Origin of the sequence: Microcoleus sp. K5-D4, from assembly GCF_036704575.1 — a bacterium.
Classification (GTDB): domain Bacteria; phylum Cyanobacteriota; class Cyanobacteriia; order Cyanobacteriales; family Microcoleaceae; genus Microcoleus.
This window is the reverse complement of the sequence record NZ_JAUBSD010000029.1, coordinates 1-57,671: the sequence shown is the minus strand read 5'-3', so window position 1 is coordinate 57,671 and position 57,671 is coordinate 1. Positions and strand designations below refer to the sequence as shown.

Below are 57,671 nucleotides of genomic sequence, written 5' to 3'. Positions count from 1 at the left end.
CACATTAGCAAAGTTTAGTGTTAGGTGTCTGGGGTCAAGGTTTTGAGGCTTAATTCACACTATTCTTTAGGCGATCGGGCTGGCAATCATAAGTTATTTTAATGATTTAGTTTTTAAGGTTTACATGAAGATTTGACACAAGCTGATCCTTAGTATTCAATTTAGAGATAACATACCAACACAGTGAAATTACTGAACAATAATCTAAAACCTCCGCAATAAAGTCAAGCTGGCTCGCTGAAGTTTAGCTAGATATTTTGAGTGTCTGGCCTACCTAAGATAAGAGAATTTTTGGTTTTTTGGGTTGATTTTTTAGTAAATTCACTTTAAAAATCCACACTGTAAATTTTTACCTTCTTGACGGTTTCAGTTTATTAATATGCAGAGGAAATTAAATACATGACAATAATCTCTAGCACAACATCGGGCACTTCAGGCCCTGACTACTTAGCTGACTACTTATCCAACCCTTTTAGTTCCTCTTTTAGCAACGACTTTCTTGATGGTTTGGCTGGCAATGACACTCTCGATGGTGGTCTGGGCTGTGATAGTCTCGATGGTGGAAGTGAAGATGACCTCCTCTATGGTGGAAGGGACGATTATCCTTCCGACGTTAATACTCTGCTTGGTGGACTTGGCAATGACAGTCTCTATGGAGGAGGCAAAGCTTATGACTTGCTCGACGGCGGAGCAGGCAATGATTATGTGCTTGGTGACTACAGTGGCAATATTAGAGAGCAGCCAACAATTGGTAACGATGACACGCTCTACGGTGGAGAAGGAAATGACACTCTTAGCGGTTGGCGTCTTAGTGACATTCTATATGGCGGAGTTGGCAACGATCAACTCGAAGGCGGCTTCGAGAACGATTTGCTCAATGGCGACGATGGCGATGACACTCTGTCTGATGGCAGTGATCTCTTAGGTTATGGTGGTTCCCCAGCAACCAACGGCCACGACACTCTCAACGGCGGCAGGGGTAATGACTATCTCGATGGCGGGCTTGGCAATGACTTGCTCAATGGAGGGGATGGCATCGACACAGTATCGTACATAGGTGCGAGAAGTGGTATCAATCTACAGTTGGCGCCTATTGGCGACGGGTCTGGGTTAGGTCGGGCTCTCGATGGATTTGGCGGTATAGCATTCACGGGGAGGTCCCGGCACCCGATCGTAATAGAGAACGGTGTAGACTCACTATCTGGCCTTGAAGTCGTTATCGGTTCTAACTTCGACGACACCTTAGTTGGCGGGATCGGCAATGAAACGCTCTTGGGCGGGCGCGGTAATGACTCTTTGTCGGGTCGTGCTGGCAATGACTGGCTCAATGGAGAAGATGGCATCGACACAGTATCGTACAGCGATGCAGGAATTGGCGTCTATCTCCAGTTGGGGGCTGTCGGTGACCAGTCTGGGTTAGGTCGGGCTTCCGACGGGTTCGGTGGCGTAGACTCGCTCTCCGGCCTCGAAGTAGCGATCGGTTCTAGGTTTAACGATACTCTGCTTGGCGGATACGGCAGCGAAACGTTGATTGGCGGGGGGGGCGACGACTTGTTGTTTGGCTTGAGCGGTGATGACTATCTGGTTGGTGGCAGGGGCGCTGACAAGTTTAGGCTTTGGAGGAGTTCGGGAATAGATACTATTGCTGACTTCAAACAAGGTGAAGATAAACTTTTGGTACGTTCTACCGCTCCGTCTCCCGCTCCGTCTCCCGCTCCGTCTGAACAAATTCCGTTTAAAGACATAACTTCTAAGTCTGTGAGTAATGGTTTAGATATCGATACCGGGATTTTTCAGAATGGCCAAATCATCGGAATTCTGAAGGGAGTTCACACAATCACCGCCAGTGATTTGATTACTGGCTGATTGTATTATCTGCGTTGATCTGCGCTTATCTGCGGTTAAGAATTCCAAGTTATTCTGCCTGCTGCTTCAGCAAAATATACCGCAGATAAACACAGCACAAAAATATATCGACTCGCAGCAAAAAAATATAGAGACGCGATCGCCCGCGCCTCTATAATTACTAAAAGTTAAAATTCCACACCAAAGTTTTGTCAAAACTTTGACTACATTCGGAACTGTTCGACTTCGGGAGTATAGCCGATCGGCAAAACGTAATCCAGATTCTCGTGGGGACGAGCAATTATGTGATACGATAGCAACTTTCCGCCATCGACCTTTTTAACTGATTCAATTCCAGCAGCAACGGCTGCTTGCACTTCAGAAACATCTCCTCGCACTATAATTGTCCAGTAGGCGCGGGTTATTTTCTCATAGCGAACTAAAGTAACACGGGCTGCTTTCACCATTGAGTCCGCAACTTCTACTGCAGCGGGAAATCCTAAGACTTCAACCATTCCCAGTGCAACACCCATTACAACATTCTCCTAAGTTTCACAAGATATCTGACCTTCATTGTATGTGAAATTGTTGACAGAAATTGGTTCGGATGATTTTGGTAAGCTAGAAGTCCGATCGCCGAAAATTTAAAAAGCCTCTAAAAAGCCCCAGAAACTGTTGTCGCTTTAAATCCCACAGTTGGGCGCGCGCAGCAAAGCCCGCCACACAAGACTTTGAATCAAAACACCTGTGCAAATTAGATGCGCCACAGCTTAGTTTCTCACCAGCGGCAACTCGTATGACAAGCTCGCCGATCGATTTTCGGGACTTTGGGCTCAACTAATCCAGCCGCGGCGCGACACAAAACTTTAGGGAACTCCGCCAGATCCCGGCTGTGGAGTCAATCTAAAATCTAAAATCTAAAATCTAAAATCGACGGAGTGATTCAAAACTCGTCTAGCAACCACTCGGAGGCTCTTTCACCCAAATCTAGAGGAACGCTGACAGCTTTACCCAAGCGCGGGCGATCGCGAGTAGTTACGATATATTCTCTCACCTGTTCTGTGCTCCCCCAGCCGTTGAGGTAATTGGCCACCGCATCCAAATGCTCGAAATAATCAGCCTCCGTCATCGGAAAAGATGCCTGTTCTAGATATTTCCACATAACTTGCACAAAAATCTTGCCCCGCGTTCGCCGCAATCTGATATCGTAAGACTTTCCCCATTTTTCTAGCAGTAGCTGGTGTAAATCCTGGCCCGTCATGGTTGCTCCTGAGTTAATCCATTAAACAATAAAAGACAAAGTTCAAAAAATGTAATAATACTCTAATAAAGGCTGGAAGGCGCATTCTTAAAAGGAATTTTCGCGGCCTAAAATTTGTGCGAGCAGATTAACGGCAATTATCCTCCTTCCTCTGCACGTACAGGTTCGCTAACAGCTAACAAACAAACGTAACTTAAAACCGTAAAGGCAGGTCATGGCTCAATCTTCTGCTGGAAATCCCGATGTCCCCGATATGGGGCGTCGCCAATTTATGAATTTGCTGACGTTCGGTACAGTCACAGGTGTGGCACTGGGCGCACTCTATCCCGTTGTCCAATATTTTGTTCCTCCGTCGAGTGGGGCAGTTGGGGGCGGAGTGACAGCTAAAGATGCTTTGGGTAACGACATCATCGTTAGCGAATATTTGGCTTCGCACCCTGCGGGCGATCGCAGCTTAGCCCAAGGTCTCAAAGGCGACCCCACCTATGTTGTGGTGAAAGAAGACCAATCTATCGCCGACTACGGCATCAATGCAGTCTGCACTCACTTGGGTTGCGTCGTGCCTTGGAATGTTAGCGAAAACAAGTTTATCTGTCCTTGCCACGGTTCTCAATACAACAATGAGGGCAAAGTGGTACGCGGCCCCGCGCCTTTGTCTCTGGCCCTGGCCCACGCCACTGTCGCAGATGACAAGATCGCTTTTACAACTTGGACAGAAACTGATTTCCGCACCGGCGAAGCACCTTGGTGGTCTTAAACTATTTTGGATTTTAGATTTGAGATTTTAGATAGGGGGTGAATGGTGAAAACCACAGATAAGTGCATCCCTAAACCAGTCTAATAATCCAAAATCCAAAATCCAAAATCCAAAATCCAAAATCCAAAATCCAAAATTGTCTGACCTTTGAGATTGAATACTCTAATGCCACAAACTAATTTATCTGCGATATTTCGCCGCAGTGCCAGGACGATCGCGAAAACAGCCTTAATTGCGATCGCAGCTGCAGGATTTTTCCTCACCAGCGATATCGCACTTCCCCAAGCAGCATTTGCTTACCCTTTCTGGGCTCAGCAAACAGCACCCGCTACTCCCCGCGAAGCAACAGGCCGGATTGTTTGCGCTAACTGTCACCTCGGTGCAAAACCGACTGAAGTTGAAGTACCGCAATCTGTTTTGCCAGATACGGTGTTTGAAGCTATTGTCAAAGTTCCCTACGATACTAACGTTCAACAAGTTGGCGGCGACGGCAGCAAAACCGGCTTGAATGTCGGCGCAGTTGTGATGTTGCCCGAAGGTTTCAAGATTGCTCCCGCTGACAGAATTCCCGAAGAAATGAAGGAAAAAGTCGGCGATCTTTACTTCCAACCTTACAGCGAAACCCAAGAAAATATTGTTTTAGTGGGCCCACTGCCGGGAGAACAATACAAAGAATTGGTATTCCCCGTTTTGTCGCCGAATCCGGAAACAGACAAGTCGGTTCACTACGGCAAATACCAAATTTATGTTGGTGGCAACCGCGGCCGCGGTCAGGTTTATCCTACTGGCGAAAAGAGCAATAATACTGTTTACAATGCTTCGGTAGCTGGCACCATTTCTAAGATTGCTCAACCTGAAGATGGCGGTTATCAAGTGACAATTCAACCTGCCGAAGGTGCAGCGGTTGTTGATACGATTCCTGCAGGCCCAGAACTGATTGTTTCCGAAGGACAAACAGTTGCAGCAGGCGAACTTTTGACCAACAATCCTAATGTGGGCGGCTTCGGTCAAAAAGACGTGGAGATTGTGCTGCAAAGTGCCGATCGCGTTAAAGGATTGATGGCTTTCGTGGCTATAACCATGCTGGCTCAAATTATGCTCGTTCTCAAGAAGAAACAGGTCGAAAAAGTTCAAGCTGCTGAAATGAATTTCTAAACGCGGCTGTAATTAGTTGGGTAAGGTACTCTGTGTACACCCAACTATTAGGTAAGTAGGGCGGGGAATACCCGCCTTATTGTTTGATAAATAACCAGTAAAATAATGTCAATTGATGAGAAAATAGTTGAAGTAGGCCCGCTGCAATGGTTTTATCGGGAAACAAATCCGGTTAACGAAACTGGTAAACCGCCCGTACTGCTGCTGCACGGTTTGCCGTCCCAGAGTTTTACCTGGACTGTAATGATGCCGGATTTGGCGGCCCAGGGATTTAGATCGATCGCCCCTGATTGGGTGGGTTACGGGCGATCGGCAAAACCAGACAAGCGCGACTTTGCCTACACTCCCGATGCTTTTGTTGACGCCCTCGCTGGCTTTATTCAAGCTATAGAATTAGAGCGCTTTTCCCTCGTTGTCCAAGGATTTTTAGCTTCAGCCGGCATTCAATACGCTTTACGCAATCCCGATAAAATTGAGCGTTTAGCCATCATAAATACACCAGTTTCACCAGATATCAAATTGCCTTGGAAAATGCAGCAGTTGGGGCTGCCTTTTATTGGCGACATGATGACGCAAGACCCGCTTTTGGTTGACAGAACTCTCGAAGGCGGCAGCCGGCAGACAATATCAGACAAGGATTTAGATGTTTACCGCCGCCCGTTTTTGAAGAGTTCGGATGCAGGTCGATCCCTGATGAATACTGTCCGCAATATTCAATTGCCCCAGTCAATGGCCGAAATTGAATCCGGCTTGAAAGCATGGACTCGACCAACTTTATTTGTGTGGGGTTTGACAGATCCTTGGCTGAGTGTTGAACCTGCTAAAAAGCTAGTCGGTTCCCTGCAAAATGCAGAGTTAGTCACACTGGAACAAGCGGGGCATTATCCTCAAGAACATTGGTCAGAAAAAGTTGGCGATGCTGTGATAACTTTTCTGCGCCGCCAGGAGGTAAAATAATATTTTGTACATAACTCTCGGTGCTAGGTCAGTGAACCAGCTCCTCGCCGAGCTGCATTTCCAGGCAGAGCCTGAGAACGAGAAATCTAAAATCTAAAATCTAAAATCGATATGACTCGTCCCCGTTCAATTTTTGCCTTGATGATGGCGTTTTTGATGGCATTTCTGGTTAGTTGCAGCAGTGTCGAAGCAAAAGTTCCAACGACTTACACAGCAGCTCAGACCCAGCAAATTCAGCGCTATGTTCCTACTCTGACAGAGTTCCGCTCGCGCATGGATAAACTGGGCACCCTAATTCAAAAACGGAATTGGGTTGACACCAGAACTTACATTCACGGGCCTCTAGGCGACTTGCGGAACACCATGAAAACCGTCTCTGCGAGTTTATTGCCTAGTGCTCAACAACAAGCTGTTGATTTAACTAAGAGTTTGTTTACCGATTTGGTTAACATTGATCTTGCTGCTAAAGAGCTTGACTATGCAAAAGTCACGGCCAGCTATCAAAAAGCTGTCAATGATTTCGATACCTTCTTGCAGCTAATTCCTAAAGCTTCATAGCTTGGGGTTTGTAGGCTTGGCAATTGATGGGTGTCAAATTAAGACTGAAACCCATAATAAATATCGCTTGTAGTCAAGTCTAGCTCCCCCCTAACCCCCCTTAGTAAGGGGGGAAAAGAGTATTCAAACTCCACCTTAAAAAGGGGGGCAGAGCATTCAAAGTCCCCCTTATTAAGGGGGATTTAGGGGGATCTAGACTTTGACACAAACGATAAAAACAGAGGGTTTTACTGTTGATTTGACACGCTTTGCGCTCAGAACCCTACGAAAAACTTCTATAAAATATAAAATATAAAATCTAAAATCTAAAATTGAATGGTTCGCGTTGCAATTATTGGTTGCGGTATTGTTGGGGCTTCGATCGCCTTTGAACTAAGTCAATTCCCCGAACTGAAAGTTACTGTGTTCGACAAACAGCCGCCGGCCCAAGGTTCTACTGGCGCGGCACTCGGTGTTTTGATGGGAGTTATCAGCCACAAAACTAAGGGTAGAAATTGGCAGTTGAGGGAAACCAGCCTTCAGCGCTACGAAACTTTGATTCCCGAATTGGAAGCAGTTACGGGGCGAAAAATTTCTTTTAACAAACAAGGAATTTTGATGCTTTGTTCGGAGGGAGAGGATTTAAGTAAGTGGGAAAAATTGATAGCAACTCGCCGTTCTCAAGGTTGGCAATTGGAACTTTGGGATGTGGAACGAGTGCGCGAACTCTGTCCTCATCTCTCTTTAAACGATCGCATTATTGCTGCGATTTATTCGCCTCAAGACCGGCAAGTCGATCCGACGGCGCTAACTTTGGCTTTGGTTGATGCTGCTGAACGAAATGGGGTGATTTTTGAGTTTGGCGTGCGCGTTGAAGCAGCGGAGATTGCTGCTAGTTTAAAGTTCGATCGACTAATTGTGGCGGCTGGTTTGGGTTCTGCTGCTGTGACTGCATCGTTAAATCAGTTGGTTGACATTCGCCCGGTGTTGGGACAAGCGCTGCATTTGCGATCGGCAAAGCCTTTAGGAAACCCTGATTTTAGGCCGGTAATTACTTGCGATGACGTTCACATTGTGCCTTTGGGCGATCGGGAATTTTGGGTGGGGGCGACGGTGGAGTTTTCCGAAAATGACGGGGAAATTCAGGCGAATGCTGATATGTTGGGGCAAGTGATGGCGAGGGCGAGATCACTTTGTCCCGCCTTAGCAGAAGCTGAAATCATCAGGAAATGGTCAGGATTGCGCCCGCGGCCGGAAGGGCGGCCGGCCCCAATTATCGAGACGCTTCCCGGTAACGATCGCGTTTTGATCGCCAGCGGCCACTATCGCAACGGTGTTCTGCTGGCCCCTGCAACCGCGCGATCGATTCGAGAAATGATTTTGCAATAATTAATAAATGTTAATACAATCAAGATAGCAATTCATATCTTACAGCTAAATATGTCCGACAAACCTTTAGGTAAACCCCGCTCTTTGTGGCGAGTAATTTTGCTGTCTGGAGTCAGCTTGCTGCTATATTACGGATGGTACAAATGGATTATTCAAGAAGAATTGCGTCGCTATAACGGCAGCGGTTGGTCGGGAACCCTTTGCTTGCTTCCCTTTGTTTTAGGAGTAGCCGTCCCCCAAGCTTTGCGGATATTCGACCCTGACGTTCCCGGATGGTTTGGTTGGTTTTCCTTCCTGGGTATTGCTTGGATTTACATCGTGCAGTTCAAACTTTACAAGACAGTTAACGAATTGTACCGTCAAGAAGGAATCAAAGAGCCACTAACAGTTTGGTGGATTTTTGTACCCGGTTTAAATTTAGTTGTCGGCTTGCGACAAATTCACTTTTTGAGTCAGTTTTGGGCGAGAAAACAGGGAGTTGAAGTTAAGGATAACTTAGCCGAAAGCATTCCTTTCCTCTCAGCTAACGCTTAAGGGGAAACTTTTTACACTGATATCATAAGTTTGTAGGGTACGTCAGTAATCATAGCTCGATTTTCCAAAAATTTAGCTTACGGACGCACCCTACAAGTTTATACTAAGACCAAAAAGTGGTTTGACGCGCGAATTATGGCGGTAATATGCGCCTCGGCGCACATTAGATAATTAGGTGCTACATCCCTGACTGAATCACCAGAACCTATTCGGCAAATCCGCTAAAATGAGTTTGAGTTCCGGTTCATTAACCCGCTTAATTGCTTTAGGAATACTTACCCACTGTCGCTTTCTCCTGCTAGCTTCCGGCCAAATTTCTAGAACAGCTTGCACTTGCATTAAAAATACTTCTACCTGACAAGTGTAGCCGGACTTTTGATACTCGTAAGTTCCCAGCAAATCCGGGAACACTTTACCCAACAAACCTGCTTCTTCCCAAGCTTCCTTGGCAGCGGAATCTTGGGGAGTCATGTCAGGTTCAATTAATCCTTTGGGAATCACCCAGCGCTTGCTAGCCGAAGAAGTAATCAGCATTACTTCAATTTGTCCGTCTTGAATGCGATAGGGAATTACCCCCGATTGATCAACCAGTAAAGCGATTTTTATACTCATGATTTCGGCAATATTTGTGGCTACAAAAGCTGCTGTAACCTCATGAACGGTTTACAACTAAAAAATAAAAACAGCATCCTGAGTCTCGACACTTCCCAAGTTAAGACAGCAATAAAGTGGAGAATAAACATATTTGGCTTTTCCTGCTTGTCGAAAAGAGGAAATTCCCATGCACTCCCACTGAACAATAATATTATTATAATAACCGCGCACAATCCTCTACCGACAAGCAGATAAAAGCCGATCGCCAATATCTGCCTTTATCTGCGCCGGTCTGGGGTTTTACACCTAATCTTTCTTCGCCTTAGCCTCCAAATTTTCCATCCGACTCCTCAAATCTTGATTCTCCTTTTTCACCTGGTCTAACTCCTCCCGCAACTGCTTTACCGCTGCATCAGAACCAACATTTTTCTGCACTCTTTGCACAGCTTCATCAGCCATGCGGCGAACGCGGCCATCGGGAGTTTGGTCAGCTAAAGAACGCAAAATGCGAATTGCTTTGCGAGTTTGCATTTGTCCTAATCCCACTACTACAGAGACTTGAGTCAAGAAAAACGTCTCTTTAGATAATTCTGCCAATCGCTGCAAAATCCGTTCTAAATTGACCTTCGTTTGACCAGTCGAAATTGTGCCCAAAGCTCGAATTGCAGCCAAGCGCAAAGCTTGCGGAGTACCGGCGGCTGTGTATTTCAAAATTAGATTCAGCGCATCTTCAGAAGTTTTCATCTGCGCCAAACCGGCGATCGCACCCGATCGCACTACCTCATTCCAGCCCTGACGCTCTTTCAGCACCAATTTTAACTCTTTCAGTACCTGTTCGTCGGTCGGTTTTTCGTCGGGGTTAGCCCCTGCAATGGAGCCCATAGCACTCGCTGCTGCTGCTTCTACGTAATAGCTGTCGTCGCCTTTTTCCACGATCGACCTCAGCGCTTTATAAGTTTCGTGAGTTTGGATTTTCCCCAGCGCATTCACCACAGCGCGACGAACACGAGCATCTTTATCTTTTAAACCAGTTACTAAACCTTCAAAAACTTGGTCGAGTTTAATTTCAACTAACTGACCGGCAACTTCGGCCCGTACTGCCCAGAACGGCTCTTTCTTGAGAACTTCTGACAGCGTTTTCACCGCTTCCAGCCCTCCCTTTTTCGCCAAAGCGTGGGCAGCGTAAATCCGGGAAACTGGGTCTGGATCGAATTGCAACTGAGCTTTTAGTTCTGCAACTCCATACTCTAACGCAACAGTTTTTAAGTATTTATTGCCGACATCAAAACTGATGAACGCCGGCTTCTCTTCTAGGGGAAAATAGAAGCTTTGCTCGCGCTCATGCACTCGGACGGTGAAAGTTTTTAGGTTCTGGTTTGAACGTGCCCAACTGTCATCGTCTGATTCTTTGTCTGGCTTGTAACCGAAGCCGATCGGGATTTTCAAATCGAATACATCTTTGCTGTTGCCGTTGCCATTTTTGCTGTCTTTTACCTGAGTTTGGGTGACAGTCACTTTTGCTAATTTGCTGTCGCCATCCCAGGAATAAGCAACTTTATAATCTGGATGACCCCCGCGATAAACGTACTGGTCAAACAAAAACATGAGATTGCGGCCAGTAGCCTTTTCTATCGCCCTGAGCAAATCGATGGTTTCTACAGTTTTGTGAGCGTTATCCCGCACAAAAGTGTGAATTGCTTTGTAAAATAATTCGTCGCCCAACTCGGCGCGAATCATGTGATAGACGCAAGCGCCTTTTTCGTACAAATGGCGATCGTACAATTCGATTGCTTCGCGGTAAACGTGAGTAACGATCGGGCGGCGGTAGCGGGAACTATCTTCAGCTAAATAATTGCGGGCTTCATTTAACATATAGTAAGCCGCGTCTTCTTTACCGTATTCTTTGTCAGTCCACAGCACCTCGGAATAAGAAGCCATGCCTTCTTTTATCCAAGCATGAGACCAATGTTTAATTACTACTAAATCCCCGAACCACTGGTGAGCTAATTCGTGAGCAACTAAGCTTTCAGTACCTCGATTGTCGAGGGTGGCACGTTCATCTAACAAGCACCTATCTGTTAGCAAAGTTGTCGAAGTATTTTCCATACCGCCGAAGATAAAATCATCGACGCAGACTTGAGCGTATTTGGGAAAAGGGTAAGGATAGCCAAATGCTTGAGAGAAGAATTCAATCATTTGAGGCGTTTTGCCCATGCTGCGCTTAGCGTCTGCTTCGCGGCTTCTTTCCACGTAATAATTAACTGGTTTGCCGTTCCATTCGTCTTTGATTTCGGCAAAATCTCCGACTGCTAATGTCATTAAATACGTCGGGTGTACCTGGGTTTGAGACCAGTGATAAATTTTATCGTCGCCTTCGTTTTTTGTACTAATTAATTCGCCGTTGGAAATAGCAAATAGTTGTCTCGGAACTTGGACTCGAATTTCTGAAGTAGCGAGTTGTCCAGGATAGTCGAAACAGGGAAACCAGAAGCGGGAATCTTCGTCTTCGCCTTGAGTCCAAACTTGTGTTGGTTTGTTTGGATAGTGTTTGTCCGGGCCGACGAAATAAAGGCCACGCTGAGGTTTTTCTACCGAGTATTCGATCGCAATTGTAATTGGTTGGTAAGCTTCGGTTGGTTCGTGTAGTTGAATTTGCAGCACTTCGCCATCGCTGTCGAAATTTTGCTCAATTTCGCCGACTTTTACTGATTTAATATTCAGGTTGACCGCATCTAAGGTTAATTTGTCAATGCCGCTGCGGATTGGATTGATGCGGATGCTGCAAGTGCCGCGAAAGCTTTGTTTGGGAATATTCAGCACTAAGTCGAGGAAAATATGCTCTACTTGACCGGGGCGATCGGGGTTGTAGTGGGGCCTGGCACCGGGCATCTCGAAGGATTTGTGAGCGTTTTCAGAATCAAAGTAAGTGTGTGACATTGTGATGGCAAAGTTGTGAGTCGATCGGCGATCGCTGGCAGCGCAGATCCGGCTGAACTGCCAGCTTATTATAGAGTAGCGCGTCCTAGCTGCTGTTGTCGCTAACTTGTTAAAAACTGGGTCTAGCGTTGAAGGGATGGAAAATATGATTTTTTCGCTACAATATCAGCAAGGTTAATGTCTGCAATCATCAGCCTGCAATTGAAATTGAGAGGGAAATCTGTATGACAGCTACACTATCAGTTCCCAGTTCGATCGAATCTTGGCTTGGCGACGAAGCCGAAGACTTGCTCACCCATCAAGCGAAAGTTTCTAAAGATTTGTTGCACCTGCCGGGCCCGGATTGGGTCGATCGCATTTTTGCTCAAACCGATCGCTCTCCCCAAGTTTTGCGATCGCTTCAGCAACTCTATTCTAGCGGACGCTTGGCAAATACCGGCTATTTATCCATCCTGCCAGTAGACCAAGGAATCGAACACTCGGCGGCCGCTTCTTTTGCACCGAATCCCATCTATTTTGACAGCGAAAATATCATTAAATTAGCAATTTCTGCTGGCTGCAATGCTGTCGCGACAACGCTGGGAGTTTTGGGAAGCGTATCTCGCAAATACGCGCATAAAATCCCTTTTATTGTCAAGCTCAATCACAACGAGTTGCTGACTTATCCCAATCAATTCGACCAAATAATGTTTGCGACCGTCGAGCAAGCTTGGAATTTGGGGGCAGTTGCAGTGGGAGCAACAATTTATTTTGGTTCTCCGGAATCGACGCGACAAATCCAAGAAGTCAGTCAGGCTTTTGCTCACGCTCACGAATACGGAATGGCGACAATTTTGTGGTGCTATCTCCGCAACGATATCTTTAAACAAGACAAAGATTATCATGTTGCAGCCGATTTAACCGGGCAAGCAAATCACTTGGGAGTGACAATTCAAGCTGACATTATCAAGCAGAAATTGCCCGAATGCAACAACGGTTACGAAGCTGTGGCTAAAGCTAGCGGCCACAGTTACGGCAAAACAGACAAGCGCGTTTATTCGGATTTGACAACGGATCACCCGATCGATCTAACTCGCTATCAAGTGCTCAACTGTTATGCGGGAAGGATGGGTTTAATTAACTCCGGCGGTGCTTCAGGGAAAAGCGATTTTGCAGAAGCAATTCGCACGGCGGTAATCAACAAGCGCGCTGGCGGCTGTGGCTTAATTTCTGGTCGCAAAACTTTTCAGCGTCCTTTTGAAGAAGGCGTAAAATTGTTCCACGCCATTCAAGATGTTTATTTGTCGCCAGAAATCTCGATCGCCTAAAAACTTACCCGACAGAGATTGGCCTCAATATTACAACCTAAACGTACAACCTAAACGTAGGTGGACACGACCCACAAATCGTCGTAAACGTAGGGTGCACACTGTGCACCTTATGTGATTTAAATTCCTTAATTTAAGTTGCAACTTAGCTGTAGTATTAATACTAGCTGAACATCTATACAGACACCGTATATAAATTTAAAAATGCCCTACAGCCTTGTTTTAAACCTGCGACCAGTCGCGCCAATTCCATCCCAGTTTTTAACGGGGCGGCATCTCCACGCTTTATTTTTGAACCTTGTGAGTGCTGTAGACACCGATTTGAGCGCGTACCTGCACGACCAATCTCAGGAAAAAGCTTTCACTTTAAGCCCTTTCCAAGTAAGGAGAAAAGAGCCTTACAAAAGCAGTACGCCACAGCCGCAAAAGAGAGTTTTGCCTCCTGCTTCGCGCACAATTTCGCAGGCTGTACAATGGGAACACAAACAAGCAATTCAGGAAAATACGCCGATTTGGTGGCGAATTTCTCTGCTGGATGACGGTTTGTTCGATCGCCTAACTCAACTTTGGCAGCAACTTAATTTCGAGAGTCCTTGGCATCTCGGGCCGACAAATATATACATTACTAATATTTTGAGCCAACCGCAATCAAACCAGCCTTGGGTAAACTTTTGTACTTACGCCGAATTGTTCGATAGAGCTTCCGAAACTGAGCGCCAAATTGCTTTTACTTTTTGCACTCCTACTAATTTTCGGCAAGGGGTATACGATAGTGCTATGCCAACTAGAGAAAGTATTTTCGGCAGTTTAGCGAATCGCTGGAACAAGTACAGCAGGATTGCGATCCAACCTAATTTCACAGAAGCTATTTTCCCGAGTTTCTTCGATATCCGAACAGAACTTTGTACAGATTCTCGCAGTAAATTTATTGGCTGCGTCGGCGATATTAGTTACCGAATTATGGGAGATATAGCTCCTGCTACTATCAAGCAAATTAACACTTTAGCAGATTTTGCGCTTTACAGCGGAGTCGGGCGAAAAACGCCGATGGGTATGGGAATGACGCGCAGGTTGCAGGTTTTTTAATTATTCAGTTTTGGGCTGAATTTCACTGACAATTTCATAAACATTTGTGTCTGGTATTTTCGCAAACAAAGGCGTCATCTGCTTCAATATTTCCTGATAAGCTTCGCTTTGATTGGCTGCCATATCTTCTACGCTTTCCCAAAAAATGATGGCAATACCTTTGTCTGTATTGGGCAATTGCAGCAGGTAGGCTCCCTTAAAACCTGTGGCATAAGTTGCAACGGCTTTTTCAAAAAGTTGTTCTGCAGCTTCAAATTTTCCCGGTTTAAATTCGCCAATGGCAACGTAGGCAAACTGATGTCTGAGAAAGTCTAGAAATTCTGACATATCTTTTTCCTCACTTAATAGCGATACAGCAAGTTATATTTTACCCGATCGCCAGAAATTTGTGAATATCGCTGTTTATAAGTAGATCGACCTAAAAAAACCTCACAGCGATCGCTCTCTCTTATTCTGCTCTATCCAACCAAACCATTAAATCGGATAAACTAGAAAATCCGACTACCTCCTCTACCAAACTCTCTAATTGCTCAACCGATAATTCCCCCATCCGCGAAACTACATCGGGATTAACTGCTCCTAGTCGTCGCTCCAGCAGACGCAGAATTAATGCTCTTTGACCTGCTCTAATCCCTTCTTGAATCCCTTCTTGACGGCCAGCTTGAATCCCTTCTTGCATCGCTTGAATCCTAGCTGGCTCCAAAGCTCGCTCCAAAGCTGGCTCCAAAGCTCGCTCCAGACCTTCTTCTACGCCCCTAGTAATTATTCCCCGCTGTTCTTCGATCGCCATTTCCTGGGCTTCCATATCCTCGAACTCTTTCAAGCTTAAGTTAGCCTCATTGGCAATTTGAAAAGCTTTTTCTAGTTCTGGAACTGTTTCCATTGTGGCTGGGATTGTTTCTAGATCGGGAGTATTTTTTAGAAAATAAATCCATTTATCTGTCAAGCTTGTGAGTTCATCTAACTGTTTGTTAAATTTCGGCAATTCCACAAAAAACATTTCAACTTGGAGATGGGGATAATCAAATAGTTTCTCTTTTTCCTTGAACACAAAATGAGAAATAACATCAGGTTGTTCTTTAAACATTTCAAAATCAGTAATCGTCAAAGCAATTACTGGTTGCAATCTAGGATAACCTTCTCTAATTTTGAGTTGGTTGGCATAGGTTTTGGCTAGGTTGTAGATGACTCGTTTTTCAAAAGCGGCTACATTCAAAACTTGCATTTCAATAATTACCGTCTTGTTGCCGGTAATTCGAGCTTTGACATCCAAATAACTATCTTTGAGTCCGCTAACGGTAGCAGCCGAGTAAGGGTCAATAATTTGCAAGTCTTGGATGATTGGCTCACCGGCGTAAATTAGAGCATTTAAGAAGCTGATGAGGATGTCTTGGCTGTCGGTGGAACCAAAGATTTTTTTGAAGGCAAAGTCTGTTTTAGGGCTGATAAATTTCATGAGATTTTTCCGGAACTGTTTTATTGATTTATGAAAGATTTTGAGCGAGTGCGATCGCTTCGGGGCTGCGAAAACTGGGTAGCTGCAATAGCCCACTTGAATTTATAAAAATACGGGTGATATAATTTTAACATACAAGTAAAAATAAAACTAACAAAAAACTAACAAACAATGACAAAAATATTAGTAATTGAAGACGATAACTTAATCCGAGAAACGGTATTAGAACTTCTGGACTCGCACGGTTTTGAAGCTGTCGGCGCCGAAAATGGAAAAGTTGGTGTCCAGTTAGCTGCCCAAATTCCCGATTTAATTTTGTCTGATGTCATGATGCCGGAACTCGACGGTTTTGAAGTATTCGCAGCCGTGCGATCGCACCCTGCAACCGCCAGCATTCCGTTTATTTTTATGACAGCCTCCGAAATGGAAAAAGCCCTGGAACTCAAAGCAGACGGCTATCTCAAGAAACCTTGCAGCCTCGCAGAAATGCTCCGGGCGATCGCCGCTCAACTAGAAAAACCGACAGTTGCCAACCCAAAATATCAAAAAGTACAGGACAATTCTGCGGCATCAAATCTTAGCTTGCGCGCCCGGAATCAAAAATCTCGGTTTGAGATTGCCTCGGTTTGCTGGCAATGACGCTCACAGTAACGTTATTGATACACAAGTTGAGGGAATTTCAAATTGGTTCCAGTCAGGGGTGGCTTAGACTGGGTATGTTGAATTTGGTTAAATATTTATGCACGCACAACCCAAAGGCCGCCTAGTTTGGAATCACTCTACCCACCTTCCCGGTTTGATACCAATTTTAGAGCGCCTCACCCTAAAAATGGGAATTCAAACTGTCACTCCGGGCGTCATCAACAAAGTTAAAGGACACATCCCCCGCATGACATTAAGAGTGTCAGTACCCATCCGCGGGGGATTTAAAATCATTGCCAGACAGGGCAAAACCGTACAAGAAGTCTTTATATTAACCACTCTCAGTCAAGGGGACTTGGAAGAGACGATCGCCCAAACCCTACCTAAGTGACAATTTTTCCTTAGCAAGCAAAGCCCGGGCTTTCACCGAAGTAGTTTCATCGCTTTGGGTGATTTCCTCAAGTCTGGCCGAAACTTCCGCTAACCAATCCGGTTTAACAGTCGCAGCAGCCGCCAAAGCTTGCAAACCCCCCGCTGCTGCGTAGCGAACCACCCATTCTGGATCGCGGGACGCTTGCAGCAGGGTTTTCACAGCGCGAAGTTGAGCATCTGCAATTTGTTCTGTCGGCATCAGTTCCCAGCAAATCGTCCCCAAACCCCTAACCGCTGCCCGCCGCACGCTCAAAGCAAAGTCATTCGCCGCCGCATCAAGCAAAATCTCCAAACCCCTGGGGTCGCCAATTCCCGCCAAAGCCCGAACAGCCCAAGCTCTCGCCCCGTAATTGTAGCCGTCAAGCTGTTCTAGAAGCGGCAGCACCGCAGCTTCTCCGAGCTGAATTAGCCCATCCACGGCGGCAACAGCGGCGCCTGGGTTGTTGTAACCGAGCACTGTAATTAAGGTAGGAATTGCTTGTTTTGAGGAAGCCGCCGCCAGTGCTTTGACTGCGTTTAACAAGCCCTCGGAAGAATCTGCTTGTTCGACAGCCTGAATTAGTTCTAATGCCATGTATTTGTAAGCTTTACCGTGACCATTTTAATTGTAGGTTGGGTCGATCGCGCGATCGAACTTTTTGCAGCGTGGGTGAGGCGCGGCGATTAACTTGGAAAGCTTACCCAGCTCGAAGTAGGACAGTCTTGGTAAAGAGTCGAATCGGCAAAAAACTCGACTCCATACCCGCCCTAGGATCTCTTGCGCTGTGCGTCCTCACCGCCTTGGCGCTTCCTATAAGACTTAGCCCAAGCATAGCGCTGCGGATTTTTTTTCAGCAGATATTCCACAACTTCCCGACGCTTCTCATCCTTAGCATTTTTGACAACCTGCTTGAGTTCGGAATCTATATCTTCTGATTCAGCACCCCGTTTAATTGCCTTGTTAAACCAATCATCGCCCTGTGAATATTGACCCCACTCATAACAAATAGCTCCCATCAAAGTGTAAGGATGATGACTCTGAGGCTGATACTCAATAGCTTTTAGCGCGCACTTTTGTGCATCATCTAATTTATCAATATCTCGAAAAGCACCGCCCCTCGTTGTTAGCAAAGCTGACTTGAGCTTATTTTCTTTGATTTGGTCGAAGTCCAGATTTTCTGTCACCTGCAATGCACTTTTCGGTTCATCTGCCTTGCGCCAATGACTGCTGGCGTTGGGCAAGTTCCATTTATTTCCTGTGCGCTCATATTCCCGATCGTAGAAAAGCGCTTCAAGCCTGTGGTAGGCCATAGCAATCTTTCCATGACTAGCTAAAAGTCCCTGTTGTATTAACTGAACAACTAACACAGGATCTAGACGCTCTTCTTTCTCCAATTTGACCATGATGGTGTAAAACGGATCGAAAGGGAAATCACGATCTATAATCCGATACTTAACCTTCAGAGCAGCAAATTCCTTTTCTTGGGCAAAAGTAATTACATCCTCACGTCCATTCTGTTTCACCCAATCAATATCAGCCTCACTCAACTGCTCTCCCGATTGGATTTTGGATTTCAGACTAGCAGCATATTTGTCAATAGCAAAAGTAATGACATCCTCACGTCCATTCTTTTGCAACCAATCAATATCAGCCTCACTTAACTGCTCTCCCGATTTTATCTTAGACTTCAGACTAGCAACACATTTGTCCAGAGCAACCGTAATTGTCTCAGTCAGTTTACGCTTTTTCAGAAAGTTAATATCATGCTCACCTAGCTGATTATCTAAATCAATTTTTTTGAGAACTTTATACAGATGGCTAGAGAGGGATGAATCCTCAGATTCATTAGCTTTATACTTAACTTTCAGTTCAGCAAAGTGCCGTTTCTGTTCAATCTCCAAAACAATGTTAAGCGTTTCGCTCAGTTGATGCTGTTCCAGCCAGTTAAGTTCTGACTCGCTCAACTGTATATCTGCATCCAGGTTTTTCAGGATGGGATACAACTGACTTGATACAGATGTTTCTGGGTATTCACTAGCTTTGTACTTATCCTTGAGTTGGGCAAACTCAGCTTCCCGTACAGCTTTTTGTTGCCAAAAAATTTCTAGAGTATCAACCAGTTGGTTATTGAACAGCCAGTTAGCCTCTACATCACTTAATATTTCTCGTGCATCCAGTTGCTTGAGAATTTGATACAAGGGGCTATCAAGTGAACAATCTGGATATTCAGTTGCTTGGTACTTAGCCTTTAGTGCAGCAAATCGCGCCATCTCTTGAACGACAGCAACTGTTTCAGTAAGCCCCTGCTCTTGCAGGTATTTAACTTCTAAGTCAGTTAGCTGATTTTCTGAGTCAAGTTTCCAAAGGATAGGATACAAAGGACTGGATAGCCGTAAATCGCGATGTCTGGTTACTTTGAACTTAGACTTGAGTTGAGAAAATTTAGCATCTAGTTTTCTTGGTTCTTCAGCCTTACGTAGTGGCTCTTGCTCGATAGCTTCTATTGTTTCCAAAAGCTCATGCTCTAGTAACCAATTCCACTCGAAGTCGGTAATTTCAAATTCTAAATTAGCTTTTCGCAGAATGAGATACAGAAGACTAGAGGGAGATGAATCTTCATATTTTGTTGCTTGATACTTGGACTTCAGCGCTGCAAAATGTTGCACCTGGACTTCAAAAGGATCGTTGCTCATGGTGAATCCCCCGATTTATACTTCTAGCTGCTACACAACCATCTCGCAGCATTCCGCGATCGCTATTGTCACAACCAAAAGTTTTTTAACTGAGGACTAATCCAGATGGTAATATTATTTTAACACTCTCGGTTTCACCAACAACAGCTACCAGCCTCAGTATTTTCACTGAAATTTAGAAAAATTATTACCTAAAGCCTCGTTTCTTATTCCATCAAATAATCCGCCATAGATTCACGCGGATAAAAGCGAGAAAATCGCAGTTTTTAACTCCATGAAATACAGATATGCGGTAGGGAAACAGCACGGCGCTGTCTCCTGAAATGTGTTGTCTCCTGAAAAATGCTGTTTCCTGAATTGACGCGATAAAATTGAGCATCGCAACAGCAATCCTATTTCAGTTATGAACTAATTTTTTTAAAGCAAACTATCCATTAAATTCATAACTTGGATAGCTTCATCTGACAAAGATAGAGATTCTTGTTGATTGAGGTGATGCTCCAAAACTCCTTTGAGCGCAATCAATTTTATGCTATTTTCTGCTAAAGTCTCAGAAATAGCTTGCGCTCCCGGCAAATAGCCGATCGCCCCCAAGTCCATCAAAGCCGATCGCCTCAACTGCAAATTATCCCCATTCAAAGCACTTACCAACCGCTCTCCGTAAACCCGCTCACCCGTTAACTGATACATCGCCCGCGCCGCCGCGTACTGCACCCGCTCCACAGAATGTTCTAAAAAAGGTGAAATTAGCGGTATTGCTTCTGTGGCTTTCAGCGTTCCCAAAGCTTCAATTACCGAGTCGTAAGGTTGCACGAGGTGCGATTTTCCTGGTACTCGCACGGCCACAGCTACGCCCCCATCCAATAGCTTCATTAGCGGCCCAATAGAATCGCTCTCGCCCAGCATTTCTAGAGCTTGGGCCGCCGCTTCTCGCACGTAATAATCAGCGCATTCCAAACAGCGAATCAGGGCCGGCAAGGCTTGTTTGTCGCCCAATTTACCCAGAGCCCGCGCCGCATTTCGCACTAGGGAATAGTCGCCGATTTTTGTTTGTTCTGACTCTTCTTTCAATGCAGCAATTAAAGCTGCAATAGCTGCAGGTTCCTTGACTCGAAATCTGCCAACCCACCAAGCAGCATAATACCGGAGACTGTAATCTTGGGAGTGCAAATTTGCGATCGCCTGTTCAACAGTTAAAGACTCGCCCTCAGCTACACCCGCCGGCGGTGAGTCGGATTCGTAATAATTCATAGTCATTAGTTATTAGTTATTAGTTATTAGTTATTCGGCTATTTAAATCGCTGCTATCCAGCAAGGGTTAGGGACACTCGCCGATTCAAATCGCTACTAAACAGACAAAACCCGCCTGGGCGGGTTACATTAACTCTTAGTCCGCTTGGAGTGGACTTTGTTTGTCTAGGAGCAATTTTCATCGCCCCTTCTAGCTTTTGTCGGAGCGATTTTCATCGCCCCTCCCACCAAACTATTGGTGATCGCCCGATGATTCATGGGATGATTCATGGGATGATTCTGCACCCGCGTTTAAAGGATGAATGCTGACAATTTTCCCGCCCATGCGAGTAATCCGCTGCATTTCTTGATTCATCCGATTGTAAGGCACGGTGATAAATGTACTCGCGCTCGATCGAATCGAATAATCCACATTATCTGTTTCATCGCTTTGGCGCAAGCCGACAACTTCATACCGAAAGCAGCGACCAGCCGAAGCTGTATTGCCACTTTTTCCAGCTACAATTTGACCCAACATAAGCTTCTTGGTAATTGGTAATTCTGACTGTTGACTGTTGACTGTTGACTGTTGACTGTTGACTAGAAGCTAGTAACTACCAACTGCCAACTGCCAACTGACTAAATTGGAGTAATGCTGGCGATTTTCCCGCCCAGGCGTTGAAATTTCTGCATTTGCGAGGACAACTCCTCCACAGGTACGATGAAAGCCTTGCTGCTGCGGCGCACGCTGGGATAGCCGCCCGTGCGAATGCCCGAAACTTCCACGCGCACCAGCCGCCCTTCTTTGCCGTAAGCTGCCGCGCCGCCGAAAGTGCTGCTGGGAGTTACGTTTCTGGCAGAAGGCCGATATGCCCAACCTTCGTTACCGCCGGAGGGACCGACTACAGGCGTAGCGGTGTTAGTGCCGAGTTCGACAGCTAAGCGAGAATTATTGCCTTCTAGTTGAGATGTATCGCTGTTTGCATAGCCGCGATACAACCGGAACATCCGGGTAAAACCGACGGTTTTTTGACCGCGCTGGGTGTTAAAGCCGCGGTAGTAAGGCACGATACTTTCGCCAAAGTTTTCTTGATACTCTACTGAATCGATGTAAGAATCAATATCAGCGTCGTAGCCTTGTGTTTGGTACAAATCTAAGTGTTCAACTACTTCAGATTCGTCGTAGGGAGCGCGACCGAGCAAGTGTTTGTAGTTTAGTTCGATCGTCCGAGTTTGGAAGCTGTTGTAGAAAAACTTCGTTTTGTACAGTTCTGACTTAGCTACAGCCCGTACAAATTCTCGTACAGTCAAACTGCCGTCCCGCAGCAAAGACTCGGAACTGGTAAGTCGCTCGGATTTCATTAAATAGTCGTTGCCCAGCACCTGACGGTAAACCGCACGAATCACAGTTTCAACGTCGTCTTTGGTGTAGTTCGGGCGCAGTTCTACCTTCGGCGCATCGCTCAATGCGGATGTTCCCAGTCTGGACGCTGCTGTCGTAATCGCCACCAGATTTTCTCCTAAATTATTAATGACAAAAGTTTAATGCTTGGTTGCACTTGAAATTTTTAGGACTAAGGATAATATGCCTCAAAGTAGGGTGTACACTGCACACCTTACCTATACACATAAAATTGAAGAATTTTTTAGCCTTAGTCCTACTTTGCTAAAGACGTTTCAAAAAAACGTCAATACACAAACTTTAAGCTGTGGTAATACTTACCACTTTGCCGCCACGTTTGTTGATTTGCTGCAAGCGGCTCGAAAGTTGCTCGTAAGGCACGAGATATTCGGTAGTAGTCCGGCGCACTTGGGGCGAAAACTTAGCCGCAGCTTGCATTGCGGTGACTCGGTAGAGTTGGCCGCGAGAACCGCCGGAAGTCCCGCCAAGGGCTTTTCCGGTGGAGGCTGTGTGTATCGGCGAAGCCATATTTCTCGCTACTTCCCAAGTCAGCCGGGCTTGGGTTTGGTTTTGCGAGCGATCGCTAGAAGCAAAACCCCGGTACAGTTGAAACATCCGGTTAAAACCGACGGTTTTTTGACCTCTTTGAGTCGCGAAACCGCGATAGTAAGGCACTACACTTTCGCCAAAATTTTCTTGATACTCAACTGAGTCAATGTAAGAATTGATTTCAGCTTCGTAGCCTTCTGCATTGTACAAATCAACGTGGAAAGCAATTTCCGACTCGTCGTAAGGAGCGCGGCCCAACAAATGCTTATAATTAAGCTCAATTAACCGCGTTTGCGAGTTCGGATAAAAAAACTTTTTCCGATAAGTTTCGGAATGTGCAATTGACCGCACAAAATCTTTCACTGAAATCTGCCCTTGCATCAGCAGAGATTCAGCACTGGTCAGTCGTTCGCTCGACATTAAATACTCGTTGCCGAAAACTTGGCTGTAAGCAGCGCGAATTACTGCTTTCGCATCGTCTTGCGTCCAGTGGGGACGCAGTTCTACCCGTCCCGCTTCTTCAAATGCTTTTATTCCCAACCGTTCTGCTGCACCTAATCCCGCCATCTTCGCTTCTCCCTTTTTTGCTTTAAAAACTGAAAACTGCTTAAAAAAAGTATTTGCAAAACTAGGCTTAGATCGCAGATGCCCGGAATTCTAAACAACCGCTAACACTTAAGCTAACAGCAGCTTACAATTCCGGGCATCACGCAAATCTAGCTCAGAGCGTTGATTGCGTAGTCGATGTAGGAATTCGCTTCAGTTGCAGCGTCGCCACTGAGACCGTGGTTGCCTTTGATGTACTTGAGAGCTTCAACGTACCAGCTAGGAGACAATTCAAATGTCCGGTTGATTTCGTCAACACCTGCAATCAGGTACTCGTCCATCGGACCGGTGCCGCCTGCAACTAAGCAGTAGGTTACCATCCGCAGGTAGTAGCCGATGTCGCGAGAGCACTTGGCTTTACCGGTTGGGGTAGAAGCGTAGTTCGGGCCTTGCATTTGTTGCGTGTACGGGAATTTGTTGTACACAGCTTGAGCTGCACCGTCGATCAAGCGCTGAGAGTTGGCGGTCAAAGCTTTGGCTGCTTCCAAACCTGCTGCTGCTTGGCGGAAACGGCCGAAGGCGACTTGCAGTTCAGTGCTGCTCAGGAAACGGCCTTGAGAATCGGCTGCGGTTACTGCTTCAGTCAAAGGGGTTTTCATTGTTCTGGTTTCTCCCTAATGTTGTGTTGTTTTTGTACAAAAATGATTGTTTGCAAAAATGCGATGCTCGCTTCTTTACAAGAAAGGTTCGCTTGGCTATTTTTAGCCGACTGCATTAGCAGCGCGGTCGAAGTAGCTGCCGATTTCAGACATCAGCGAGCTGCAATCACCACGGGTAACACCGTTGGGGTCGTTAGCGATCGCGATTGCTGCTTCCTTCATTTTTTGCACGCCGGCTGCAACTGAGCCACCGGGAACTCCCAGAGCTTGGTATGTTTCACGCAGACCGTTCAAGCAGCGGTCGTCCAAAACGCTGGCGTCGCCTGCAAATGTTGCATAGGTGACGTAGCGCAAGATGATTTCCATATCGCGCAAGCAAGCTGCCATGCGGCGGTTGGTGTAAGCATTGCCACCAGGAGCGATCAGTTGAGGCTGTTCAGCGAACAGGGTGCGAGCTGCATTGGCTACGATGCTGGATGCGTTGCCGGTGATGCGGTTTACTGCGTCAATCCGCTTGTTGGCGTCGGAAACCATGCTGCTGAGAGCATCTAGTTGACCCTGAGCTAGAAATTCGCCCCGAGCGTCAGATTGGGAAACCACTTTTGTAAATGCGTCAAACATGAAAGAACTCTCCTATTTGAGTTAATTGAGTTTGGTTGCGGTATAAAACCGTTAAGTTAAATTTGTTCAGGCTACGAGTGCCTGCAAGGGTTGAAATTTGATGCCAGCTAATCTGCTGGTCCCATCGATCTCTCCCTTTCCGCTACCTGCACTATTGTTACATTGCAACGGAGGTTTAAGAAACCTTAGAAAATTTTACACCTTTTATGAGATGCGACAAACCTTGTCAATCAGGGTTTTTGTTAACTTTGGCCTGTCGTTTCAACCCTCTGATAATCTTTATACAACGCTCGCCTGCGTTTGTTTATTACAAATTATTACAGAAACTTATCTCTCTAAGAAGGTAAATATTTGGGGTGCAAGTGCGGACAAATCTCCTTCTGAGGGTAGATGCGAGATGAGAACAAAAAACGCAGAGTTTGCTTCGATCGCCCTGCCGTGGCGGTAGAAGCGCCCGGAACCGTCCCGTGGGCCGATCGCCTTTGTTGGCTTTCTCTGGAAAAGTGGAATTGTTAAGAAGTGTTAAGTAAATTAAAGTTTTGCTAAAAGAAGGCTGGGGGAATAGGCAAAAAAGCAAAAATTCTGCCCAATGTCAGGATCTCTGCAGAATTCGGTGTGGGGAAAATCCAAAAGATTGTCAACCCCCTCGCCACAGCCTCAGCTTTTACCGGAAATATCAGCATTTAGTGACAAAACTCAGCCGTTGGAAGTGGAAAGACCGGGCCCGGTCTTTCATAACGCGGGGATGCTTGGTCTGGGGAGTCCTTGTACTTGACCCCAGACCAAGCATCTACTATGTCCCCTGCTGCGGTTGCCAAAAAACTTTCTTCATCTATATATCTGTTATGTGTTCTGCTTCAATGAGGCTAGTCGCACGGAAGCGTGTGGGAAGCTGAGCATTGTAGATAGGGAGAAAATCAACAGAGGCGATCGAGACCTGTTACCGCAGCGCCCTCTTTCTTTTAAAATTAAACAGGGGAATAGATGAGTTCGGATACGCACCTTTTATTACGTTTTTTTTAAGGTAGGTTTTAACCTGCAGCGCACCCTTGCATCCCGGGACTAAAATCACTCTTGCTCTCGGCTTCTTTTCTGTTTAATAGCCGAAGTAATTGCTAATTTTTAGTATTGACATCCTTCCCGGCGTGAACGCGCGGGGATTCCAAGAATCACTGCTTGGGCTTCCGTCCTTCTAGGACGGGGCTTTAAACCCATTATTTTTGGTAAGGTGGATAGGTGCTATCAGCCGTAGGCCTACAAACGGCGCGATCGAGCAGCCAGACGCATTGAAGTTAAAAGCTTTTTGCTTCCCCGGCATCGAACCGCCCAAAACCAGTCCCAAGTTAAACAGTTTTTTATTCAGAACTCAAAACTTAAAACTCTCTTACTGTAATCAGCCAGATCGATCGGCTGTAGCTGTCCGGCCGCAACCACCTTTATGCCCCACGATCGTAATTTATGTCTTCAAATTCTCCCTCTTCTTGGCACACCGTAGCAATTGACCAAACTCTCCAGCAGCTAAGCAGCAACAAAGACGCTGGCTTGAGCAGCAAACAGGTGTCAGAACGCTTGCAGCAATACGGCCCCAACGAACTCGAAGAAACAGGAGGCCGCAGTCCGTGGTCGATTTTTGTCGATCAGTTCACCAACATCATGTTGTTGATGCTGATGGGTGTGGCCGTGATTTCGGGTTTTTTGGACTTTCGGTCGAATACTTTTCCCAAAGATGCGATCGCCATTTTTGCGATCGTCATACTCAACGGCATTCTCGGCTATTTACAAGAAAGCAGCGCCGAAAAAGCCCTCGCAGCCCTCAAAAACCTCGCTTCTCCCCTAGTCAGAGTCGTGCGGGACGGCAAAACTTCGGAAATAGCAGCCAAGGAACTCGTACCCGGAGACGTGATGCTGTTGGAGGCTGGGGTAAAAATAGCAGCAGACGCACGCTTGATCGAAACATCAAATCTGCAAGTCAGAGAATCTGCTTTGACAGGAGAAGCTCTAGCCGTAACCAAGCAAGCAGAGCTAGAACTTCCAGAAGATGCTTCTTTGGGCGATCGACTCAACCTGATTTTTCAGGGCACAGAAGTTGTTCAGGGACGAGCAAAGGCGATCGTCACCAACACTGGAATGCAAACTGAACTGGGCAAAATTGCCGCCATGCTTCAGTCAGTAGAAAACGAACCGACTCCCCTGCAACAGCGGATGGACCAGTTGGGAAAGGTTCTAGTCTCCGGTGCCCTAAGCTTAGTCGCAATTGTCGTCATCGGCGGCATGATTACCTTCCAAAACGGCAGCATCGGGTTCGATACCAGCAGGTGGGAAGAATTGTTAGAAGTTTCTCTAAGCATGGCTGTGGCTGTGGTTCCCGAAGGACTCGCAGCAGTCGTGACAGTTACTCTGGCACTCGGAACTAGGCGGATGGTGAAACGAAACGCCCTGATTCGCAAACTGCCGGCCGTAGAAACTTTGGGTTCGGTAACTACCATTTGTTCTGACAAAACAGGTACCCTGACTCAAAATAAAATGGTTGTTCAGCTAGTGTCTACGGGCGACTGCACTGTCGCCGTCGCAGGCGATGGCTATGCCCCGATCGGAGATTTTACCGATCGCCTGACATCGGCCAAAATTAATAATTTAGAGGAATATCCAGAACTCGAATCTTTATTAATTGCCTGTGCAGTTTGCAACGATGCAGTATTGCAACAAGAACAGCAAGAATGGCAGATTTTAGGCGACCCCACAGAAGGAGCTCTGCTTTGTGTAGCGGGAAAAGCAGGCATTTATAAGGAAAAACAGTCTCAATTGCTGCCGCGGACGGCGGAATTTCCTTTTTCTTCCGAACGCAAACGGATGAGCGTGATTTGCGAAGTGCCGGGCCGATCGGGAAATTCGGGATTTCCCGCAGCAGAAGGACAGCAGTCGAATTATTTGATGCTGACCAAAGGTTCTCCAGAGTTGACTTTGGAGCGCTGCAAAGGCATTATAGTCGGCGATCGAGTACAACCTTTAACCCAGGAAATGCGCGATCGCATCCTCGTCGAAAACAACAACATGGCAAGCGGCGGTTTGCGAGTCCTCGGCTTTGCGTACAAACTCTGGGAAAACTTGCCCCCCGAAGGTTCTGAGGAAACCAGCGAACAAGACATGATTTGGCTGGGACTCGTCAGTATGCTGGACGCCCCGCGCCCGGAAGTGCGCGAAGCAGTGGTGAAGTGCCGCAATGCTGGCATTCGGGTGGTGATGATTACAGGAGACCACCAGTTGACAGCAAAAGCCATCGCCTACGATTTAGGTATTGCAACAGAGGGCGATCGAGTTCTCACCGGTCAAGAATTAGAAAAGCTCAGCCAAGAAGAACTCAAACAGCAAGTCGAACAGGTTAGCGTTTACGCCCGCGTTTCCCCCGAACACAAATTGCGAATAGTCCAAGCTTTGCAAAGTTGGGGCAAATTTGTCGCGATGACCGGCGACGGAGTTAACGACGCCCCCGCCTTGAAACAAGCCGATATCGGCATCGCCATGGGGATTACCGGCACCGATGTCAGCAAAGAAGCTAGCGATATGGTGCTCCTCGACGACAACTTCGCAACTATTGTCGCCGCCGCTGAAGAAGGGCGAGTGGTTTATAGCAATATTCGCCGCTTTATTAAATACATTTTGGGCAGCAACATCGGCGAAGTGTTGACAATTGCGGCCGCACCTTTAATGGGTTTGGGAGGAGTGCCGCTGACGCCGCTCCAAATTTTGTGGATGAACTTAGTAACAGACGGCGTTCCCGCTTTGGCCTTGGCCGTGGAACCGGGGGAACCGAACGTGATGAGAAAGCCTCCTTTCAGTCCGCGAGAAAGTATTTTTGCGCGGGGTTTGGGTTCTTACATGATTCGGATCGGGATTATTTTTGCAATTTTGACGATCGCAATGATGTCCTGGGCTTACGGATATACCACCAGCCCTAACCATGTTGGAGATCCCGAGGCTTGGAAAACAATGGTGTTTACAACTCTTTGTTTGGCACAAATGGGTCACGCGATCGCAATTCGGTCTAACACTCAGCTAACTATTGAGTTAAATCCCTTCACTAATGTTTTTGTGTGGGGGGCTGTAATTGTGACTACTATTCTGCAATTGATGCTGATTTACGTTCCGCCGCTGAGAGAATTTTTCGGCACTCATTATTTGACGGCGTTTGAATTGATGGTTTGCTTCGGTTTCAGCGCCCTGATGTTTGTGTGGATTGAAATGGAAAAACTGTTTTTGCGCTTTTACAAATCTAGAAAATAGTGTTAACGGCTGACTAAGAATTAGCGAGGTTTCATTATTAGCTAGCACCCTCGCACGCAATATTCTCAAGTACAGCCGCCAGGGGTTTCAACCCCTGGAACACTGCCAAAGTCATCGCTATGAAGACTAAAGAGATTGTGTCACAATAAAACATTTATTACTTCGTTATAATGTCATTGAGAGGGCAACGAGCGGCGAAAATCGCAATCGTAAAAGCGCTCGGTTGACAACCTGTAAGGTGCGCCCGGTCGTGCACCCTACGATGGCTGTATTACCAATTACCAATTACTAATATTATGTATTTAAAAACGCTGCATCTACGGCAGTTTCGGAACTATTTCGATCAAAAGGTAGCTTTTGACGCTCCCAAAACCATTTTAGTAGGAAATAACGCGCAAGGAAAATCTAACTTGTTAGAAGCGGTAGAGTTGCTTTCTACCTTAAAAAGCCACCGGGTAGGGCGCGATCGCGATTTAATACTCGACTCAAAGCCGATCGGGCAAATTGATGCTACACTCGAACGCCAAACCGGAGCGATCGACTTAGCTTTAACTCTTCGCTCTGGGGCGCGTCGAACACTCAAGATCAACGGTGAACCGCTGCGCCGCCATTTAGACTTTTTGAGCGTCTTAAATGTAGTGCAATTTTCTTGTTTGGATTTGGACTTAGTGCGCGGCGGACCCGAAGGAAGGCGCAATTGGATCGATCGCCTAGTCATCCAGTTAGAACCGATTTACGCTCACATTTTGCAGCAGTACAACCAAATTTTGCGCCAACGAAACGCTCTATTGAAACGTTCTAAAGAAATCAGGAAAGCGGAATTTTCCGACAGTTTTGACAAGATGCCATTTATTGCACCCGAAAGTCCTGAACCGGAAAATACAGAAGACTTACCCATCCCCAATTCCCAATTCCCAATTCCTAACTCCCAATTGCCACTTCCCCGTTCGGAATTAGCTTTGTGGGACGCGCAGTTGGCGACAGCGGGTGCTCGCGTCATCCGCAGGCGCGATCGAATTTTGGAGCGTTTGATGCCTTTAGCTCGAAATTGGCACCGTTCAATTAGCGGTTCTGCCGAAGTTTTAGATGTGAAATACGATGCTAATATTGAAGTAGGGGCGGAATTAATCGCTAAAGATAATCTCGAAGGAGTGCGACAAGCATTTTTAGAGAAAATTCAAAAAAGAGCGATCGCAGAACAGTTTCAAGGAACCACTTTAGTCGGCCCCCACCGCGACGACATTATATTTACAATTAACAATACCCCAGCTCGTCAATACGCATCCCAAGGTCAGCAGCGAACTCTGGTATTAGCATTAAAATTAGCCGAACTGCAGCTTATTGAAGAAGTCGTCGGCGAAGCGCCTTTACTCTTGCTCGACGACGTACTTGCAGAACTCGATCTGAGCCGCCAAAATCAACTTTTAGAAACAATTCAAGAACGATTTCAAACTCTGATTACTACAACTCACCTAGGCGCTTTTGATGCTCAGTGGCTGCGACAAACCCAAATTCTCTCCGTCGTTGCTGGACAAATCAATCGATTTTAGATTTTAGATTTTAGATTTTAGATTGACAAATTTTCTGTTTCATGGTATTGAAACAAAAAAAATGTATAAAGTGGCATTATTAGCTCAATTCGAGATAGGATAAAGGTTAATTTTGATTGCCGCTTTCGCTTCCATTTTTCTAAACCTTATGAAGCATTACATTTCCCGTCTGTTAGCCCTGGTATTAGTTGTTGTCATCGGCGTAGCGGGCTGTACCAATGTTCCGGCCACTCTGAGTGGAGATTATGGCCAAGACACATTAGCATTAGTGAAGAGCTTGAGAACAGCGCTCACTTTGCCAGAGGGCACGCCGGAAAAAGCAGCCGCTCAAGCCAAGGCTCGCACAAGTATCAACGATTTTTTTGCTGAATACCGCCGCGATCCCGCTCTTACCAAGCTGGCCTCTTTCACGACAATGCGGACGGCATTAAACTCTTTGGCAGGACATTACAGTTCCTATCCAAACCGTCCCGTTCCTGAAAAATTGAAAAAGCGTCTTGAGTCAGAATTTCAGCAGATTGAAGCTGCTCTTAACAGAGGAGCTTAATCTCAAAATTTAGGATCGAGGATAAATTTTAATAATTCATCTTTCATCCTTGATATTTGAGTGTTAACAATTTTTAGTAGAAATATCAACTGCTTTTAGCGCCCACTGTATCCAGGCGCTTTTTTATGCAGCATTTAGAGAAAAAATACTGAAAAATCGAACTGGATATGATATCAAATCCGGGCTTTTTACCCCCTTTATTTTTGAGTCCGCGAAGGCGCGTTCCTGCGCGCAAACACTTAGGCAGAGGTAAGTTTGTATAACATAGCAGCGGTTTAATCACCGAGTCTTATCTTGCCCGATCGCCTTTATTGAATTTAAATAGCTGCCAGATAGAATTTGCATTGTGCGATCGACTTGTGCCATAACTAAGTCAACCGAAAAAAGTAGAAAATTTGTAGCTGCTTGTTGAGCGCGATCGCATTTTTGCGATCGCCACCCAATTTAAACCAGAAAACCCCATTCCATTCTCCCATGAAAATTGCACCAACTCGCATCGCGAATTTTCAACACCAGCGACGCTTTTTAAGTGCGGTAACTGCTGTTTTAACCAGTAGCTTCATCAGCCAGCTTGTTTGGCCGTTTATCGGAAATCAACCAGCTTTTGCCCAAACATCAGCCTATTGTCAATTATCCCAAGAACAAGTCAATCAAAAAGAAGACTTGCGCCGCGCCGCGCTCTCGGGAAAACGGGAATCTCAGCAAGCATATTTTGCTGTTTTGAACAAACACGCGCGGGAAATAGCAGAATGCCGCCAAAAAACTTGGCCGGAAACCCAAGCAGTTTGGCTGCGTTTGTATCCCTGCGATGTCAGACCCGGAGAACTCGATCGAGTATTGGACAAAGTTGTGAATAAAGGCTACAACCAAGTCTATGTTGAAGTGTTTTACGATGGTCAAGTGCTGCTACCAGTCGCAGACAATCCTACGGCTTGGCCTTCTGTTTTGAGAAATCGCGGTTACGAGAAATACGATTTGTTAGAAAAGGCGATCGCCAAAGGCAAACAGCGAGGTTTAAAAGTTTATGCCTGGTTATTTACCATGAACTTTGGCTATAGCTATGCTCAGCGTGCCGACAGACAGCAAACCCTCGCTATCAACGGTAAAAATCAGACAAGTTTAACAGTAAGTGAAGGCGCAGCAATTAACGAGGACTTCGGAGAAGTTCCGGGCAATCAAGCCTTTATCGATCCGTACAACCCACAAGCACGGCAAGACTATACTTTGTTAGTAAATCAAATAGTCAAGCGCAAGCCCCAAGGAATGTTGTTCGACTACATTCGCTATCTACGGGGCATCGGACCCGCTTCAGTTGCTACCAAAGTTCAAGACTTGTGGATTTACGGCCCAGCATCGCAGCAGGTTCTTTTGCAGCGGGCTAACAATCAGCAAGGGCGAGATTTAATTCAGCGATATTTGACTAGAGGATTTATCAATACTAATGATGTTCAAGCAGTAGTCAAACAGTATCCAACTGAGCGAGAACCTCTTTGGCAGGGCCGAATTCCGCAGGTGATGTCAGTAGCAACTCCACCTTCTAGAAGGGAGAATGCCGCATCAAGAACAGCCTCAACAACTCCCGCCACTAACAAGCCAAACCCTGCAACTCCCACACCAAAACCGACACCGCGGCTTCCCGATACCGGCATTCTGCAAAAAGACCTGTGGAAACTGAGCGTTGCTCACGCAGTCCAAGGGATTTTAGATTTTTTGGGGGTAGCAATTCAACCAGCTCAAAGGATGGGAATTCCTGTAGGAGCGGTGTTTTTTCCCACTGCAAATCAAGCGATAAATCAAGGGGGATATGATTCAAGATTGCAGCCTTGGGACACATTTCCGGCTACTGTAGAATTCCACGCCATGTCTTACGGAAATTGCGGGGATGTAAGCTGTATTGTGCCACAGGTGCAGCGGACAGTAAGTTTAGCGCCTGCGGGAGCAAAAATTATTCCTGCTATTGCTGGAGATTGGGGAAAACCTCTCAAAAATCGGCCGTCTTTGGAGATTCAAATGCGGGCAATTCGTTCTGCGACGCCGCAAATTAATGCGGTGAGTCATTTTGCTTTTGGGTGGCAAGAACCGGAGGATGAAAGGGCGCGGCAAACTTGCCGGTTGTAGGGGGATTAGTTGTTGTAGAGATGCGATTTGTAGCGTCTCTACAAAACGGGATTTGGGAAAGCAGCTAACTGTTGGACAAACTCTTGGTGCGTGGCACTGTTTAATCCCGTTTGAAGAGTTGCGATCGCACTTGGCATATCCCCGTCTAAGAGTGCTGGAACAGCCAGCCACAACCCCGGAAAAACTCTGCTGCGGATAATTCCTTCTGCATCGGGTAGCAGAGAAATATATTCTTCTTCCTGCAAGGAAAACCAATCAAGGCGGCGATCCATTACTTGCCAAACGAGATATTCTCTCACCATGCTGCGGCGGTAAACTCGCTTTTTGTCCCGCAGATCGATCGTAGCGGTACTAGCAGCAATTTCGGCAACAAATTCCGGCGCGCCTACAATGTAGCCGTCATCACTGAGGCTAGTTGCACCGCCATGTCGGGCATCAATCAGCAATACAGCATCCGGTTGAGGTTCGTTATCCACATCAAGACGCACCGTGGGGTTATCGCCAAGACGCACGCCTGGAGTAGCAATTTTGTAACTCCACAGCCAGCCCATTAAATCCGCATGGGGTTCGGCGTGGGGTTCAAAGCGTAAGGGTGAAGCCATATAAACAATTCCTTCGATCAATTCTGCTTTTTTGAGTCCCGGCATCGCTGTATAGCGTCGCTCGAATTCGGCACGGGTGAGCAAATCGCCATTTTCCAAAGGAGGGATGCTGATGCGGCTGAGATTTGCGGGAGCAATCATGGCTTTTCTCCTGTTGTTATGCGTCGGTATCTTGAATTTTATCTAATTTTAGGCATAGCTGTAAGCCAGAGTTATATTATCAGAAATAAATGCTGTGGCAAATGAGTACCAAATTGACCAATCAATGGGCGCTAAAAATCTTGTTTTTAATCGGATCGATCGCCCTAATTTCCCTTATTTCTGAAACGGGACAAACTGCAAACTCAAATTCGCTCGCCCAACAAATCGCACCCGTTGAAAATCCCCCGCCAAACCTGCTGAAACCTCCAAAACAAAAAACACCACATTCTCCCCCCGCAACTCCCTCTCCCAAACCTCCCGAACAACCTTTAGTCTTCGCACCGCCCGCGCAATTTCGCAGCCAAATTGTTTATAAAGCCAGTATTAACAACTCAAAAGTTATCGCCCTGACATTTGACGATGGCCCTTCGCCTGAAACTTTGAAAATATTAGCAGTTTTGCAGAAATATCAAGTTGTGGGTACATTTTTCTGTTTGGGTGCAAATTTGCGGGAGTATCCAGAAATTGCGAAAAGAGTTGTGGAAGCGGGAAATGCGATCGGCAATCATACTTGGCATCACTATTCTCACAATGTTACCGAAAAAACAGCATCGGATGAAATAGATAATACTGGGGTTCATATTTATCGATCGACTGGGGCCAAAAGTTTCTTGTTTCGCCCCCCCGGCGGCCGCTTAAATAACGGTTTGGCAAATTACGCTAAAAAGAAAAATTATGTAGTGGTGATGTGGTCGATCGATCCTAAAGACTTTCTGCAACCTCCGGCGGCTGCGATCGCCCGTAGCGTGCTATCCCAAGCTTCAACCGGGGCGATCGTATTGTTGCACGACGGCGGCGGAAATCGCCAGCAAACAGTCGAGGCGCTATCTGTAATTATTCCCAAACTCAAACAGCAGGGATATCGTTTTGTAACCGTGCCGCAATTACTGCAAATGCAAGCAGCCCAAAAATAGCGAATTGCAGATCGCAAATCCCAATGAACAGACATCTGGGCAAAATCGGCTTTATCTGCATTTCATCTGCATCCATCTGCGGTCAACAATCAAAATTCTGCTAAACTTATTAATAACCATAAAACCCTTTATTAATCATAATGCAAAAACTTCTATCAAGAGACATCAACCTCCGCTATCTAATCGATAACTTCGGCTTGCAGCGAGTTCGCAACAGCGAATTTTTCCGAGAATGGCAAGAAAACTTACCCGAAGTAACAGACTCAGAAAAACAATTGCTCGATCGCGTCCAAGACATATACTTCAACTTAGTAGACAACCCGCCTGTATTGGAAAATGCAGTCAAGCTAACAATCATCAGCCCCATTTTGTTTATTGCCGGTCTGTATGAGTCTCCTTTTCAAGTCAAAGCCGAAAAGTCGATCGCCATTCAAGAGGAAGACGAAGGCAGAATCATCGAAGGCAGAATAGATATCCTAATTATGAAAGCAAACTTGTGGGTGACAGTAATTGAATCCAAACAACTTTCGTTTTCAACTGACGAAGCACTTGCCCAACTCCTGACATATATGCTCGCAGATCCCGATCCCGAAACTCCTACTTTTGGAATGATTTCTACAGGTGGTAACTTTAGTTTTGTCAAGTTAGTCAGAGGCGAAATAGCTCAGTATGCCTTATCTCCAGAATTTGTAATCCGCAATCCCGGCAATGAATTGTACCGGGTTTTGCAGATTTTAAAACGCCTGAGTCAACTTCCAGACTAGCAATAAAAGCCATTTTGAGTTATCTTTCAAAGCAGACAATATCTAATATCTCAAATTTCAAACTGGTGCGAGCATGGTAAATTACTCGATAGTCGGCGCTGTGGCAATAGCTTCTGTCTGCTGGGCAGAAATAATACGAGACTTTTATCACGTCGTGTCCCATTATTGGGCACCCCTGCAAAAGCTGCACACTTGGCATCACCGCGTTTTCCGCCCGAATTTGACCCCCGTCAGCGAGACAATTTACAAGCAAGCACACTGGCGTCACGACGTGCCCGAAGCTGCGGCGATGATGGTTTTGGGGTTGTTGCTGTGGGGTGTAGCTTATTTTGGGCTACCGGAATATCACTGGGGCGCAGCAGCGGGCTGTATTTATACTTTAGGCTTTTTGGTGAGCGCGATCGCCCGCGGGTGCGGCATCAAAGGCGCAGACGAATTAACCGACATCACCCACCAACCGGGAGACTTCCTGACTCCCCCTGGCAAGTGGTTAGTTAATAAACCTTATCACTGGCGGCATCACTTCGACAATCAAAATGCTTACTATTGCGGTACTTTCACCTTAATAGATAAACTTATGGGTACAGCACTTTCTCTCAAAGGCAAAACTGTAGCCGTCACCGGTGCATCGGGAACTTTAGGTCGTTCGCTTCTCAAACACCTGCACAAAGCTGGTGCAAAAGCGATCGCCCTCACCTCTGGAAATGAGGAAATTACTTTGAATTTAGACGGCGAAAGTTTACCTATAAAAACCGTAACTTGGCAAGCTGGTCAAGAGGCAGACTTAGCCCTATTTTTAGAAAAAATCGATATTCTCGTCATCAATCACGGGATTAATGTACACGGAGAAAGAACAGGAGAGGCGATCGCAAACTCCTACGAAATTAACACTTTTTCCGCGTGGCGGCTGATGGAACTCTTTTTCTTAACAGTCCGCACTAACGAAAACATCGCTTGCAAAGAAGTCTGGATCAACACTTCAGAAGCAGAAGTAATTCCCGCTGTCAGTCCCCTGTACGAACTCAGCAAACGCGCCCTGGGAGATTTAGTCACCCTGCGGCGGCTAGACGCACCCTGCATCGTTCGCAAACTGATTTTAGGGCCGTTTAAAAGCAACTTAAACCCGATCGGCATCCTGTCTCCTGACTGGGTAGCGCAGCAAATTGTCAAACAAGCTAAAGCCGATGCGCGCAATATCATCGTGACAATTAATCCTTTGACTTTTATAGTTTTTCCAGTCAAAGAGTTTTTTGTTTCTCTCTACTTCAAAATTTTCAGCCGGAAAGCGATTTCAGAGATTAAAGCAGCGGCGGTTTCGGAAAAATCTAGCGTTGAATCTAAGATTAATTAATCAACAAGAAACCCGGTTTTTTAGATAAACCGGGTTTCTAACTTGGGATGTAATACCCCTTTGATTCTTTTGTCCCTCTCTGCAGAGACTAAATTTTGTGTACGATCGGTTTCAACAGCCGAGTCTTCTCTAATTACTAACCTCAGCCATTTCAATTACCCGGCCGTCATAATCCTTGACCAAAAAATTCAGCGGCTTTTCCCGGCGAATTTTATAACTAATGCCCCGAGTTTGTACCCTCATCAATAGCTGATCCAAACATTCGCGATCGAAACAAACGTGACGCGGGCGATTTTTTTCCCCTACACCGGCCCCACTAATAATGTGCAGTTGGGTATTTTTCATCAACTGATACCACAAACCCTCGGGACTGCCCATCGTTTGAGAGCTCGTTGCCCTCCCGACATTCGGCGACAAATACAGCGGATCGATACCAGTTGTGCCCAAAGTTTGCTCGTAATTGTAGTAGTAGTGCAGCGGCACTTCTGCTACGGGCAGGTTTAGCATACCTTCATAGAACTCCCTGGCTTGTCCGAGATCGGATACCATTACCGTGTGTACCTTCGGAGCACTGGTGAGAAACATCCACATCGCCCCCGCATAGGCGGCCAGCAGCATCACCATAATCCCTTGAGTCGAAAACAAGCTGTCAAGGGGCAGGGATGGCAAGAAAGAACTCAGGTGTAAAGGGTGAAGTCCAAAAGCAATAAAACTAACTGCTAGAGTCATGAATTATAAGAAAGGGTAAACAACGAAATTTATCAAGATTGCAGTCGCGATCGCCCGCGAGACTTAAACTATTAGCTTAGCCATCTATGTTAGCAAAAACTAGCGGTTAAGCCCTACCCGATGAAAGTCTTTGTATACGGCACTCTCAAACCGGGGGAGTCCAACTACCTCCGCTACTGCGAAGGAAAAGTTGTGGATGCTTACCCCGCGATCGCCCGCGGTCAACTTTTTGCCCTGCCGATCGGCTATCCTGCGATGATGGCCGGAGATGGCACAGTCTGCGGTTTTCTTCTCTGTTTCGCAAACTCGGCTATTTTGGACGATTTAGATCGATTGGAAGACTATCATCCGCTGCGTGAACCGACACAAAACGAATATCAGCGGCAGGAAATCGAAATCTTCGATCTGCACCTCAAACCTTTAGGCACGGCTTGGGCTTACTTCATGTTACCCGATCGCGTTCGTTCCCTAGGAGGCATCTGGCTGCCCCACGGCAGGTGGGAAAATCGGTTTTTCACCAAATAAGGTGGTTAATGCCGATGAGCTTACTAAATAGCCATTGCAGTGGGCGAAGGTGGCTCAAACCTGTAACCGTAACCCCGAATAGTTTTAATAAACTGCGATCCAGTAGCATCAACTTCAATCATTTTCTTGCGAATCTGACCGATATGTACGCTAACAACTTTCTCTTCTCCTGTGTCGTTGCAGTTCCACCCCCAAATTTTTTCAATTAGCTGTTGGCGACTCCAAGATTGACGGGAATGACTTGCTAAAAAATACAGGATATTAAATTCCAAGGCTGTTAACTTGATAATGCGATCGTTGAGTGTTGCTTCCCGACGCGCCGAATCGATCGCGAATCGATCGAATATAATACGTGATGGAGTCACAGGTCTCATGCGTCTCAACACAACTTCTATACGAATTGCCAACTCTGCCAAACCAAAGGGTTTACAGATATAATCATCAGCACCGGCGGACAGGACTTTAAGTTTATCAGCTTCGTCTGTGCGGCTGCTTAGCATGATCACAAAAACATTAGTACGGCGCTGCATTTCTTGGCAGAGGTGATAGCCTGTAGTATCCGGCAAATTCCAATCGAGAACTACTAGCAGTGGCTTTAATTTCTCAAACAATTCTAAAGCGGTCTCGCCATCTGCTGCCGAATCTACTTGATATTTCTGAGTTAAAAAACGATGAACTAGAGTGCGGATGGATGGGTCATCATCCACAACTAGAATCTTGGGAACAGTATCAGTAGTCATCACAAAAAAAAATATTTTTCTTGTCAGTTGAAACTTGGCAATTACAGTACAGCTTTAGTCAAGCATAAATCCCAGATCGAGCCAAATAACTGGTAATTCTTCAATTAACTTAGCTTGGAGGTCAAAAGGCTCTCCCATATCCCAAATTTTGACTTCTAGGCGTTCGCTAAATACGGTTATTTCAAGGTTAATCGGAGTTTCAAATGGCAGATTTTTATGAGCGTGACGAACAGCATTTGTAAACCCTTCTATCGTAGCAAGTTTGCACTGCTGCAAAACTGCTTCGGGAATGGGTAGATACTCTAACTTCTCGACCCACCATAAAACTTGAACAACACTCTTGAGGTCAGTATTGAGTTGAAGGTGAATTGTTTTAATTGGCTGGTTATAAGTTTGACAAGATTGGTAATTGCGTTGCTTTTGCCACCCCAAAATAAAGGCATTCCACAAGTCAAGTACCCGCTTTAAATAACCAGATTGAGGCGGAGGTTGGGGTGGTATTATACCTGGATGAAAATATTTCACAATTAATAGACAGTTTCGCTCGTCATAAGTGCGTGTATAGCTTAGCTTATCGGCAATTTTGCTAATAAGTTTTATGCCTATTCCACGGGAGGGAATGTCATTTATACTATTTTTCATGTTGCTATCCTTTCTCATCATTTAATAGGTGATTTTTAGAGACACAAGAGAGTGGCATTCTGAAGGGTTAATTTTGCCTGATTTATGCCTGACTTTTCCCGTATGCCCTGCAGTTGTTGTCAGGATCATTTTCTCTTTGTTGCTGGGGTCTTGACAAACTCAGTTTGCGATCGCTAAACTGATCTAAAATTGACATTGACAATTAGAGAAGTAAATTATATAATGACGACCCTCAAAGCCTCTGAGGAGGGATTAGTAAAAATTAAGCAAGCTAGAAGAGAAAGGGGCTCGACAATAGAAGACCCCAAATGGTTAGTAGAAGCTAGTCAAAAATTAGAACCCGATCGAACTTGGACAGAGGCAGGCCCTTATGCCGATGGTCTGTCGCTGCCAACTTGGAGGCGTTTTTTACGAGGACAAGAACCCATTAAAGCCAATGCTTTCAAGGCTTTCTGCACGGTTTTGCAGTTGAATTGGGAAGAAATTGTCGATCGTCCTCCACCAGAAAATACGCAGCCATCGAATTTAGACATTGATTCGGTAGTGGAAGAGATCCGGCAAAAATGCCACAGCAAAATCCAACAGCTTTACAGCAAAATGCAACTGTTAGATATTGCACAGCCCGTTGATGTCAGCAAGCTCTACGTTGAAGTCAACATTTTGGAGGAAATTACCAGTTGGCAGCCGGGAGAAATTCGCGATTTATTGAGAGACTTCAACCCAGATGCGGATAACTTTAACCGCTTAGGATTGGGTAAAGTACGCCAGAAACGAGTCCCTGGATTGGATGCAGTGAAATCTCACTCTAAATTGATGGTACTCGGCAAACCTGGTTCCGGTAAAACTACCTTTTTAAAACACATTGCCATTGAGTGCGATCGATCAGAATTTGAAGCAAACAAAATACCGATTTTTATACCTCTAAAAACCTTTGCTGAAATCGCTAATCTTGACTTATTAGAATATATCAGCGATGAATTTGCCAGTTGCGGAGTTGAGGCGCGATCGCAAACTGAATCTGTACTTAGTCAAGGCAGATGTTTAATTTTATTGGACGGCTTAGATGAAGTGCCAGAATCAGATAGCGAGGCAGTCGTCAGACAGATTCGTCAGTTTGTCAAAAAGTATTACAACAATCAGTTTATTATTACCTGTCGAATTGCCGCTGCTAAGTACCGATTTCACGACGAAGCCTTTACCTGTGTTGAGGTAGCGGATTTTAATTGCGAGCAAACCGCTGCCTTTGCTAAAAATTGGTTTGCAGCATTTTCCCAGAATCTTGAGGCAGGGAAAGCTTTAGCCTCTCAATTTGTAGAGACGCTGACACTGCAAAAAAATCAGCAAATTCGAGAACTAGCAGTAACGCCAATTTTGCTTAATCTGACTTGTTTGGTATTCCAAGCCAAAGCAGATTTTCCATCCAACCGAGCCAAGTTGTATGAGGAAGGAATGGAAATTATGCTCAGAAAATGGGATGAGACTAGAGGCATTCAACGGGATGAAGTTTATCGAGATTTAAATTTTTCCCGCAAACAACATTTACTTGCTTTTGTGGCAGCTATTACTTTTGAGCAGGGCGATTATTTTTTTGAAAAAAATACTGTTCAGCAATTGATTGCCGACTATCTGGCTCACTTACCCGATGCCACAACTGACCGCGTTCAGTTAGAAATGGATAGTGAGGTTGTCCTGAAGGCGATCGAGGCACAACATGGATTATTAGTGGAGAGGGCAAGAGGGATTTATTCGTTTTCTCATCTAACATTCCAAGAGTATTTCACTGCTAGACAAATTGTTAAAAATTCCGCTCCCCAAGCTTTGGAAAAACTGGTCAGCAACCTGACAGAGAAGCGTTGGCGAGAAGTATTGTTCTTAGCAGTTGGAATGTTGCCAAAAGCTGATGACTTGTTACTGTCAATGAAACAGCAAGTTGATGGACTGGTCGCTGAGGACGAGCAGTTGCAGCAGTTCCTCCTGTGGGTAAGAAATAAATCTTTTTCCATTAAGGCTCCCTATAAACCATCAGCTATCCGCGCTTTTTATCTGGGTCGAGAGGTAGAGCGCGTTAGTAACCCTGGTTCTAACTTGAATTTTGACTTAAATTTGATCCGTATTCTTGGTTATGCCATTGACCATACCTTTAAACCACCCCTTGAACTTTTTTTCTTGGACTTTACTTCTTATTATGACAATGAACGTGACTCTGGCTTGGCTACTGAACGCCACTCTGACTTGGCGACTGATATTGTTCTTGATGTTGCAATGTTTTATGCAATTGACCTTAATATTCCCTATACTTATGCTGCTGCATCAGGTCGCAATCTCCTCTCTATCCTCGCCTTTACTCTCAATTTAAATCTGGAACCAGAATTGAAGCAATCTCTGCAAAAACTCAGAAACCAACTATATGATTCAGCATATATAAACAGAATACAGGAGTGGTGGAGAAGCGAGCGGGAGTGGTGGAATGCTAAAGGTCAAGATTGGACTCAGCAATTAATAAATCTGATGATTAAGTATCGCAATATAGGTCACGATTGGCACTTCAGCCAAGAGCAAAAGTCATTGCTGAGAAAGTATTACGATGCTAATAAATTGCTGGTAGAGTGCCTGAATAGCGGTTGTAATGTATCTCCTGCTGTGCGGCAGGAAATTGAGGAGACATTGCTGTTGCCGATCGCAAATCTGCAAAAAACCGATGACAAGTGCGATCGCCCGCTCTAATTCCACTCGCTACCTACTCCGATATCAAGATGCGATCGCCCCACAATTCGTCATTCAAAGCCGGCGAAGTGTCAAAGGATCTATCCACGTTGAAAAACTGGGAAAAATGGCAAAAGCCCCCTTTTTTAGGGAGCTTAGCAACTTCAGTTATGCTCAAAACAGAAATCCTACTGCGCCTTTGGCAATGACTTTTGAGGGGTTGCTACACCAACTTTGGGAATATCCATGATCGGTGCATTCACCCCAAGCATCAAATCGTTGGGATTAACCATCTCCACCAAAGGCTCGTTTAAAGCCATAATCAAACCGTCTGATTCAGCAGGAACGGGCGATCGAGCAAACTGAGGAGCAAACAATTGGCGATCGCCAACGACACCAGACACCACCGCAATCAACAAAGCTGCGATCGCACCTCCACCCAAAATCCAAGTTTGTTTCGGCTTGCGTTCCACCCGCTGCAAAACCTTCGCCGCCAACTCCTCGGCAGATTGTTCCGAAGCAGGCACCGGCAGTGCCTGAAAACTCTGCTGCATCATCAGCAGTCGCGAGTACAAACGCTTCGTAGTGGGGTCATTTGTCAGCCACTCCTCAACTTGCCGGCGTTCTGTCGCCGTCACTTCACCGTCGAGGTAGGCACTTAGCAATTCAAAGCGATCGCGCATCATAGTAGTTACATTGCCCTGGGCATAATTGTTGTTAACTTGAGTTTCAGCGAGTGAATCCCCGACACCTTGCTGATTCTGATTTTTATCGAATTCACAGTTACTATTCATAATTTCAGACTTGCTCTAATTGGGGAATCACGCACTCGCTATTTGAAGGATTTACTGCTTATTTATATTTTAAAAGAGAAGTTTTGATGTCACAGCAAACATCACCAAATCTTCTTAACCCGCCTCTGAAAATACTTTTGCTAATTACCATCGAGATATTTTTGCAATTCCAACTGCAATCTTTGGCGAGCTCTAGCAATTCTCGACTTGACAGTTCCCAGAGAAACTCCGGTCATTTCGGCTATTTCCTCATAGGCTAAACCTTCTATTTCTCTCAAAACAATTGTTGTGCGGAATACTTCCGGCAAATCTGCGATCGCCACCCGCAACTGGTCGTAAAATTCTCTAGTCGTCAAATCTTCATCAGGCCCCGGACTGTCTGCCGGAATTTCCCAATCAACCTCGCCATCTTCCAGAGTACGGGGTACGTCGAGCGACAGCGGAGTTCGCACCCGCTTGCGCTTCCGCAACTCATCGTAAAACAAATTAGTGGCGATGCGGCTGAGCCAGCCCCGAAATTTAACAGGCTCTTGCAAACGGTTAATATTGCGGTAGACCCGAATCCACACTTCCTGAGCCAAGTCTGCTCGGTCTTGCCAGTCAGGGGCCAAGTGATAAAGAACCCTGTCTACGTGGGACTGATACCGCTTCAACAGTTCTGAAAAGGCCGTGGTCTCAGGTCGATTTCCTTCCTGACACCGCAACACCAAGTCATAATTAGAGAGTTTTTCGGCTGGCAATTGCACTCTTTGAACGGTCGCCACAACCGCAGACCAGGACACGGAAATAAAGTCGCTCATCGGTGGAATTGGCTCATCGAACATTCCACACTTTTTGACGCTAGCAGATCCCTATTGGTTCCCGCGCTCGGAAACTGCGATCGGCTTGAGTCATCAAACAGTCAATGACTGCTAACTGCTTACTAATGCCCGACAACCTCGCACGCTCCTATACTAACCCAACTGCTAGAACCGTCAGCCCAATGTTCCTTTTTCCAAATCGGTACATTGTGTTTGAGCGTATCTATGGCGTACTGGCAAGCTGCAAAGGCCTCCCCCCGGTGGGGACAGCCAACAGCCACCAGTACGCTGATTTCGCCCACCTGCAAGTGTCCGACGCGGTGGTGAATAGCGACCCGATTGACATCGGCCCACTGGCGGCGGATTTCAGTAGCAATTTGCTGGAATACTCGCACAGCCATAGGTTCGTAGGCTTGATATTCTAGGGAAACTACAGCTTGACCGTCAGTTTGGTTGCGGACTGTACCGCTCATCATTACCACGGCTCCGTTCGCGGGGTCATCTGCCAAAGCATATATTTCCTCTACAGACAAGGGCGCTAAGGTAATGGCGAAGCTGTCTGATTCATGCCGTTGAGGAATTGTGCCGATCGAAAGTGCAGCGCTAGAGTTCATTGCCAAAGAAGTGGTGCTGGATATGTTAATTGATCTTGACACAAATCAAGTGGCGATCGATTGATCTTGCATCCTTGTCAAGGAGACGGGGTGGCTAATCTTGAGGCTAATCTCGTAGCACGGGCCAGGGCCCGATGCCATCTTCCCGAACTTCTGCACCAGTGCGATCGGCTACACTATGACTGGCCCGAAGCAAATTAAGATTGTGCTTGAAGACGAGCGGGATGCTTGTTCGATCGAATTAACTGCCGATATTGCTGTAGCAATTCAATAAATCCGCACCAAAATAAGTAGTGTCATTCGCAACTCAGTACAAGCAATTTCCAACCCCAATCGATAACTTCGTTCCCTTTTGAATGACACAGTTAAGTTTAATTCTGCCGGGAGTTCTGATCCGCGTCTGCAAAATTTTTAGCAGCCGATGTAAACTTTATTTATTTTTTTGTTCCGGAAAGCTACATCAATGACATGATATACCTGTGCAGGGTTCAGGAACATTAGCCAATACTCGGCAACAGCAAGACCTTAACGCCCTTTTGTGGCTTTTATGAAACATAAGTTAATAATTTGGGCTGTTAATTGAGGTTTTGACCTGAGTCTGCACCAAGAAAGGTTAACAACAATCACGAGGAAACTATGGAAGCACTAGCATTGAGCCACTCTTTTGTTGCTTATGAATCTCCAGAGTCCGAACTCCAGGTCAAGTCGTTAGACCAACTGGGCTTGAAAATTCCTAATTCTGCATGGATAGGCGTTGCAGGTATGGCAGTAGCCCTATCTGTTCTGAGTGTCGGTGGCGAAGCCCAAGCAGGTTGCTACCGCAAACACTGTGGCCATCGCGCTCATCACAGCCGTCACAGCTACGCCGAAGTTGCAACCAACGGCGGCCGACTGAATATCCGCCACCGCCCCGATGGCTGTTCTCATGTCATCGGCAAGTTATACAATGGAGACAATGTGAAATTGACCGGGCGTTACAGATACGGCTGGGCCCAACTCAAAGGTGGCGGCTGGGTGAAAGCCTCGTGGCTTTCCTAACTCTTAACTAGAGCACTTTACATTTCTAGAAAGAGTGTTGATCGTTACCCGGCAAAACCGGGTAACGATTATTTTAAAGAGGCGATCGATCCTGAAAATCATGGAATATCCGAAATTCATGACTAACAACTAACAGCCTAAACTTTACCGCCGCCGATTAGATAAAGTAATGCCATCCTCACCGCCACGCCGCTGGTAACTTGCTGAGAAATCAGGCTAAACTGGGCATCGTCCATCAAGTCTGAACTAATTTCCACGCCACGGTTAACTGGGCCAGGGTGCAACACCTTCACATCCGGCTTGCAGAGTTTGAGCCGATCGCGCGTAATCCCGTACAAAGAATGGTACTCTCGTAAACTCGGCAGCAAATGGTCGCTCATCCGTTCCTTTTGCAGCCGCAAAGTCATCACAAAATCAGCATCGGCCAAAGCAGGTTCCAGATGCCAGTGCAAAAATAACTTGCCTTCCCTACCATCGCCACACTCAGCAAACAACAGCGGTAGCAAAGTTGGCGGCCCGGCCAAATGAACCTCTGCCCCAGAAGCCGTTAAACTCCAAATATTAGACCTAGCAACCCGCGAATGCAAGATATCCCCCACCACAGCAATTTTTTTGCCCGCTAAAAGTTCCAGCCGCGGACGTTCGGTATCTAACAGAGCACAAATAGTAAATAAGTCTAGCAAACCTTGCGATGGGTGTTCGTGCTGGCCGTCTCCTGCATTGAGAACGCTGACTCTCGAACCCAAGCGATCCATTTCCGAAGCAATCGTGCTGGGAACTCCAGCTTGTTCGTGCCGGATTACCATCAAATCCGTTCCCATCGCCAGATAAGTCTTAGCCGTATCCAGAATAGTCTCCCCCTTCGTTAGAGAAGAACTTCCCGGCGTAAAATTTAGCGTATCCGCCGACAGCCGCTTCGCCGCCAACTCAAAACTATTGCGAGTCCGGGTAGAAGGTTCAAAAAATAAATTCGCGACCACTTGACCCTGCAGGGCCGGCACTTTCTTCGTGCGGCGGCCGAGCACCTCCCGAAAACTGGCTGCAGTTTGCAGCACCGTATCGTATTCGTCCGAGGTAAAATCAGCCAGAGTGAGAATGTGTCGCCTTGTCCAAGTCATACAATTTTAGATTTTAGATTTTAGATTTTAGATTTTAGATTGACTCAATCAGGACGGATGATGGGTTTGGAACTTGCTGGTACGCCCGCTCAGCAGTCGCCTTTGAATGTTTGATCGACATTTAGGGGTGGCGATCAACAGTATCCAACAATTTTCGATCGCTTTTGCGGTGAGTAGAGTTATAATCAGTTTATGTAGCTCAGACCCCACTCTCACAGCGAACCCAGCGTCGAAGGTGAAACAGGTGTGGTTTACCCGCAGGAAAGCGGAAATTACGCTTTAGCAGCGAAAGAGCAGTAGTTGCAGTTTCTCCTACGCAAACTCAGCCTTGTCAAGAACAACCCGAACGCAGCCCTTGCATCTACCACTATGTGGAAACAATCGAGGCGGCCAACCTTCCACTGTCAATCGACAGCATATAGCGGGACATTTTAAAGATGATTAATTCTTTGAAGTCGGTCTTGACTCTTCAGTCCTGCTTATAGCCCCTTGTCAAAACGAACTCTGTTAAGATACAAGTTGAATATGTAGCTTCCCGACAAAAATCTACACGTATCTTGGCGAGACTGTTCTTGGCGAAACTGCGGTAAAAAGTGAGAGCTGGGAAGTGGTAATTACACAAGATTTAAACAATTCAAGAGGTATTATGAGCCAGCAGGTTATACAGCCGATGGTTAAGTTCCAGCGTCAGGTGCATTCTCTCGTCACGTCTGACATTATCAAGCCGACAGACAGTATTTGGAAAATTGCTCTGCTTTACGGGGACGAATGGCCGTACTGGAAACAGCAATTGCTAGAGTTTGATTTTTCTATGCAAGACCCCGTGAGCGAGTTGATAGCTGTAGAAGCTTGGGACGAAGAATAACAGAGAAGACGGAGGACTGGGGTGTCGGAGAGAAATTTCGAGGCGATCGGGTAAATTTTCTTTCATAAATTTCCGTTGCTAACTTCTTCCCTCTTCCCTCTTCCCTTTGCCCTCTTCCTAATGACTTGTGACTTTTGACTTGTGACTTTTGACTTCTATTAAAAGGAAGCTGCTAAAGCTCGAGCTAATTGTTGAGCAGTTTGAAAGCGATCCCCAGGCTTAGCTGCCGTGGTTCGTAAAATTGTCTCCCGCAGTTTGGGGGCGATCGTCGGAATATTTTCGAGCTTAAACCCGTAACCTCCAGCTATTTTCCCGTAAAAGTTTTGAGGGCTTTGGGCCGTCAGCAAAAAAATCAAAGTAGGCCCAATAGCATATAAATCCGACTGAGGGAGAGGTTGTCCCCGGTCTTGTTCTGGTGCGGTGTAGCCTTCAACGCCGATGCGAGTCCCTGGAGGAGTGCCGATTTCTTTAACAGCACCAAAATCCAGCACTGTAATGCAATTGTCGCGGTGGCGCACCAGCAAATTAGCAGGTTTAATATCCCGGTGGACGATCGGGGGTTTTTGAGAGTGAATGTAGTCCAAAACTTCACAGGTTTGGATCATCCACTCTATTGCTTGTTGGGGAGCAACAGGCCCGCGGTTGTAGATGCGTTTTTCTAAATCCTCGCCGTGGAGCATTTCCATCACCAAGTATTTTTTGCCCCCTTCCACAAAAAAGTCAAAAAACTGAGGAATTCCCGGATGGTGGAGGGCCTTGAGAGTTTTAGCTTCACGTTCAAACAGTTCTTGAGCTTTGACTATTTGAGCCATATCAGCATTCATTTCCTTGAGGACTACCAGAGAATCTGCGGGGGAACTTCCGGGTTGTTGAGCTTTCGCTTTATCTCGATCCCAGGCTAAAGTCGTTGTTCCCATACCGCCTTGGCCCAAAGTTCTCAGCACTTGGTAGTGTCGGACAGTGCGATCGACTTTAATCGGTTCGCCGCAGTGGATGCAGAATAAATTCCCCGGCGGGTTTCCCGCGTGGGTACACCTCGGTGCCACGAGATTGACGGTGGGGTTCGCCTCAATCTTGCCACCGACTTCAATAGTAACCACTTGGAAATGCAGAATTGGGCCGCCCCGCGCCAACTGGATCAGGGCACCGTCGGATATCCAACCCTGAGACATGAGAATACCGTTCACCAAAGTGCCATTTGTCCCCGAATTGACTAAGTACCACTGGCTGGATCTCCCGCTATTAACTCTTTGCAATTCCAGATGCTGCCGTGACACTAGAGCATTGGGGATCACAACGTGATTGTCTGGAGAACGGCCGATGCGAATAATGGATTCGCTCTCGAAACTCCACTGTTGTAGGGGGGTCTGTGTTTCTGGATCTAAAAGAGTCAGCAGCATTTTCGATTGATGTGGTTGAACTCCCTGATGTGGCAGTGAGAGTTGGCAGGAATTTACAGATTTGGGGCGTAGCGCTTTGAAAAATTAGAAGTTAAAAATTACTTATGAGCTTCACACGTTCGTTTCAGGAAAACTTTATAATATCCTGATTATGATTAAAGATTTCATAAACAATTAAGTTATAAATAGTTTTTTGGGAACAATTATTCATCAAATTTGTGAGGGGCTGATCGCTCCTCAAAACACAGTTGATCGATTTAACACTGGAAACTACAAAAAGTAGGTAAAAAATCGCTCAACTTTTACCTACATTTGCTGTAGCAGCAGGTTTTGATTTACCCCCACATCTATATGTAGGGCAGGGCGGACACTTCCTGCCTATGCCCAAATTGCCCCGAGAGCGATCGAGTATAAAACAGATTTCGCATCAGCCCGCCTGCTGGGTCACTTCATTTTAGTTGATTTTTTTTCATTAGACCAACTATTTTTGTAAGTGAAAGTTCTTTCAACTATGATGAATCCACTTCCTATCAAGCCACTTTTTCCGGTAGATTCCCTGAACAAATTCTCAAAATTAAAGCTACGGATAAATGGTTGGTAATTCACAGCTTTTCTGCAATCGTATGGGTCTGTAATCAGTTTGTTAACACTCAAACCGAAGCTGTTTTAACACCGGATACCTAAAAACAGAGCGAACACTAAAGCCTTGCCCGGAAACGGCAGAATCTGTTTTTTTTCTCTGCAACAGTTGCAGGTTTAACCCATGCCGTCACGGGGGAAAGCGCCACCTTTGAAAAAGTTGGCAGCATCCAAATTCTAAAATCGAAATGCGCCTACTTGCGCCCGAATGATAATTGCCGTGATATTGTCGTGACCGTTGCGTTTGTTGCCCAGTTCAATCAACTGGGCAACTCCCTGGTCGAGATCAGCTTGGGCATTGAACAGGGGTTCGAGAGTGTTCTGCCAGTGAGTTTCCAACAAATCATTATCTGTCAGGCCGTCGGAAGCCAAAATTAATAAGGTATCTTCGCACAAGTCTAAAAACTGCACGTCAGGCTTGAGAAAATTACTGTCTCGCGGGCCGAGGGCTTGAGTTAGTTGATAGGCGTCGGGACGGGCATAAGCAGTTTCCGGGTCAACCCCGCGCTTAATTTCGCGCTGACCTACTTCGTGGTCGGAGGTGATTTTTTCTAGGGTTTGTCCCTTTCTCAGTCGGTAGAGGCGGCTGTCGCCGACGTGGGCAACGGCAAATTGGGTGTCTTGAACTAAGACTGCGACTAGAGTTGTACCCATGCGGGCGCTGCCGGAGCGTCCGTCCTTTTGATTGATTTCAAAGATGGCTTTGTTGGCTAGCAGGACTCCCTCGCGGATGGTGTCTGCCGGAGGTAGTTGATTTTCCCAACGGGTTTGAAAGAATTCTCTGAGAGTTTCAGCGGCTAGTTGACTGGCTACTTCTCCGCTGTCGTGTCCGCCCATGCCGTCGCAGAGAATGTAAAGCCCTTTGGTTTGAAAGATGCGACCGAAGGAGCTTTCGAGTTTGTTGAGCTGAGTCCAGATGCTGAAGAAGTCTTCGTTGTGGTCGCGCGTGCGGCCAACATCGGTGAGGCCTGCGTCTTCTAAGCTGTAAATCTGGAGTGGCATCGGCTGGGTTAAGACCTCGCCAACGTCGGGGGGCGACTCGTCGGGGCCGCGGAAAGGCCGGCGCGTCGGGGTTGAGCTTGGTGAAGGTGCGGGTTGGAGTTCGAGGGGAACTGTTTCTAGGCGCGATCGCAATTCCTCGATTGTGTTAATCTCGCCTCTGTACATTTGTTGCAGCAGTTCGAGCAAAGCGCCAAACTGAGTGCGATGATCGGACTGGCTAAATATCACCTGCCACAATTGCCCCAAATCTACCAGTTGCAGGTTTGAGCCGGCGGGTTCGGGATAGAGGTATTGCAGCCGCAAAGAAGCCAAGGAAAAGGAAGAGTCGGGGTTGACTCGCAAATTTGTCAGTTCCAACAAGCTTTGCCGACAGCGCCACGGTTCTAGGGCAGCCCAGAGTTCTGTCATTTCGTGCAGCCAGTATAAAATTTGCTGGGTGGAAGTTTCGGGTTGACTCCAGCGTTCTACCAGCAGCGGCCATTGGGAGCAGTCTTCTAGCAGCAGGACTGCTTGTTCGTTGTCTGACCAGCTATCGTGAATTACTGGCAGGTTTTGAGAGAATTGCCACCGCAGTGCCAGATAAGGTTCAGCTATGCCTTGGCAAAGCTCTGCTAAGGCGGAATTGGTTGAATTTTCTCCGCCTTTGATTGCTGCGGTATAGGGGGATGTTCGTCTGGCGACGCTGGCAGAGTTGGCTGCTAGCATGGCTTTGAGGGGTGACATTTCCAGCGGCTGACAGTCCAATACTGTTACTGCTACTGTGTCTGAGCGTTTTCTCGGTGGCACGGTTTCTAGGAGTTGGTAGCGCTGCTGAGTGTCTAAATAAGCTCCGGCTGGCTGGGAAGGGATTAAATATTGTGAATTGGGGATGGGGACTTCTGGAGATGGAGGGGAGGTGTCAGCTATGTTTGGGCTGTGGGGGTTCTCGGTTGCTTCCTGGATTTGTTTAGGCTGTGGTGCGGTTGTAAAATTCTGCTCAGATGGGGTGATTTCGCGCTCTGGTGCTGTAGTAGAGCTTTTTTCTTTTGTTTGAAAGGATGCTGGTGCGATCGCCCCCACGGCTACCACAGCGTCTATTTCGGCGCTGCTGAATTCGGCGGCTTCGGCCAGTGGAGAAGTTGATTCGACTGCTGTTGGGGGTTCGGCTGGGGTGGTAATTTCTGTTTTAATGGCGTCTGTGATTGCTTCAGGAGAGTTTTGGGGCGATGCGATTTCTGGCACCATCTCTGGTTTTTGCAGAAACTCGGCTGGGGGTAGGGTGGATTCGTCTGCCTCGACTGCTGGAAAATTCGATCGACCGCAGATAATCGCCCGCCACACTTGACCTGTTGCGACGCCGCAATTCTGACATTCTTTGGCGCTAAAAGCGACTTGGGCACCGCATTCGTGGCAAGGTTTGTAAATTAGGGAATTTCCGCATTGTTGACAAAACTTGTTTGGATTGGGATTTTCAAATTGGCAGCGGGGACAGAGAAGCATAGGGGTTTTAAATTGGAGATGGGCGATCGAGTTTGGCGGTGGGGAGTGTTGGGTTTTGGGCTGTGAGTTAGGAGTTATGAGTTTTGGGCCTGACTCGCAACGGATAACTCGCATTGCCCTATGCCTTATTTTATCGGGATGAATTCAGAACTAAGATATTTCTTAGAACTGAGATGTGGCAGCCGTGTCAGGAATAGACCTCTTAAGCCAGACCCACAAAAATTTCTCTCGCTTCTGGGGTCCAAAAGCCAGCCCCACCAGTGGTAACAGCGTGTGTAACCCATAAGCAAAGTTATCTTATGAGTGGAACGGGCCGGAGAGCCGTTCTTAACAATGCTGCTAGATATCAGTTAGAAGGGATTTGCTGTAGAATCTTCTTGGAAAACGGTTTCTCGGGCGATCGACACAATGGTGGAGAGGGGTACTTCACAGAAATATTTCCGCCGGAATTGTTCTTCGGAGACTGCTGCTAGGAATTGCGCTGCAAAACGCGCGGCAATCGGGGAATTTGGCACTGAGAATTGAATGGATTGGCTATCTAATAAGGGTTTGGGCATTTGAGCGAGCGCGTCTTGCTGCTGTGGGGTTTCGGGTTGTCTGGCGATGTGGAAAGCTCGATCGCGGTAATGGATTTGGAAACCGAGATATGTTAAGGTTTTGAACCCTAGTTGCAGCGATGTGTCGCTGATGCCGAGTTTTTGGCGGAGTTGCTGTCTGGTGACGGGTTTGTTGGTGCGGCTGAGGTATTTGGCGATGCCGATTAGCTGTTGGCAGATTTGCTGTGGGGGTACGAGTGGGGGTAATGTATAGGCGATCGCGAGTTTTTTCTGAGTGTGCTGTGCTTGCCGAAACCAGATCCGCAGTTCGTCCCAGCTTGCGGGGCATTCTTTGAGGACGATCGAGTTTTCGCGATCGACCTTTTCGGAATTGTAAACTAGATTGTCGATCGGCATTGGAGATTCTAACTTTGTGCTGGCTGCTAATAACACTTCATCATTATTTCTATTGCGCCAGTCTACGATCCAATCTATTTTAGTCTGAGAATTTATTTGGCTGTCTTCCGTGCGTTCTTGCACTGATACGAGGCGCACTTCATACCGCGATTTGTAAGTATTAAAATCGAGTTCAACAGTGACATCGCAGCGGCATTGGGGAACTTCGTTTTGATTGTGTCCCCACCAAATGCCGGGAAATCCCGTATCGATCGATTCATCCCTAATTGTAAATTCTGTTTTGATATATTCTACTTTTTGCCCTTTCAAATCCTTAATTCTTTGATTCCAAAGATTCTCAAACCAGCAGTTTTCAATCAGCAATTTGGGTGCGGGGTTGCCCATGCCACAAGGTTCGAGCAATTTTAGTTCTTGAAATAAGTCCTTTCCTAATTCGGAGACAGTAATTTTTAGGTCGGCTTGAACGGGGGCGGCTGTTAAACTATCGGTGCTGTATTGTTGTCGCAGTTGCTGATTTACCGCATCTGTAAATAGGGGGATATTTTCAACTGGGAGACTCAATCCGGCGGCGAAAGGATGACCGCCAAATCTGTGCAATAAATGCGCTTGGTCTTTGACTAATTGGTAAAGGTCGATTTGATTGGCGGAACGGGCGGAACCCCTGGCAATTTTGGATTGGGAAAGTGTTGGTGATTCTGAATCTAATAAAGAGGTAAATTGTATTTCTGGGGAATTTTCATTAATTTTTTCGCTTCCTTCTGTGCTGAATAAAATCACCGGGCGGCCGTATTCTTGGGCGATTTGTCCCGCTACTAATCCTAATACTCCTACGGGCCATTGGGGGTCGCTGAGGACGATGACGCTAGTAGTTGAGAGGTCGAGTTTGGCTAATTTGGCGGCCGCATCTTTGGCAACATCTTTTTGTAAAGATTTGCGCCGGGAGTTGGCAATTTCGGTTAAATTTGCTAGTTCTTCGCAGCGTTTTTTGTCGCGGCTGGTGAGGAGTTCTACGCAGAAGCTGGCGTCGCCTTGAATGCGGCTGACGGCGTTGATTCGGGGGCCGAGACCGAAGGAAATGTCGGTTGGGCGATCGCCCGATCTTTTGCACAGTTCGAGCAATTTTGCAACTCCCGGGCGGGTGGGATTTGCGAGTTGTTTTTGCAGTTGTTCGATTCCGAGTTGTGCTAGGTAGCGGCTGTCTCCTGTAAGTTGGACTAAATCGGCAATTAAGCCGATCGCTACTAATTCTAATAAATCTGTGAGCGGGCGCTGCGGAATATCCGGTAATGTGTGATATAATGCTTCAACTAATTTGTAGGCTACTCCAACTCCTGAGAGGTTAAATAGTTGGTGGTTTGGGGGGAAGTAGCGGGGATTGATAATGGCTGTAGTTGGCGGGCGATCGTCCGGTAATGTATGATGGTCGGTGATAATTGTATCGATGTTTAAGGTGGTGGCATATTCGATTTCGGCGATGTTTGTACTGCCGGTATCGCAGGTAATAATTAAGCTAATTCCAGATTTTGCTAAGGCATCTATTCCCGCAATATTGAGTCCGTGAGATTCGGTTAAGCGGTTGGGAATGTAATAAATTAGTTGGTTGTTTTGAGCAAAAAATTCTCCCAGACCGTCCCAAAGTACGGAGGTTGAGGTAATGCCGTCAGCGTCGAAGTCTCCCCAAATTGCTACTTTTTCACCGCTGTTTCGTGCTTGCTGGATTCTTTCTATCGCCCAGTTCATTTCTAGTCCGAATTCAAAGGGACTTGCTGGCTGGTAAAGTTTGGGATTTAAGAAACCGGGTATTTGTTCTGGGTTTTGAATTCCTCTATACCACAGAAGTGCGGCGGCATAGTTTCCGGGGAGTTCTGGTGCGTGGTTCCTGACAGCTTCTATCAGCCAAGCTGGGGGTTGGGGTAAGGGTTGATTTTGCCAGTTGTGAGCGGTTTCTGTCATTCGATTTTAGATTTTAGATTTTTACCACAGATGAATCCGAGGGCTTTTTTGTATGTTAAATAAAACTTAAGCCCGTCACTCGTTCCCCGGCTCTGCCTGGGAACCCATTTCCAGAGGCTCTGCCTCGCTTACGATCGCGAAAATTGGAGGCAGAGCCTCCCTATATGCGTTACCAGGCAGAGCCTAGTAACGAGTAAAATTTGGGGGGTTTGTTGATATATTAAATAAATATTTCGTCGATTATAGCAAGATTTGGTAGCCAATCCGTGGGAGTTTCTGCCGGAAGATTTGGTGAGGAAGCTTGGGTGTCTGTTGTGCGGTTGCAGCGAGTGGCAAATTGACAGGAATCGCAAAGATTGGAACTAATTTCTACTTGGGGTAAGAATTCGCCGCCTTCGGTATAGCGCTGTCGCCAGTCGGTTAGCTGCTGCAATAGGTGGGTTAAATCTTGTTTTGTGCGATCGTGTTCTGTTTGGTTGTAATAAAATGTGAGTTTTTGCGGCGGTTCTTCTCCTTGCAATTGTACGAACCAGTATGTCATAGAAACTTGTTCGGGGGAATAGTCGCTGGTTTCTACTAAGACGTATAAATAGAGGCGAGTTTGCCAACTTTCGGCTATCCATTTTGATTTTTGAGGGCGGGGATAGGTTTTCCAGTCGAGAATTTTGGCGGCGTTTGGTTCGGCTATTAGCAAGTCATAGATAACGGTGAATAGGTAGTCTTGGAAAATTAGGGTGCGGGGGTGTTCGGCTTGGCGGAAAATTCGATCGCTATTTTCTGAATTGGCGAAAAGTTCGGGTGCGGTGTTGATAAATGCTGCCACACAGCGTCCCAGTTCGGGGTCTTGTTGGATGATAAATTCAATGGGAAGTCCGAGTTCTCGCTGCTGCATTAATAGATGAAAGTGGCTTCCCCAGGTGAGTTTTTCTTTGTGTTCTGGGGAGGCGGTGGTGGCTAGGAGTTCGAGGTAGCTGTGTTGGAATTTGCGGGGGCATTCTTCGAGAATTTTGAGTTGGGTTTGGGAGAGTCGGAGCATTTTTATTTAGGATATTACGGCTGGGATTTATGAGGGGATAATTTGAGCATTGCGTTTTTGGATGAGATTGCGAGCGCACTTCTGTTAGATTTTTTGGATGAACGCGCGCTCTTAGTTTACTCACTCAATACAGAAGAACTTTATTTTTTCACTTATGAGTCATATTGACGCTTAACAAAAACTCTAAAAAGTGAGGTATCAAAATTACATTTATTAGAATGTCCCGGTAACATTACTTTGATGGGAAGATGTCCCCGTGGAGATTTTCTGAGAGAGTATTTAATATCAGAGTAATATATCCAATCATCCTTCACGTACCAACCAACCTTCTCAGCAAACTTCGCTTCAAACTCATTATAGCCCGAAGAGATGTTATTGTTAGGTTTATTACCAACAATGCTTTCCCAAATCTGCTTTTGCACACTAAAACCAAAAAGTCCTTTGCTATGTTGTATCCAGAGCTTATCCATATAGTCAAGATCTTTAATCGGTAATCTTTCAATGTCGAAATCTGATAAGAATTTGTAAGAAAAGAGAGTATTCGTTGGGTCTTTACCTAAGATTTGTAGTATAAGGTTCTCAGTTTCTTCATCAGCTTTCCTCCATTCTTTAGCTTCGAGCAAGCTCTCTAATTTAGAATACTTTCCTCCGACCACGGAGGTGGATTTAGCAGACGAACTATATTGAGAAGCAGCCGCATATTTAATAACTTCTTTTGCTGCATCAGCTTCATTATTTATTCGATTAGACATATTATTTAAAGACTTTGCCCACTTAACCACTCTTTTTTTGACTTTCGGGTTACTGCGGGCTTTTTCTTCTAAATCTTGGGCTACTTGAGCCTCAGCTTTATCCGCACTATATCCCTGATTTTTAAGTTGCTCTACAACCTCGCGCAACTCTGCGACGACATCAGATAAGTCCTGATTGGTGTTAATGTAACAACCTTGTATTTCTATATAGTCTCCCTGGATATAGTCGCCATAAATAGATTGATTATAATTACCACCCCCTGTGTAAATATTGCAATCTCTATTTTGGGTATTGTCTTCTAAGTTAGTTCTTGATTCTTGTGGAGTATTAACGCCTAAATCCCATAACAATTTAGAAGCTCCGAATATTACAACGCTAACTATCAACCTAGTTAGATTCAGAACGCCAGTGCCAACAATCGCAAAACTTATTAGTCCAACTAATACGCTAAAGAAGTAATATCGTTGCTTTTTACTTCCTGGTAGCCGAGATATTAAAATACTGAATTTCTTAAAGATTTGTCTTATTTTACCTATCATTAATTTAGCGAAATAAGCTATTCGGGATTATAATTTAACTTGTAGGGTGGGCATCCTGCACGCCCTACAAGAGTTTGAATAAGTCGGCCTCTCCAGATTAAATGCGCGACAGCTTATCTGTCTTTCAAAGAGGAATACCTAATGATCCTAGCGCTAGCTTGACTACCCCTACCACTGCTTCACCAATCAGACCATTGGCACTAGCATCAAGTACATACTGTCTCAACTTGAGTAACCTGCTTGTGGCTTGAGAATCATTATTAGCCTGAGACGCTAAGTCACTAGCGACTTTCTGCTGAGCATCCTGTGGAGTGTATCCCTGTGTTTGAAGTTGAATTAATGATTCTTGAATTTGAGCTGTTACTTCAGATAAGTCAATAGTCCGGACAGTTTTTAAGCAGCCAAAGTACCATAAGACAAGACTGAAGGAAGGTTAGGGTGATTTAAAATCA

General features: G+C 46.1%; 50 protein-coding genes. 23 read left to right on the top strand and 27 right to left on the bottom strand.

Annotated features, from left to right (window positions below):
* Window positions 1–399: 399 nt before the first annotated feature.
* Window positions 400–1,866 carry a calcium-binding protein gene (locus QUA77_RS11945; protein ID WP_333450263.1) on the top strand — a complete coding sequence of 489 codons (1,467 nt, stop codon included), beginning with the start codon at window positions 400–402 and terminating at the stop codon, window positions 1,864–1,866.
* Window positions 1,867–2,069: 203 nt separating this feature from the next.
* Here QUA77_RS11945 and QUA77_RS11940 read toward each other — a convergent pair whose 3' ends face one another.
* Entirely contained in the window at window positions 2,070–2,378 is a 309-nt protein-coding gene (locus tag QUA77_RS11940; RefSeq protein ID WP_006631236.1) for a carbon dioxide-concentrating mechanism protein CcmK, read from the bottom strand.
* A gap of 410 nt (window positions 2,379–2,788) precedes the next feature.
* Entirely contained in the window at window positions 2,789–3,106 is a 318-nt protein-coding gene (locus tag QUA77_RS11935) for a DUF3067 family protein (protein WP_333036983.1), read from the bottom strand.
* A gap of 214 nt (window positions 3,107–3,320) precedes the next feature.
* Between QUA77_RS11935 and petC the strand changes: the two genes are divergently transcribed.
* The 6 genes from petC (at window position 3,321) to QUA77_RS11905 (ending at window position 8,435) form a co-directional block, all read left to right on the top strand.
* Window positions 3,321–3,863, top strand: a complete 543-nt coding sequence (petC, locus tag QUA77_RS11930) for a cytochrome b6-f complex iron-sulfur subunit (protein WP_242717315.1) — start codon at window positions 3,321–3,323, stop codon at window positions 3,861–3,863.
* A 165-nt stretch (window positions 3,864–4,028) separates the two neighbouring features.
* Entirely contained in the window at window positions 4,029–5,018 is a 990-nt protein-coding gene (gene petA, locus QUA77_RS11925; RefSeq protein WP_333036984.1) for a cytochrome f, read from the top strand.
* Between the two features lie 105 nt (window positions 5,019–5,123).
* Window positions 5,124–5,975, top strand: a complete 852-nt coding sequence (locus QUA77_RS11920) for an alpha/beta fold hydrolase (protein ID WP_333036985.1) — start codon at window positions 5,124–5,126, stop codon at window positions 5,973–5,975.
* 111 nt (window positions 5,976–6,086) lie between these two features.
* On the top strand, window positions 6,087–6,533 hold the full coding sequence (gene psbQ / locus QUA77_RS11915; RefSeq protein WP_333036986.1) for a photosystem II protein PsbQ: 447 nt from the start codon (window positions 6,087–6,089) through the stop codon (window positions 6,531–6,533).
* 315 nt (window positions 6,534–6,848) lie between these two features.
* Window positions 6,849–7,901 (top strand): FAD-dependent oxidoreductase, encoded by a 1,053-nt coding sequence (locus QUA77_RS11910; protein ID WP_333450262.1) that lies wholly within the window; start codon window positions 6,849–6,851, stop codon window positions 7,899–7,901.
* A gap of 51 nt (window positions 7,902–7,952) precedes the next feature.
* Complete coding sequence (locus QUA77_RS11905; RefSeq protein WP_333036988.1) at window positions 7,953–8,435, top strand: hypothetical protein; 483 nt, start codon at window positions 7,953–7,955, stop codon at window positions 8,433–8,435.
* A gap of 195 nt (window positions 8,436–8,630) precedes the next feature.
* Here QUA77_RS11905 and QUA77_RS11900 read toward each other — a convergent pair whose 3' ends face one another.
* Window positions 8,631–9,047: an NUDIX hydrolase gene (locus QUA77_RS11900; protein WP_333036989.1), complete on the bottom strand. Its 417-nt coding sequence runs from the start codon at window positions 9,045–9,047 to the stop codon at window positions 8,631–8,633.
* A 288-nt stretch (window positions 9,048–9,335) separates the two neighbouring features.
* Complete coding sequence (locus QUA77_RS11895; protein ID WP_333036990.1) at window positions 9,336–11,966, bottom strand: M1 family metallopeptidase; 2,631 nt, start codon at window positions 11,964–11,966, stop codon at window positions 9,336–9,338.
* 224 nt (window positions 11,967–12,190) lie between these two features.
* Between QUA77_RS11895 and QUA77_RS11890 the strand changes: the two genes are divergently transcribed.
* Together QUA77_RS11890 and cas6 are read left to right on the top strand one after the other, a co-directional pair.
* On the top strand, window positions 12,191–13,273 hold the full coding sequence (locus tag QUA77_RS11890; protein ID WP_333450261.1) for a class I fructose-bisphosphate aldolase: 1,083 nt from the start codon (window positions 12,191–12,193) through the stop codon (window positions 13,271–13,273).
* Between the two features lie 204 nt (window positions 13,274–13,477).
* The gene (gene cas6 / locus QUA77_RS11885) at window positions 13,478–14,359 is read left to right on the top strand and encodes a CRISPR-associated endoribonuclease Cas6 (protein ID WP_333450260.1); all 882 of its coding nucleotides are present in this window, start codon (window positions 13,478–13,480) and stop codon (window positions 14,357–14,359) included.
* Here the strand turns inward: cas6 and QUA77_RS11880 are convergent, their stop codons facing one another.
* Both QUA77_RS11880 and QUA77_RS11875 read right to left on the bottom strand, forming a co-directional pair.
* Window positions 14,360–14,686 carry an antibiotic biosynthesis monooxygenase gene (locus QUA77_RS11880; protein ID WP_333036993.1) on the bottom strand — a complete coding sequence of 109 codons (327 nt, stop codon included), beginning with the start codon at window positions 14,684–14,686 and terminating at the stop codon, window positions 14,360–14,362. It abuts the gene before it with no gap.
* Window positions 14,687–14,807: 121 nt separating this feature from the next.
* Window positions 14,808–15,815 carry an Rpn family recombination-promoting nuclease/putative transposase gene (locus QUA77_RS11875; RefSeq protein WP_333450259.1) on the bottom strand — a complete coding sequence of 336 codons (1,008 nt, stop codon included), beginning with the start codon at window positions 15,813–15,815 and terminating at the stop codon, window positions 14,808–14,810.
* A gap of 171 nt (window positions 15,816–15,986) precedes the next feature.
* Here QUA77_RS11875 and QUA77_RS11870 point away from each other — a divergent pair, with 171 nt between their 5' ends.
* Together QUA77_RS11870 and QUA77_RS11865 are read left to right on the top strand one after the other, a co-directional pair.
* The gene (locus QUA77_RS11870; protein ID WP_333450258.1) at window positions 15,987–16,454 is read left to right on the top strand and encodes a response regulator; all 468 of its coding nucleotides are present in this window, start codon (window positions 15,987–15,989) and stop codon (window positions 16,452–16,454) included.
* Window positions 16,455–16,554: 100 nt separating this feature from the next.
* Complete coding sequence (locus QUA77_RS11865) at window positions 16,555–16,848, top strand: DUF2103 domain-containing protein (protein WP_333450257.1); 294 nt, start codon at window positions 16,555–16,557, stop codon at window positions 16,846–16,848.
* Here QUA77_RS11865 and QUA77_RS11860 read toward each other — a convergent pair.
* From QUA77_RS11860 to QUA77_RS11825, 8 genes are all read right to left on the bottom strand, one after another.
* Window positions 16,837–17,463 (bottom strand): HEAT repeat domain-containing protein, encoded by a 627-nt coding sequence (locus QUA77_RS11860; protein ID WP_333450256.1) that lies wholly within the window; start codon window positions 17,461–17,463, stop codon window positions 16,837–16,839. The genes QUA77_RS11865 and QUA77_RS11860 overlap by 12 nt on opposite strands.
* 173 nt (window positions 17,464–17,636) lie before the next feature.
* Window positions 17,637–19,562: a hypothetical protein gene (locus QUA77_RS11855; RefSeq protein ID WP_333450255.1), complete on the bottom strand. Its 1,926-nt coding sequence runs from the start codon at window positions 19,560–19,562 to the stop codon at window positions 17,637–17,639.
* A 417-nt stretch (window positions 19,563–19,979) separates the two neighbouring features.
* The gene (locus QUA77_RS11850; protein WP_333450254.1) at window positions 19,980–20,819 is read right to left on the bottom strand and encodes a HEAT repeat domain-containing protein; all 840 of its coding nucleotides are present in this window, start codon (window positions 20,817–20,819) and stop codon (window positions 19,980–19,982) included.
* A 226-nt stretch (window positions 20,820–21,045) separates the two neighbouring features.
* The gene (locus QUA77_RS11845; RefSeq protein ID WP_333036998.1) at window positions 21,046–21,330 is read right to left on the bottom strand and encodes a phycobilisome linker polypeptide; all 285 of its coding nucleotides are present in this window, start codon (window positions 21,328–21,330) and stop codon (window positions 21,046–21,048) included.
* A gap of 101 nt (window positions 21,331–21,431) precedes the next feature.
* Entirely contained in the window at window positions 21,432–22,301 is an 870-nt protein-coding gene (locus tag QUA77_RS11840; protein ID WP_333036999.1) for a phycobilisome linker polypeptide, read from the bottom strand.
* A 193-nt stretch (window positions 22,302–22,494) separates the two neighbouring features.
* Window positions 22,495–23,310, bottom strand: a complete 816-nt coding sequence (locus QUA77_RS11835) for a phycobilisome linker polypeptide (protein WP_333450253.1) — start codon at window positions 23,308–23,310, stop codon at window positions 22,495–22,497.
* 149 nt (window positions 23,311–23,459) lie between these two features.
* On the bottom strand, window positions 23,460–23,948 hold the full coding sequence (gene cpcA / locus QUA77_RS11830; RefSeq protein WP_006631256.1) for a phycocyanin subunit alpha: 489 nt from the start codon (window positions 23,946–23,948) through the stop codon (window positions 23,460–23,462).
* 102 nt (window positions 23,949–24,050) lie between these two features.
* Entirely contained in the window at window positions 24,051–24,569 is a 519-nt protein-coding gene (locus QUA77_RS11825) for a phycocyanin subunit beta (RefSeq protein WP_333037001.1), read from the bottom strand.
* A gap of 390 nt (window positions 24,570–24,959) precedes the next feature.
* Between QUA77_RS11825 and QUA77_RS11820 the strand changes: the two genes are divergently transcribed.
* From QUA77_RS11820 to QUA77_RS11800, 5 genes are all read left to right on the top strand, one after another.
* The gene (locus tag QUA77_RS11820; RefSeq protein WP_333037002.1) at window positions 24,960–25,085 is read left to right on the top strand and encodes a hypothetical protein; all 126 of its coding nucleotides are present in this window, start codon (window positions 24,960–24,962) and stop codon (window positions 25,083–25,085) included.
* Between the two features lie 942 nt (window positions 25,086–26,027).
* Window positions 26,028–28,850 (top strand): cation-transporting P-type ATPase, encoded by a 2,823-nt coding sequence (locus tag QUA77_RS11815; RefSeq protein ID WP_333450252.1) that lies wholly within the window; start codon window positions 26,028–26,030, stop codon window positions 28,848–28,850.
* Window positions 28,851–29,146: 296 nt separating this feature from the next.
* Window positions 29,147–30,400, top strand: a complete 1,254-nt coding sequence (locus QUA77_RS11810) for a DNA replication/repair protein RecF (RefSeq protein WP_333450251.1) — start codon at window positions 29,147–29,149, stop codon at window positions 30,398–30,400.
* 148 nt (window positions 30,401–30,548) lie between these two features.
* Window positions 30,549–30,947: a photosystem II protein Psb27 gene (gene psb27 / locus QUA77_RS11805; protein ID WP_333107406.1), complete on the top strand. Its 399-nt coding sequence runs from the start codon at window positions 30,549–30,551 to the stop codon at window positions 30,945–30,947.
* Window positions 30,948–31,421: 474 nt separating this feature from the next.
* The gene (locus QUA77_RS11800; protein ID WP_333450250.1) at window positions 31,422–33,065 is read left to right on the top strand and encodes a family 10 glycosylhydrolase; all 1,644 of its coding nucleotides are present in this window, start codon (window positions 31,422–31,424) and stop codon (window positions 33,063–33,065) included.
* 38 nt (window positions 33,066–33,103) lie between these two features.
* Here the strand turns inward: QUA77_RS11800 and QUA77_RS11795 are convergent, their stop codons facing one another.
* On the bottom strand, window positions 33,104–33,808 hold the full coding sequence (locus QUA77_RS11795) for a Uma2 family endonuclease (RefSeq protein ID WP_333450249.1): 705 nt from the start codon (window positions 33,806–33,808) through the stop codon (window positions 33,104–33,106).
* Between the two features lie 101 nt (window positions 33,809–33,909).
* Between QUA77_RS11795 and QUA77_RS11790 the strand changes: the two genes are divergently transcribed.
* From QUA77_RS11790 to QUA77_RS11780, 3 genes are all read left to right on the top strand, one after another.
* Window positions 33,910–34,782, top strand: a complete 873-nt coding sequence (locus tag QUA77_RS11790; RefSeq protein ID WP_333450248.1) for a polysaccharide deacetylase family protein — start codon at window positions 33,910–33,912, stop codon at window positions 34,780–34,782.
* 140 nt (window positions 34,783–34,922) lie between these two features.
* The gene (locus QUA77_RS11785) at window positions 34,923–35,546 is read left to right on the top strand and encodes a restriction endonuclease subunit R (protein ID WP_333450247.1); all 624 of its coding nucleotides are present in this window, start codon (window positions 34,923–34,925) and stop codon (window positions 35,544–35,546) included.
* Between the two features lie 73 nt (window positions 35,547–35,619).
* Window positions 35,620–36,897 (top strand): bifunctional sterol desaturase/short chain dehydrogenase, encoded by a 1,278-nt coding sequence (locus QUA77_RS11780; protein ID WP_333450246.1) that lies wholly within the window; start codon window positions 35,620–35,622, stop codon window positions 36,895–36,897.
* A 129-nt stretch (window positions 36,898–37,026) separates the two neighbouring features.
* On the opposite strand, the gene QUA77_RS11775 is transcribed toward QUA77_RS11780, so the two are convergent.
* Window positions 37,027–37,626, bottom strand: a complete 600-nt coding sequence (locus QUA77_RS11775) for a glyoxalase-like domain protein (protein WP_333037013.1) — start codon at window positions 37,624–37,626, stop codon at window positions 37,027–37,029.
* 120 nt (window positions 37,627–37,746) lie between these two features.
* Here QUA77_RS11775 and QUA77_RS11770 point away from each other — a divergent pair, with 120 nt between their 5' ends.
* A complete protein-coding gene (locus tag QUA77_RS11770; protein ID WP_333450245.1) occupies window positions 37,747–38,151 on the top strand; it encodes a gamma-glutamylcyclotransferase in 405 nt (134 codons plus the stop codon).
* A 23-nt stretch (window positions 38,152–38,174) separates the two neighbouring features.
* Here QUA77_RS11770 and QUA77_RS11765 read toward each other — a convergent pair whose 3' ends face one another.
* Entirely contained in the window at window positions 38,175–38,891 is a 717-nt protein-coding gene (locus QUA77_RS11765; protein WP_333450244.1) for a response regulator transcription factor, read from the bottom strand.
* Window positions 38,892–38,945: 54 nt separating this feature from the next.
* Window positions 38,946–39,533 (bottom strand): ATP-binding protein, encoded by a 588-nt coding sequence (locus tag QUA77_RS11760; RefSeq protein ID WP_333450243.1) that lies wholly within the window; start codon window positions 39,531–39,533, stop codon window positions 38,946–38,948.
* Window positions 39,534–39,755: 222 nt separating this feature from the next.
* Here QUA77_RS11760 and QUA77_RS11755 point away from each other — a divergent pair, with 222 nt between their 5' ends.
* Window positions 39,756–42,257: an NACHT domain-containing NTPase gene (locus QUA77_RS11755; protein WP_333450242.1), complete on the top strand. Its 2,502-nt coding sequence runs from the start codon at window positions 39,756–39,758 to the stop codon at window positions 42,255–42,257.
* 167 nt (window positions 42,258–42,424) lie between these two features.
* On the opposite strand, the gene QUA77_RS11750 is transcribed toward QUA77_RS11755, so the two are convergent.
* The 3 genes from QUA77_RS11750 to QUA77_RS11740 form a co-directional block, all read right to left on the bottom strand.
* On the bottom strand, window positions 42,425–43,030 hold the full coding sequence (locus tag QUA77_RS11750; RefSeq protein WP_333037018.1) for a zf-HC2 domain-containing protein: 606 nt from the start codon (window positions 43,028–43,030) through the stop codon (window positions 42,425–42,427).
* Window positions 43,031–43,170: 140 nt separating this feature from the next.
* Window positions 43,171–43,830 (bottom strand): sigma-70 family RNA polymerase sigma factor, encoded by a 660-nt coding sequence (locus QUA77_RS11745; RefSeq protein ID WP_041622468.1) that lies wholly within the window; start codon window positions 43,828–43,830, stop codon window positions 43,171–43,173.
* A gap of 122 nt (window positions 43,831–43,952) precedes the next feature.
* Window positions 43,953–44,444 carry a molybdopterin synthase catalytic subunit gene (locus tag QUA77_RS11740; RefSeq protein ID WP_190659969.1) on the bottom strand — a complete coding sequence of 164 codons (492 nt, stop codon included), beginning with the start codon at window positions 44,442–44,444 and terminating at the stop codon, window positions 43,953–43,955.
* Between the two features lie 636 nt (window positions 44,445–45,080).
* Between QUA77_RS11740 and QUA77_RS11735 the strand changes: the two genes are divergently transcribed.
* The gene (locus QUA77_RS11735; RefSeq protein ID WP_333037020.1) at window positions 45,081–45,482 is read left to right on the top strand and encodes an SH3 domain-containing protein; all 402 of its coding nucleotides are present in this window, start codon (window positions 45,081–45,083) and stop codon (window positions 45,480–45,482) included.
* Window positions 45,483–45,619: 137 nt separating this feature from the next.
* On the opposite strand, the gene QUA77_RS11730 is transcribed toward QUA77_RS11735, so the two are convergent.
* On the bottom strand, window positions 45,620–46,600 hold the full coding sequence (locus tag QUA77_RS11730) for an aspartate carbamoyltransferase catalytic subunit (RefSeq protein WP_333140553.1): 981 nt from the start codon (window positions 46,598–46,600) through the stop codon (window positions 45,620–45,622).
* Window positions 46,601–47,246: 646 nt separating this feature from the next.
* On the opposite strand from QUA77_RS11730, the gene QUA77_RS11725 reads away from it, so the two are divergent.
* Window positions 47,247–47,465, top strand: coding sequence for a DUF4327 family protein (locus tag QUA77_RS11725; RefSeq protein WP_006631282.1), 219 nt, complete (start codon window positions 47,247–47,249; stop codon window positions 47,463–47,465).
* A 158-nt stretch (window positions 47,466–47,623) separates the two neighbouring features.
* On the opposite strand, the gene QUA77_RS11720 is transcribed toward QUA77_RS11725, so the two are convergent.
* From QUA77_RS11720 to QUA77_RS11700, 5 genes are all read right to left on the bottom strand, one after another.
* Window positions 47,624–48,865: a protein kinase domain-containing protein gene (locus QUA77_RS11720; protein WP_333450241.1), complete on the bottom strand. Its 1,242-nt coding sequence runs from the start codon at window positions 48,863–48,865 to the stop codon at window positions 47,624–47,626.
* Window positions 48,866–49,681: 816 nt separating this feature from the next.
* A complete protein-coding gene (locus QUA77_RS11715; protein WP_333450240.1) occupies window positions 49,682–51,985 on the bottom strand; it encodes a serine/threonine phosphatase in 2,304 nt (767 codons plus the stop codon).
* A gap of 350 nt (window positions 51,986–52,335) precedes the next feature.
* Entirely contained in the window at window positions 52,336–54,891 is a 2,556-nt protein-coding gene (locus QUA77_RS11710) for a DHH family phosphoesterase (RefSeq protein WP_333450239.1), read from the bottom strand.
* A 220-nt stretch (window positions 54,892–55,111) separates the two neighbouring features.
* Entirely contained in the window at window positions 55,112–55,927 is an 816-nt protein-coding gene (locus QUA77_RS11705) for a PD-(D/E)XK nuclease family protein (protein ID WP_333450238.1), read from the bottom strand.
* A gap of 152 nt (window positions 55,928–56,079) precedes the next feature.
* The gene (locus QUA77_RS11700; protein ID WP_333450237.1) at window positions 56,080–57,219 is read right to left on the bottom strand and encodes a GUN4 domain-containing protein; all 1,140 of its coding nucleotides are present in this window, start codon (window positions 57,217–57,219) and stop codon (window positions 56,080–56,082) included.
* Window positions 57,220–57,671 lie beyond the last annotated feature (452 nt).

Excerpts from the sequence above, each read along its gene's own strand:
- QUA77_RS11760 (WP_333450243.1), bottom strand. The coding sequence starts at position 39,533 with ATGAAAAATAGTATAAATGACATTCCCTCCCGTGGAATAGGCATAAAA.
- QUA77_RS11945 (WP_333450263.1), top strand. The coding sequence starts at position 400 with ATGACAATAATCTCTAGCACAACATCGGGCACTTCAGGCCCTGACTAC.
- QUA77_RS11820 (WP_333037002.1), top strand. The coding sequence starts at position 24,960 with ATGCGAGATGAGAACAAAAAACGCAGAGTTTGCTTCGATCGCCCTGCC.
- QUA77_RS11845 (WP_333036998.1), bottom strand. The coding sequence starts at position 21,330 with ATGTTGGGTCAAATTGTAGCTGGAAAAAGTGGCAATACAGCTTCGGCT.
- QUA77_RS11720 (WP_333450241.1), bottom strand. The coding sequence starts at position 48,865 with ATGCTGCTGACTCTTTTAGATCCAGAAACACAGACCCCCCTACAACAG.
- QUA77_RS11755 (WP_333450242.1), top strand. The coding sequence starts at position 39,756 with ATGACGACCCTCAAAGCCTCTGAGGAGGGATTAGTAAAAATTAAGCAA.
- QUA77_RS11800 (WP_333450250.1), top strand. The coding sequence starts at position 31,422 with ATGAAAATTGCACCAACTCGCATCGCGAATTTTCAACACCAGCGACGC.
- QUA77_RS11780 (WP_333450246.1), top strand. The coding sequence starts at position 35,620 with ATGGTAAATTACTCGATAGTCGGCGCTGTGGCAATAGCTTCTGTCTGC.
- petC (WP_242717315.1), top strand. The coding sequence starts at position 3,321 with ATGGCTCAATCTTCTGCTGGAAATCCCGATGTCCCCGATATGGGGCGT.
- QUA77_RS11710 (WP_333450239.1), bottom strand. The coding sequence starts at position 54,891 with ATGACAGAAACCGCTCACAACTGGCAAAATCAACCCTTACCCCAACCC.
- QUA77_RS11815 (WP_333450252.1), top strand. The coding sequence starts at position 26,028 with ATGTCTTCAAATTCTCCCTCTTCTTGGCACACCGTAGCAATTGACCAA.
- QUA77_RS11750 (WP_333037018.1), bottom strand. The coding sequence starts at position 43,030 with ATGAATAGTAACTGTGAATTCGATAAAAATCAGAATCAGCAAGGTGTC.
- QUA77_RS11875 (WP_333450259.1), bottom strand. The coding sequence starts at position 15,815 with ATGAAATTTATCAGCCCTAAAACAGACTTTGCCTTCAAAAAAATCTTT.
- QUA77_RS11705 (WP_333450238.1), bottom strand. The coding sequence starts at position 55,927 with ATGCTCCGACTCTCCCAAACCCAACTCAAAATTCTCGAAGAATGCCCC.
- QUA77_RS11865 (WP_333450257.1), top strand. The coding sequence starts at position 16,555 with ATGCACGCACAACCCAAAGGCCGCCTAGTTTGGAATCACTCTACCCAC.
- QUA77_RS11765 (WP_333450244.1), bottom strand. The coding sequence starts at position 38,891 with ATGACTACTGATACTGTTCCCAAGATTCTAGTTGTGGATGATGACCCA.
- cpcA (WP_006631256.1), bottom strand. The coding sequence starts at position 23,948 with ATGAAAACCCCTTTGACTGAAGCAGTAACCGCAGCCGATTCTCAAGGC.
- QUA77_RS11920 (WP_333036985.1), top strand. The coding sequence starts at position 5,124 with ATGTCAATTGATGAGAAAATAGTTGAAGTAGGCCCGCTGCAATGGTTT.
- QUA77_RS11745 (WP_041622468.1), bottom strand. The coding sequence starts at position 43,830 with ATGAGCGACTTTATTTCCGTGTCCTGGTCTGCGGTTGTGGCGACCGTT.
- QUA77_RS11870 (WP_333450258.1), top strand. The coding sequence starts at position 15,987 with ATGACAAAAATATTAGTAATTGAAGACGATAACTTAATCCGAGAAACG.
- QUA77_RS11795 (WP_333450249.1), bottom strand. The coding sequence starts at position 33,808 with ATGATTGCTCCCGCAAATCTCAGCCGCATCAGCATCCCTCCTTTGGAA.
- cas6 (WP_333450260.1), top strand. The coding sequence starts at position 13,478 with ATGCCCTACAGCCTTGTTTTAAACCTGCGACCAGTCGCGCCAATTCCA.
- QUA77_RS11905 (WP_333036988.1), top strand. The coding sequence starts at position 7,953 with ATGTCCGACAAACCTTTAGGTAAACCCCGCTCTTTGTGGCGAGTAATT.
- QUA77_RS11910 (WP_333450262.1), top strand. The coding sequence starts at position 6,849 with ATGGTTCGCGTTGCAATTATTGGTTGCGGTATTGTTGGGGCTTCGATC.
- QUA77_RS11825 (WP_333037001.1), bottom strand. The coding sequence starts at position 24,569 with ATGTTTGACGCATTTACAAAAGTGGTTTCCCAATCTGACGCTCGGGGC.
- petA (WP_333036984.1), top strand. The coding sequence starts at position 4,029 with ATGCCACAAACTAATTTATCTGCGATATTTCGCCGCAGTGCCAGGACG.
- QUA77_RS11835 (WP_333450253.1), bottom strand. The coding sequence starts at position 23,310 with ATGGCGGGATTAGGTGCAGCAGAACGGTTGGGAATAAAAGCATTTGAA.
- QUA77_RS11890 (WP_333450261.1), top strand. The coding sequence starts at position 12,191 with ATGACAGCTACACTATCAGTTCCCAGTTCGATCGAATCTTGGCTTGGC.
- QUA77_RS11730 (WP_333140553.1), bottom strand. The coding sequence starts at position 46,600 with ATGACTTGGACAAGGCGACACATTCTCACTCTGGCTGATTTTACCTCG.
- QUA77_RS11940 (WP_006631236.1), bottom strand. The coding sequence starts at position 2,378 with ATGGGTGTTGCACTGGGAATGGTTGAAGTCTTAGGATTTCCCGCTGCA.
- QUA77_RS11735 (WP_333037020.1), top strand. The coding sequence starts at position 45,081 with ATGGAAGCACTAGCATTGAGCCACTCTTTTGTTGCTTATGAATCTCCA.
- QUA77_RS11770 (WP_333450245.1), top strand. The coding sequence starts at position 37,747 with ATGAAAGTCTTTGTATACGGCACTCTCAAACCGGGGGAGTCCAACTAC.
- QUA77_RS11740 (WP_190659969.1), bottom strand. The coding sequence starts at position 44,444 with ATGAACTCTAGCGCTGCACTTTCGATCGGCACAATTCCTCAACGGCAT.
- QUA77_RS11785 (WP_333450247.1), top strand. The coding sequence starts at position 34,923 with ATGCAAAAACTTCTATCAAGAGACATCAACCTCCGCTATCTAATCGAT.
- QUA77_RS11715 (WP_333450240.1), bottom strand. The coding sequence starts at position 51,985 with ATGCTTCTCTGTCCCCGCTGCCAATTTGAAAATCCCAATCCAAACAAG.
- QUA77_RS11880 (WP_333036993.1), bottom strand. The coding sequence starts at position 14,686 with ATGTCAGAATTTCTAGACTTTCTCAGACATCAGTTTGCCTACGTTGCC.
- QUA77_RS11775 (WP_333037013.1), bottom strand. The coding sequence starts at position 37,626 with ATGACTCTAGCAGTTAGTTTTATTGCTTTTGGACTTCACCCTTTACAC.
- QUA77_RS11810 (WP_333450251.1), top strand. The coding sequence starts at position 29,147 with ATGTATTTAAAAACGCTGCATCTACGGCAGTTTCGGAACTATTTCGAT.
- psb27 (WP_333107406.1), top strand. The coding sequence starts at position 30,549 with ATGAAGCATTACATTTCCCGTCTGTTAGCCCTGGTATTAGTTGTTGTC.
- QUA77_RS11855 (WP_333450255.1), bottom strand. The coding sequence starts at position 19,562 with ATGAGCAACGATCCTTTTGAAGTCCAGGTGCAACATTTTGCAGCGCTG.
- psbQ (WP_333036986.1), top strand. The coding sequence starts at position 6,087 with ATGACTCGTCCCCGTTCAATTTTTGCCTTGATGATGGCGTTTTTGATG.
- QUA77_RS11895 (WP_333036990.1), bottom strand. The coding sequence starts at position 11,966 with ATGTCACACACTTACTTTGATTCTGAAAACGCTCACAAATCCTTCGAG.
- QUA77_RS11935 (WP_333036983.1), bottom strand. The coding sequence starts at position 3,106 with ATGACGGGCCAGGATTTACACCAGCTACTGCTAGAAAAATGGGGAAAG.
- QUA77_RS11700 (WP_333450237.1), bottom strand. The coding sequence starts at position 57,219 with ATGATAGGTAAAATAAGACAAATCTTTAAGAAATTCAGTATTTTAATA.
- QUA77_RS11860 (WP_333450256.1), bottom strand. The coding sequence starts at position 17,463 with ATGGCATTAGAACTAATTCAGGCTGTCGAACAAGCAGATTCTTCCGAG.
- QUA77_RS11790 (WP_333450248.1), top strand. The coding sequence starts at position 33,910 with ATGAGTACCAAATTGACCAATCAATGGGCGCTAAAAATCTTGTTTTTA.
- QUA77_RS11725 (WP_006631282.1), top strand. The coding sequence starts at position 47,247 with ATGAGCCAGCAGGTTATACAGCCGATGGTTAAGTTCCAGCGTCAGGTG.
- QUA77_RS11850 (WP_333450254.1), bottom strand. The coding sequence starts at position 20,819 with ATGACTATGAATTATTACGAATCCGACTCACCGCCGGCGGGTGTAGCT.
- QUA77_RS11900 (WP_333036989.1), bottom strand. The coding sequence starts at position 9,047 with ATGAGTATAAAAATCGCTTTACTGGTTGATCAATCGGGGGTAATTCCC.